The sequence below is a fragment of the Nostoc sp. LEGE 12454 genome (assembly GCF_056620565.1).
The window spans coordinates 1-56,576 of sequence record NZ_JBWQXL010000041.1 but is presented as its reverse complement, the minus strand read 5'-3'; the positions used below and the strand labels follow the sequence as shown (position 1 = coordinate 56,576).

Sequence of the window (56,576 nt, the reverse complement as noted above, 5' to 3'; positions counted from 1 at the left end):
AAGAACCTGCTACTGGTTCGCGGATACCATCGATGTCTACTGGAGGAGCAGCGATGAAGGCGATTACGAAGCAAGCGGTTGCGGCTAGTAGAGTTGGAATCATTACTACGCCGAACCAACCGATGTAAATCCGGTTATTGGTGCTGGTGATCCATTCACAGAATCGATCCCATACATTGGCGCTTGAGCGCTGTTGTAAGGTTGTTGTCATTGTTTTATAAGTGCGGTTAGTTATTTATGAATCAGGCGGTTTCGTCTTTGCCTGTGAAACTACTTTACACTGCTTTACAATTTTTAATCAAGTTTTATTACTTCAGTAAACCTGATGTAAGTCATTAGGTTTGCTTATTTAAAAGCAAACAACGAGGCAGGAATACGCCAAAGTTATCTTTATATATGACATCACATATCTGGTTATATGCCTCTTTAGAATCGGTGTCTGATTTATGTCTACGATTGCTCAACGGGAGTAACTCTCTATTCGCGCAACCTTTCGTAGAAAAAGGAACAAGAAATTCTGATGTTGGAGGCTACAAGTATTATTTGCTTACTTCTCTGGGAATAATAAGTCTGTATATTACCGCTATTCTAAAAAATTAACCCTCAGCTTACCACTGAGGGCTTTTTTTGTTTGGCAAAATGGCATATCTGTAAATTACAGCGTTGCTATGGTATTTGAGTAGGATACATTCCATGCGAAAAGTACTGACTTGCATTACCCCTGGTAGTTTGCCAGGGGTTTTTATTTTAACTGAGAGCGATCGCTCTTAAATATTCTGCTGAGAAATTTATTTTTAACAATTTTGAGATAAGTAATTTTAGCATTCCCTGCTTTTGGGAATTAATTAGCGATCGCGATTTTAATTCAACCAGGAAATTGACAATAAATATAAGCTTATATCAAGTGGAAAAATCAAGTACAACGAATTAACGATGACAGACGCTAAAAATGTAATCGATGGAAACCTAGAGGTTTGCTGTACTTCTCCCGTGACTGGGTTTTACCGCGACGGTTTTTGTCGTACAGGTGGTCAAGATTTCGGGTCGCATGTCGTATGTGCCCAAGTGACATCAGAATTCCTGGAGTTTACCAAATCACAAGGGAACGACCTCAGCACACCTGTTCCTGATTTTAATTTTCCTGGATTGAAGCCTGGCGATCGCTGGTGTTTGTGTGCTTCTCGCTGGCAAGAAGCTCTAGAAGCTGGCGTCGCTCCACCCGTCATACTTTCAGCAACCCATGCTAGAGCTTTGGAAGTGGTTTCTCTAGACGAACTGAAAAAACATGCCCTAACTTCGTCTTAATTGGGGATTGGGCAGAGGGGCAGAGGGGTAGAGGGGTAGAGGGGTAGAGGGGTAGAGGGGTAGAGGGGTAGAGGGGAAAAACTAAACTTACTGTAATTTCTCCCCTGCTCCCCTGCTCCCCTGCTCCCCTGCTCCCTGGTCACTGAGCGTAGCCGTTGGCGCAGCCTCTCGTAGAGAAGTGCTGCTCCCCTGCTTTTTCTTATCTAAATCAACTCACTGGAACTTCAATAGGCAGTTCTAATATATTGGCAACCGCAGAAATCAACTTATTGGGGTCAATGGGCTTAGATAAATGCTGCTGAAACCCTGCTGAAAGGGCTTTCAAGCGGTCTTCCTCTCGCGTATATGCTGTTAAAGCGATCGCGGGGATGCGTCCACCTTTTTCTGGTTCTAAAGAGCGGAGTTTCCGAATCAGTGTATAACCATCTTGCTCTGACATGCCAATGTCGCTAATCAGGATATCTGGTTTTGCTTGTTCAAGTACTGCAAGTGCTTCATCAACCGATGCTACCGCAATGGCAAAAGCTCCATACTCCTCAAACATAAAACTGAGAAAGCTACGGGTATCTGCTTCATCATCTACAACTAAAACCCTTAATCCAGCAAGAGGGGTAGATGCTAAAGAAGAGGAAATTTTTCCTGTTGCTTCTCTATTCCCTCTATTGTCTTGTAAGAGTGGTAATCTTACAGTAAAGGTGGCTCCTTGCCCAGTGCCTAAACTTTGGGCAAAGATTGTCCCCTTGTGTAGTTCTACTAGATGACGGACGATCGCTAATCCTAGTCCTAATCCATTGTGCGATCGCGTTGTGGTGCTGTCTGCTTGCCGAAAACGCTCAAATACTTTGGGTAAAAACTCGGAACTGATACCAATGCCTGTATCGATAACTTGAATTTGGGCGTACTGAGATTTTGAATTTTGAGATTTTGCGGAAAGCTTAAGATTCGGCTCTCTACCATCAGAATTTTCCAAGATGGATTTTAGATTATTGTTTTCTTCAGTGTTTGAAGAGTCTAAATTTTCACTATGAGATTCAAATCCAAAATTGTTCGATTGGGTTGTACTGAGGCTGGTGGAAGTAGCGCTCACACCAAAGTCTGAAATCGGCAATCCAAAATGCTTTGACAGCCTGACTTCTACCCTGCCACCTTTAGGGGTAAACTTTATTGCATTAGTTAATAGGTTCCAGACAATTTGCTGTAAACGGGCTGGATCGCCATAGACTGATCCGATCGAAGTATCCAGCACAGTACTTAATTGAATATCTTTCGGTTCTGCTAGGGGACGAACTGCCTCTAATGCCGCCTCCATCACTGTGAGCAGATTCACTGCCGATACGTTTAACCGCAACTGACCGCGGATAATCCGGGATACGTCCAAGATATCCTCAATTAGTTGCATCTGAGATATGGCGTTGCGTTCGATCGCCTCCAAAGCGCGGGAAGTAGCTTTTTCGTCAAGTTTCTTGGCGCGGAGGATTTTTGACCACCCGAGCATTGAGGTTAGAGGCGTGCGCAGTTCGTGGGAGAGAACAGCAAGAAACTCATCTTTCATTCGATTTGCAGCTTCTGCTTCCTGTCTTGCCGTTTGTTCTCGAATCACTTGAGCGCGGACTTCTTCTGCTTGCTTGCGTTCGGTAATGTCTTCAAGAGTGCCTACATAACCCAACAAGTCTCCTTGACTGGAAAGCATCGGTGATGAGCGAACTTGAACCCAACGAATGTTACCGTGAGCAGCTTGAAAGCGAAATTCTTCTGAGTATTCTCGACCTTCACAAATGTAAGCAGACCAACTAGCGATCGCTCGTTCTTTATCTTCTGGATGAACAGATTCTAGCCATTTATTTTCTAAACTCTCTGCCGCTTTCAAGCCACAAATTGCCTGATAGCGGGGATTGGTATATTTACAGTCACCTTCGGTATCAGTTTCAAAAATGCCAACGGGTGAGCAGGTACTTAGCGATCGGAATCGTTCTTCACTTTGCCTAAGTTCAGTATTCACAGCTACTAATTGCGCTGTTTGTTGCTTGATGGCTTCTGTCTTCTTAAATAGTTCTACAAATACTGTGACTTTAGAAGTCAAGATATTGGGGTCTAGTGGTTTGAGCAGATAATCAACAGCACCCAAGGCATAACCTTTAAACAGCATTTGGTCGCTGGTGCTAAAGGCGGTGAGAAAGATAATTGGAGTGTGACGCGATCGCCCCCGATTGCGAATTAAGGTAGCAGTTTCAAAACCGTCCATCCCAGGCATTTGCACATCCAGCAAAATCACCGCAAAGTCTTGATGCAGCAGACACCTCAAAGCTTCTTCCCCGGAAGTAGCTCTCACGAGATTCTCTCCTAACTTTTCTAGGATTGCCTCTAGTGCCAGCAAATTTTCTAGTTTATCATCTACTAGGAGGATGTTGACTTTGGGTTCCATCTGCATCGGTTTATTTCTGTGATGATTGACAAAGCTTGACCATCTGGGAAGCAATGTTTGAGAGTGTCAAAATCCAGTCTACTGTAATAGCAGAAATTGCTGCCTCTGGCATAATGTCGCTCTCCGCTGTGGCAGGTTCTTGTACAATAGTAATTCCTCCCCGCGCTTTTATTTTCTTAAGACCTTGCATACCATCTTGGTTTGCTCCTGTCAATATTACACCAATAACTTCCTCTGTGTAGACATCAGCTGCCGACTCAAACAGCACATCAATAGATGGTCTAGCATAAGAAACAGGCTCATCAGTCGAAAGAGCAAAGTGACCTGGTTCAACCAGTAAATGATAATCTGCTGGGGCTATGTAGATATGTCCTGATAGTATTTCGTCCTTGTCTTCTACTTCTCGAATTTTCAACAAAGTGGATTCTTGTAATAAATCCTGGAGTGTGTTGCTAGACTCTTTATGACGGTGTTGCACGATCGCGATCGGTACAGGGAAGTCTGCTGGTAAATTGCCTAGGACAATTTTCAATGCTGATAATCCGCCTAAAGAAGTACCAATTACAACAATTTTAAACGACACTTGTTTCGCCCTCACACCTATGGAATGGGGGTTATGTAAATAGCAAAGGGTATTTTATACTGAATCAGTCAGTGTTTTCCTGCTTCTTTGCTCTTACCAGTAACCCATGTTTAGGTGCAAAAATCATTGCTATGACAAACAACAAGGTTTGTAACACCACTATACAACCCCCAGTTGCACCATCGATATGATAGCTGATGTAAGTCCCCATAACACTAGAAAATACTCCAGATGCCATTGCAATTAGTATCATGTGGTCAAAACGGTCTGTTAATAAATAAGCCGTTGCTCCCGGAGTTACTAACATCGCTACAACCAAAATAATTCCTACTGTCTGGAGTCCGGCAACAGCAGTTAGCGAGAGTAATGATAGTAAAATATAGTGTAGCGCTCCTGTATTCAAGCCAATGGAACGTGCATGAGTGGGGTCAAAACAAAATAATAGTAGGTCTTTGCGTAAAACAGCTATTGTTACTAAAGTAATTACGCTAATAATCACTGTTTGGATAATATCTTCATTAGAAATCCCCAAGACATTCCCAAACAAAATGTGCGTCAAGTCTACGCTGCTTGGAGTTTTGGAAACTAGTACCAAACCCAGAGCAAAAAATCCTGTAAATACAAGTCCGATGACGGTATCTTCTTTAATTCTTGTCTTCGCTTTGATATAACCGATCGCAATAACTGAACCCACTCCAAAGACGAAAGCACCCACAGCAAAGGGGATATTTAAAACATAAGCAATTACAACCCCAGGCATTACTGCATGGGAAACAGCATCTCCCATTAATGCCCAACCTTTGAGGGTCATAAAACAAGATAAAACAGAACAAACCACCCCAACTAAGGCACTTACACAAATTGCCTTCACCATGAATTCATGCTGTAGGGGTGTAGTTAACCAGTCTAAGAATGCGAGAGTATTCATATTTTTATAACTTTAATCCAAGCAATATCAACTAAAAATTCTCAATCATTCAGATTCACGTTGATTTCCACGGATTATCTGACTTTTGCTGAGAGATAAATCTCCAAGAGAACCGCCAAAAGTCCGTGAGAGATTCTCTTCTGTAAAGACTTCGGATGTATCACCATAAGCTAGAATAGTACGATTAATGAGTACTACTTGGTCACAGAAAGTAGTGATAGACGCTAAGTCATGGGTAGAAATCAAGATTGTATGACCTTCCTCTCGCAATTCCAACAATAAATCAATCATCGCTTTTTCTGTTTTGATATCTACTCCGGTGAAAGGTTCATCTAATAGTAAAACTGTTCCTTTTTGTGCTAAAGCACGGGCGAGAAAAGCACGTTTCTTCTGTCCCCCGGAGAGTTCTCCAATTTGGCGATCGCGCATTGACCACATTTGCACTCTTTCCAAACTCTCCCTCACCACTCTTTGATCGTTTGCCGACGGAATTCGTAGTATATTCATGTATCCGTAGCGTCCCATCATCACCACATCATGGACACTTACTGGAAAATTCCAGTCCACTTCTTCTGACTGTGGTACATAAGCCACCAAGCTTTTTTTCTGCACAGTTTTTATCGGTAAACCATTAATCAAAACCCTTCCTGTTACTGGCTTCAAAAACCCCATAATTGCTTTAAATAGGGTTGATTTACCGCTACCATTCATCCCCACCAAACCACTGATTGAACCTGCTTGAATTTGCAAATAAGCACCATGTAAAGCAACTTTGCCGTGGTAAGCAACTGTCAAATTTTCGACATCAATACTAATGGATTTCATTAAAAATCACCTCTAAAATTAATTAATAGTTTGTAGTGAGCAGTTCTAGCCCTCTTTCCAAAGACGTAACGTTTTCCAGAGAACAAAACAGGACTAAACTCGTTACTACAAGCTTATTTTCAATAGTTAGATTTATTCTTGCATACTTGCTCATTTTTCCCCTAATCCCTGAGTTAGAGTATTAATATTACCTTCCAACAATTTGAGATAAGTAGGTGCTGGCCCATTCGCTGGAGATAGAGAATCAACGTAAAACACTCCACCAAACCTTGCTCCCGATTCTTTAGCTACCTGACGTTGTGCCCCATCATTAACTGTACTTTCACAGAAAACTACAGGGATTTTATTTTTTTTAACTGTATCAATGACTTTTTCTAGCTGTTTGGGAGTAGCTTGCTGTTCAGAATTGACCGCCCAGAGATAAGCTTCTTTCAAGTCATAATCGCGGGTAACGTATGAAAATGCGCCTTCACAGCTTACTATGTAGCGCTTGTCTGCTGGAACTACCGAAACAGCTTTTCGCAGTTTCTCATCAACGTCCTTAATTTTTTGGCTGTATACTTTGGCATTAGTATTATAAGTCTCTGCATTCGCTGAGTCCAAATTAACCAATGCCTTGCGAATATTCTCTACGTAAATCAAGGCGTTTTGTGGTGACATCCAAGCATGGGGATTAGGCTTTCCTTTGTAAGCATCCTCCGCAATTTCTACAGGTTTAATTCCCTCAGTTAGGGTAATGTGAGGCACTTTGGGGACGCTGTTATACAACTTCTGTGCCCAACGCTCTAAATTCAGACCATTATTCAAAATTATGTCTGCTTTTTGCGCCCTCACCAAATCGCTAGGAGTTGGTTCGTAACCATGAATTTCCGTCCCTGGTTTAGTGATAGATTCGACAATCGCCTTGTCTCCCGCCACGTTTTGCGCCATATCTGCAATGACTGTAAAGGTGGTAAGAACTACTTTTTTATCTTTTTTATCTAGGTTGGTGGTAGTAGTTGTGCCTGGATTTGAACTTAACTGTGGTTGAGAGTTAGAGGTTGGGCCACACCCACCCAAACATAGACTTAATAGCAGCCCAGATGCTACAGCCAATTTTTGCCCGTACTGCGGTAGTTGCATCTTAAAATTATTGACATTGAATCTCATTATAGCAATTTCATAATCTTCTCACTTTTGTCTCACTTTAGCAGAAGCAAGATAAAAATGAAAGAATTATGAGAATTTTTTGGGAAGTAAAAAACGAACCTGTGGCAATCCACTGTATTTCTAGATTTTGACTTAACGTGGTTCGACACTTTTATGTGTTGATTTTTGCCTTTTCTCATTTTAAGGAGCATTTTGAGCAGTTCAAATATTTTTGTTGTTTGCATCACAAACAAATATTTGATGATTGTGAAATACTTTACAGACAATTCTTGTATTTAGGTTTTGTAGTATTTAAATTATTGCAAAAATAAATACATTCTGGAAATATTTTTTTGTTAGATAACTAACTATTAAAAGTTTAATATTTATTGTTTTGACAATTCATAAAAATTTACTTAAGCTAAAGGATAGGTTAAGCAAATCAACAAACAACAGCAATTTGATTTAGCTACATCAAGAATTGCTGTTTCAGACTATCCGCATAAGGGAATGAATCGAAACCAAAATTATTCTATGTAGGCAATTAAACCAAATTTGGCTATAAAAAGCTAAGACAAGATTAAGCGTATTGCACCGCGCATAAATTGAACAGATTCCAGTCAATTATCGATGGATACTTGTGGTGATGTTAGTGAATATCCATCAATTATTGAAGTTTGACTAGTGATTTTAGATTTTGGATTAGGGTCTTCTGGTTTATCTCTCGTCAGGGACGGAATAAATCTAAAATCCAAAATTTATTGACCAAAGTGCGGTAGATATGTCCAGGAGAAGACAATGCTTGAGTATTTTACATCATTGAACGACCACAATTTGCCATATCCAGATACGATTCATCCCATCGTTGTCCACTTCGTAATTGCGATGGTGTTGTTTTCCTTTTTCTGCGATGTAGTTGGCTATTTTACTGGTAAATCCAGTCTTTTTGAGGTGAGTTGGTGGAATATGTTAGTTGCAACTGTAGCCATCTTCGTTGCGATTATTTTTGGTCAGTTTGAAGCGGGATTAGCACAGCCTTACAGCCTAGCGAAATCGGTGCTGAATTTGCATACGCTAATTGGTTGGTCGCTTTCGGGAATTATCACAGCGATTACAGCTTGGCGCTATGTAATTCGTGCCCGCAATCCGAAAAAAGTACCAATTTATTATTTGGGAGCCGGACTAGTTTTAACCTTAATAGTTGGCTTACAAGTATATCTCGGAGATGAACTTGTTTGGGTGTATGGATTGCATACCGTGCCAGTTGTGGAAGCAGTAAAGGATGGTCTGTTGCGATGAACTCAGAATTAATTGACCAATTGAGCGGCTCTTTAGGCGCAAACGGATTACCTTACACAATTCCCATTCATCCCAACTTAGTCCATCTGACAATAGGTTTGTTCATCATTGGAATGACCTTTGATATTGTCGGTGTTCTGTTCCCCTTTGAAAAATGGGTCTTCAAATTTTTAGCAATTACTGTGGAACGTAACAACTTATTTGATGTTGGCTGGTACAACATGCTAGGTGCCAGCATCATCACATTTTTCACAGTGGCAGCAGGCTTTTATGAAATGCTGTTGGCAACACCACCAGCTGATATGAAAAGTGCCTGGGGATTGCAGGCAATGGAAACTATGCTTTGGCATGGTGTGGGTGGTGTGTTTTTATTAGCGCTGATTGTTGTCTTGACCATCTGGAGAGCATGGCAGCGCTTCGTTTGGGCCAAACAAGAATACAAACAGACAGATAGAGAAGTGCAATGGATCTATCTGTTGGCAGGCATAGCAATCATGTTCATTCTGTACGTCCACGGGACACTAGGGGCGCAAATGGCTGCCGAGTTTGGCGTACACAATACAGCAGATAATTTGCTGCGATCGCACCAAGACCTAAACACAACACTCAAATAGTCATTTGTCAATTGTCATTTGTTTAAAGTTACCAATGACCAATGACTAATGACCAATGACCAATGACTAATGACCAATGACCAATGACTAATGACCAATGACCAATGACTAATGACCATGAAAATCCAGAAGATTTTAAATATTTTGACGCTGCTGACAGGCGCGATCGCAGTGACTGTTACGAGTCTCTGGATCGGGAAGCAGGCTTACTTTTGGCTTCCCCCCCAAGCAGCAGCCGAATCCCTACTAATTGATGATTTGATTAGCTTCTTAGTAACCCTCGGTGCCTTCATCTTCTTGGGAGTAACAAGTACTCTGATGTATTCTGTAATCTTCCATCGGGCAGTCAAAGATGACTTCACTGACGGCCCCCCAATTCATGGCAATGTCACCTTAGAAGTTGTCTGGACAGCAATCCCAATTCTGTTAGTGTTTTGGATTGCGGGTTACAGCTATCAAGTTTACGAACAAATGGGGATTCAAGGTCCATCGGAATTAGTTCACCTGCATAATCCGCTAGCAATGCAATCGGCTCATGCAGAACCAAATGATGTACCAGCTAACGCTTTAGCAGAACCTGTAGAAAAAATCGACGTACTAGCTAAACAGTGGGCGTGGGTTTTTCATTACCCAGAAAGAGATATTACCAGTACCGAATTGCATTTACCAAGCGATCGCCGAGTACGTTTAGCGCTGCGATCGCAAGACGTTCTCCACGGCTTCTATATTCCTGCATTCCGCCTCAAGCAGGATATTATTCCTAACCATGCGATCGACTTTGAATTTACTCCCATCCGCCCCGGACAATACCGATTAACCGATTCCCAATATAGCGGTACATACTTTGCAACGATGCAGGCGAATGTAATCGTCGAATCTCCTGAAGATTATCAGCAGTGGCTAGCACAAGCTGCAACCCAAAAGCCATCCTTAGCAAAAAATCAGGCAGCTTCTGAGTATGCCCAAACATCCAATCAATCAGTCCAAACTGGTTGGGTTACAGTTCCACCTGCTGCACCTCCTCTAGTCAATTCACCTGGTTGAAAGGAAACTAACCATGACTAATGTTCCTATTGAAGGTATCCTTCTCCCTGATGAGAAGCATAACCACGAATCTCCAAGTAATTGGAAAGAATACTTCAGCTTTAGTACTGACCACAAGGTAATTGGTATCCAGTATCTCGTTACCTCATTTTTCTTCTTTCTCGTCGGCGGTATCTTTGCGATGGTGATGCGGGGAGAACTGATGACACCCGAATCAGATTTAGTAGATCGCACCGTCTACAACGGTATGTTCACCATGCACGGCACTATAATGCTGTTTTTGTGGACATTTCCCTCACTGGTTGGTTTTGCCAACTATTTAGTACCCCTGATGATTGGGGCGCGAGATATGGCATTTCCCCGCCTCAACGCCGTCGCCTTTTGGATGGTGCCAGTAGTCGGGATTTTGATGATGGGTAGCTTCTTCGTTCCTGGTGGCCCAGCCCAAGCCGGGTGGTGGTCTTACCCGCCAGTTAGTCTCCAGAATCCCACAGGTAACTTGATTAATGGTCAAGTTCTCTGGCTCTTAGCGGTGGCAATATCCGGCGTATCCTCAATTATGGGGGCAGTGAACTTTGTCACCACCATCGTGAAGATGCGGGCCCCAGGAATGGGCTTCTTTCGGATGCCCTTGTTTGTCTGGGGAGTATTTAGCGCCCAGATTATCCAACTATTCGGATTACCTGCATTGACAGCTGGTGCGGTGATGCTGCTACTCGACCTCACAGTTGGCACGAGCTTTTTTGACCCAGCCAAGGGTGGAAATCCAGTCATGTTCCAACATTACTTCTGGTTCTACTCCCACCCCGCCGTTTACGTGATTATTTTGCCTGTCTTTGCGATTTTCTCAGAAATCTTCCCAGTTTATTCACGTAAACCCCTATTTGGTTACAAAGTAGTTGCTATTTCATCCATCTTGATTGCAGGAGTAAGCGGCATTGTTTGGGTACACCACATGTACGTCAGTGGTACATCAGGCTGGATGCGGTTGCTTTTCATGCTGACGACAATGTGTGTGTCTGTCCCCACGGGAATTAAAGTATTTGCTTGGGTAGCAACTATTTGGGGCGGTAAACTGCGGCTAAATACCCCCATGCTGTTTGCCTTGGGCGGATTAATCATGTTTGTATTCGCAGGAATCACAGGCATTATGCTTTCCTCCGTGCCCGTTGATGTCCACGTTAACAATACCTACTTTGTAGTGGGACACTTCCACTACGTCCTCTACGGCACCGTGACGATGGGCTTATTTGCTGCTATCTATCACTGGTTCCCCAAAATGACTGGGCGGATGTACTCCGAAAGCTGGGGTAAAATCCACTTCTGGTTAGCATTCATCGGCACCAACCTCAACTTTTTGCCCATGCACCCATTAGGATTGCAAGGGATGTTACGCCGAGTCGCTTCCTACGCCCCAGAGTATCAATTCTGGAATGTCATCGCTAGCCTCGGCGGATTTCTCTTAGGAATGTCCACTTTGCCCTTCATTTTCAACATGGTGATTTCTTGGATGCAAGGTGAGAAAGCACCCGCTAACCCTTGGCGAGCAATTGGACTAGAGTGGTTAGTTTCTTCACCACCCCCAGTAGAAAACTTTGAAGAAACTCCCATCATCATCTCCGAACCCTATGGCTACGGCAAATCAGAACCCTTGACAGCCAACCTCCCAGAATAAACGCAAACTATCGGGAAGACGCAAAAACCCTCCGCGTAACTCTGCGCTTCCCTTTGCGTACCTTTGCGTTTCAAATTTCCCCTCAAAAAGCAAAATGGACAGCTATATCAATTCCGAAGAATTGCACCATACAAGCGCAGAACACAGTCACGACGAAGAAGGCAACAAAATGTTTGGCTTCATTGTCTTCCTACTGTCAGAAAGCGTGATTTTCTTAAGTTTTTTCGCCGGGTATGCGATCTACAAAACAACAACACCTAACTGGCTACCAACTGGTGTTTCTGGATTAGAAGTAAAAGAACCAGCAATCAACACAGTAATTCTCGTTGCTAGTAGCTTTGTAATTTACTTAGCAGAACGCGCCCTTCAACGCCACGACTTAGTAAAATTCCGCCTGTTCCTCTTGGCAACAATGGCAATGGGAACTTACTTTTTAGTTGGCCAAGCGATTGAATGGAACGGCCTCGCCTTTGGTTTCACCTCTGGGGTATTTGGTGGAACCTTCTATCTACTTACAGGCTTCCACGGTTTGCATGTTTTCACTGGTATCCTGTTGCAGTTAATAATTTTGGTACGTTCTTTCATCCCTGGCAACTACGATACAGGTCACTTCGGCGTCAATGCAACTTCATTGTTTTGGCACTTCGTCGATGTTATCTGGATTATTTTGTTTATCCTTATCTATGTTTGGCAGTAAAGATTGATGGGAAGGAAAACCCAGATAATTTCTCTGGGTTGGTGTATGTGGCATTGTTAATTACTTTTATGCCCCATACACCATTCACTGTAATAACTATATTTGGGTCTTAGTTCAACCTTTCAAATTAACCTTCTCCTCAAACTTTGACCCATCTTGATGAGATAAAAATTTTTCACTACTGTGATAATTTCTTCGCCATTGTTCGAGCTTATCTATAGATATTGATTTAGATGTGACATTCACACCATTTCCTCGCCAAGCAACTTCTGAATCTGTTGTGAAAACCCCGCACTCTAATTGATCTAGCCTCATATTCCAATATTCGCTAAATCGACCTTTTAAAGTAATGACTTGCTCAAATACCTTGTTTCTATGCTTATTTCTCCTTTTTCGTTCCGTTGCTCCAGTTGCTTCTGTATCAATAAACTTAGTTTCAATTAAAAACAGACTACCTTTAAAGGTCAAGAAGACAAAATCACACTTTCCTAAATCTGTATAATCTGAAATTGGAGACTTTTCAAACAACAGCAATTCAGCGCACGAAGGAAACAATTCTTTAATATTCAGAAATAAATAAGCTTGCAATAGAAGTTCCTTATCATAAGGAAACAAGATTACTCCTTCAAAAAATTTTTGAATGTCATCGTGAGTTTGGGGTTGAATTTTTTTACAGTATGAAACAAATCTATGTAGCTCGTTGACGATCATCAAGTTCTAACTCCTTCCCCCAGTCGCAGCCTTAAGGGTATTAGCATCAAAAGATACCACTATCTCAAGGAAATTATCATCCGCATAAGTAACTAAAAAAACGATTAAAATCCTCAATACTTAAGACAATTTACTGTTGACAGTTCAATAAAACTAATTCTTAAGCTGCTTTTCAGTATTGGTGGATTTTTCATTACTGGCATCAGCTACCAGTCAGCGATTTTATATGAGCAGGAAAACTGGCATTTTGCAAAGCTTGAACAGTTATTCGAGAATCTTGTACGCAAAATTGCCAACCTAAGCGAACAAGTTTACGAGAAGTTTCAGTTTGAATAATTCCAATCACTGGCATTTTTGCCTTTTCTTTGTCTACTGAATGATCTTGTAAAATCGTTTTCAAGCGATGTAAATCTTCCATATTACCTGCTTGCTGGGGATTTAATTCCACCATTACCATTTGTACTGTTTCCACTGGTTCTGCATCTTCAAGAATAAATTGAGTTTGCTCGTCACGTCGGTCTACTTTTCCCCAAATAATCAATCTAGTATCAACTTGGAGTATGGAACTAATGCGTTCGTAAGTTTTCGGAAAAACTACAGCTTCTGATTGTGTAGTTAGGTCTTCTATTTGCAAGATTGCCATCTGATCGCCTTTTTTCGTCACCACTTTTTTCACGTTATTTAACATCACAACTGCACAAAGCCTCGTTTCTTCTCTTTGATCTGCCAGTTGCGAAAGGTTAATTGGTGTCAAAAGTGGTGCTATTTGTCGTAAGGATTTCAGGGGATGATCTGATACATAAAAGCCTAGTAATTCTTTCTCCTTTTGCAACTTTTCCTGGGGGGTAAAATCCATTATAGGTTTAGATTTTGGAGCAGTTTCAAAGGCATTACTTGCTCTTTTATTCTGAGTTGCAGAAAAGCCGTCGCCCAATAAATCAAATAGATTTCCTTGACCACTAGCTCTATCTTTCGCACGAGATTGTGCCCAATCATACACTAATTCTGAGTCGTTAATTAACTGTTGGCGGTTGGATTCAATTTTGTCAAAGGCTCCACAGTAAATCAACGACTCCAGAGTTCGGCGATTAACAGCACGCAAATCCACGCGATCGCAAAAATCAGCGAGTGATTTAAACTCTCCTGTCTCATTTCTTGCCTCCAAAATACAAGCGATCGCATTTTGTCCCACGTTACGCACCGCCGAAAATCCAAACAGAATCTTTCCTGCTGTTGGGGTAAAATCAACACCAGAACGATTAATATCTGGCGGATCTATGGAAATCCCCATATTTGTACAGTTAGTAATGTATCTCTGTACCTTATCGGTATCACCACTGTTAGCTGTTAACAGCGCCGCCATATATTCCAATGGGTAATTAGCTTTTAAATATGCTGTTTGATATGTTACATAACCATAGGCTGTCGAATGGGATTTATTGAAACAATTAGCAGCTATTAAGCCATTTTTTATCGTAAAATTATGGTCGCGCTCCACCCCAATGTCATAAACATTTTGTTTGCCTAAATATTTACGTGTGGCTATTTTTATCATCCTACCTTACCTCGAAAAATTTTGTGGAATTGAATAAAATTATGAAGTTTGTAGTATTAATAAGCTTGTAATACAAAATTATATCATTAGAAAACACTGCTATACTCTTACACAAAAGCAGCCAATATATATGAAAACTTTGGCAAACTATTCAATAGATGGTTGATAGCCATGTATTTGCTGTTTTTAAAAACTTATTAAACACATTTCAATACATATTAATCCGCTTAGTCAGATGAATGGGGAATGGCAAGCAGAGGAGAATAAGCAATGCCCAAAGCCCAATAACCAATACCCAATTTTGACCAATATGTACTAGAATCAATGACTTGAGTCACAAAGAGAGCAATCATGGCATCCATCCGCGAGTTGCACCAACAGCTGGTTAAAAAAGAACGTTCTGCCGTTGAAATTACCCAAGAAGCTTTAGAGCGCATTCAAGCGTTAGAGCCGAAATTGCATAGCTTTTTATGTGTGACGGCAGACCGGGCATTAGAGCAGGCGGGTGCTGTGGATGCCAAAATTGCCGCAGGAGAAGAAATTGGGCTGCTAGCGGGCATTCCTGTGGGTATCAAGGATAATATGTGTACCAAGGGGATTCCTACCACCTGCGCCTCCCGAATTTTAGAAAATTTTGTGCCGCCCTATGAATCAACGGCGACGCAAAAACTGGCAGATGCTGGAGCAGTAATGGTAGGCAAAACCAATTTGGATGAGTTTGCAATGGGTAGTTCCACTGAAAACTCTGCTTATCAAGTCACGGCTAATCCTTGGGATTTGTCACGAGTTCCAGGTGGTTCTTCTGGAGGTTCGGCGGCGGCGGTGGCGGCTCAAGAATGTGTAGTTGCTCTCGGTTCTGATACTGGCGGTTCGATTCGCCAACCTGCGTCTTTCTGCGGTGTGGTGGGGATGAAACCCACTTATGGTTTGGTTTCTCGTTATGGCTTAGTGGCTTACGCTTCGTCTTTGGATCAAATTGGGCCATTTGGAAACACGGTAGAAGATGCGGCAATATTATTAAGTGCGATCGCAGGTTACGATCCCAAAGACTCTACTAGCCTAAAAGTTGCCATTCCCGACTATGCTGCTAGCTTAAAACCAAACTTCAAACCCAGAGGTCAACTGAGAATTGGGATCATTAAAGAAACTTTTGGTGAAGGTTTAGACTCTGTAGTGGAACAAGCTGTTACCAAAGCAGTAGATCAACTACAAAGTTTGGGAGCCGAAATTCATATAATTTCCTGTCCCCGCTTTCGCTATGGCTTACCCACCTACTACATCATCGCCCCATCAGAAGCATCAGCAAACCTGGCTCGTTACGATGGCGTTAAATATGGGTATCGCGCTCCTGATGCAGATAATCTGCTATCAATGTACACTCGTACCCGCGCCGCCGGTTTTGGTACAGAAGTCAAACGCCGGATTATGATTGGCACTTACGCCCTTTCGGCTGGCTATTATGACGCTTACTACCTAAAAGCGCAAAAAGTCCGTACTTTGATTAAGCAAGACTTTGAAAAGGCTTTTGGTGCAGTTGATGTGTTAGTTTGTCCCACATCTCCCACTACAGCATTTAAAGCAGGGGAAAAAACTACTGACCCCTTGAGTATGTATTTAACTGACTTGATGACTATTCCTGTGAATCTTGCTGGTTTACCTAGTTTAAGTTTGCCATGTGGTTTTGACGAACAGGGGCTACCGATAGGATTACAGCTAATTGGCAATGTGCTGCGAGAAGACCAATTATTTCAGGTAGCTTATGCTTATGAGCAATCTACTACTTGGCATCTGCGTAAACCGCAAATATCTTGAAAATTGTCATTTGTCGCTTGTACTGAGCGTAGTCGTTGGCGCAGCCTCTCCAAGAGTTGTATTGGTCATTTGTCATCGGTTCTTAATTCTTCTCCTCTACTCAGTAGAGACGCGATTAATCGCGTCTCTACACTCTTTCTGCTTTTTTGGTCATTTGTTAGTCTGATTACTGACTATTGACTGTTGATTATTATCTTCTGGAGTCAGGGATTCAGCTGTAAGCTGTGGATTAAGTATATGAAGAAGACCAGCAGATGCACCGACCAATAATAAAATATAGGTCAGAACAAGAGGTATGTATGTATTTTGTTTGTTGTCTGAATTGTGGTAAGCATTTTTAGAATCTTGACAGACAACATTGGTTATAAGGCTGTACGATAAAGCATTTCCATCCAGCCCTAAAGCATCTCCATAACGACGGATGAATCCTTGCAGAAAAATCGGCTCAGGCAATTCTTCAAATCGATCTTCTTCTAACGCTTGCAAAATACCTACTCGAAGCATTGTCTGAGAGGCTATTTCTTCTATGCGAATAGATTTTTCTTGTCTTACTTGTCGCAAGCGTGTGGTTATTTCCTTTAGTTGCTCTACTTGAGCTTCATTTAAGAGCGTCACAGTCTTCTCCTGTATGGGCTAATTCTACTATTCATTGAGAAGACTTCAATCCGCATACGTAATTTTACTGAATATTTGATTTTAGGATAAATTTTTTTGAGAATGGCTTAATCCTGCATTTTAAATTGCTAATCGAACTTTACATAAGTATATATTGAGTTTAAATTAATACTTTCATTGTAAAAAAGCTAGAGGGTTAAACAAAAAACCTGTAATTTATAGCACAAGTATTTTACCAACGACTACTCTGGGCTGGGATAATTGCAGCGATCGCTAATGTTCTGTTCAATAACGATTAGTCATCATTCTTGATTGTGCCAACTCCTTGGTGATTATTAAATATGGCATTTGCTGCACCATAGATATTGACAAAAAATGTTTCATTGGGTTCAACTTTATTATCACCTCTGACGCCAATACTAATAACTTTGCTAGTTTCGCCAGGGTTGAAAACAATTGTCCCCAACCCGAAATTGTAATCCGAGTCAGATTCTTGGGCAGTACCATCACTCGTACTGTAATTTACAACTATCGGTTGATAGAATTCATTCGAGAGAGTGACGACAAAATTAGCATTAGTTGTCATCCCTGTTGTGCCTTCTTTGACTAATACATCTGCAATACTGATGGCTGGGGGTTGGTCATCATTTATGATAGTAGCCACTCCCAAGCTATCAGTAATTGTGGTGTTTGTAGCACCAAAGAGATTGACAGAAAATGTCTCATTGGTTTCAGGTTTGTTATCACCTATGACACCAATAGCAAGAGTTTTGGTGGTTTCGCCAGGATTGAAAACGATTGTCCCGGAAGCAGGGTTGTAATCAGAGTCAGAAACTTTAGCAGTGCCATCACTAGTGTTGTAATTTACAGTAACCTGCTGTAAACTCGCTGCGGAGAGAGTGACGATAAAGTTAGCATTAGTTGTTGTGCCTGTGTTACCTTCAGCAATTGAGACATCCGAGATACTGACAGTTGTTGGGTTGTCATCATCAATGATGGTAGCGATTCCTAAACTATCTGCAATCGTGCCATTTGTCGCGCCTGAAAGATTGACAGAAAATGTCTCGTTGGCTTCACTTTGGTTATCGCCGCTGACGCCAATACTAAGAGTTTTGCTAGTTTCACCAGGAGCGAAAATAATTGTTCCTGAATCAGAGTTGTAATCAGAGTCAGCAATTTGGGCAGTGCCATCACTCGTGTTGTAATTTACAGTAACTTGCTGATAACTAGGATTGGAGAGACTGATAGTAAAGTTAGCATTACTTGTTGTGCCTATGTTACCTTCAGAAACCGAGACATCCGAAATGCTGATAGTTGGTTGGTTATCATCGTTGATAATAGTACCAACTCCTAAACTATCTGCGATCGCAGCATTTGTCGCACCCAAAAGATTGACAGAAAATGTCTCGTCAGGTTCAAATTTGTTATCGCCTAAAACACCAATGCTAATAACTTTGCTAGTTTCACCAGGATTGAAAGTAATCGTCCCAAAAGCCGAGTTGTAATCAGAGTCACCAACTTGAGCAGTGCCATCACTCGTGTTGTAATTTACAGTAATCTGTTGAGAACTAGGATTAGAAAGACTGATAGTAAAATTAGCGTTAGTTGTTGTACCTGTGTTGCCTTCAGTAACTGAGACATCCGAGATGCTGATAGTTGGTTGGTTATCATCGTTGATGATGGTAGCAACTCCTAAACTATCTGCGATCGCAGCATTTGTTGCAGCCGAAAGATTCACAGAGAATGTCTCGTCAGTTTCAGTTTGGTTATCACCTATGACGCCAATACTAATAACTTTGCTCGTTTCACCAGGATTGAAAGTAATCGTCCCGAAAGCCGAGTTGTAATCAGAGTCACCAACTTGAGCAGTGCCATCACTCGTGTTGTAATTTACAGTAATCTGTTGAGAACTAGGATTAGAAAGACTGATAGTAAAGTTAGCATTAGTTGTTGTGCCTGTATTGCCTTCGGTAACTGAGACATCCGAGATACTGATAGTTGGTTGGTTGTCATCATCAATGATGCTACCAACACCTAAATCATCTGCGATCGCGGCATTTGTCGCAGCCGAAAGATTGACAGAAAATGTCTCGTTGGTTTCAGCTTTGTTATCACCGATGACACCAATGCTAATAACTTTGCTCGTTTCGCCAGGATTGAAAGTAATCGTCCCAGAAGCAGAGTTGTAATCAGAGTCACCAAGTTGAGCAGTGCCATCACTCGTGTTGTAATTTACAGTAATCTGCTGATAACTAGGATTGGAGAGAGTGACAATAAAGTTGGCATTAGTTGTTGTGCCTGTATTGCCTTCGGTAACAGAGACATCCGAGATACTGATAGTTGGTTGGTTATCATCGTTGATGATGGTAGCAACTGCTAAACTATCTGCGATCGCGGCATTTGTCGCACCCAAAAGATTTACAGAAAATGCCTCGTCGGTTTCAAATTTGTTATCGCCTACAACACCAATGTTAAGGGTTTTACTGGTTTCGCCAGGATTGAAAATAATCGTCCCCTGAGTAGAATTGTAATCAGAGTCAGCAGCATTAGCAGTGCCATCACTTGTGTTGTAATTTACAGTAATCTGCTGATAACTGGCATTGGAAAGACTGATAGTGAAATTAGCGTTAGTTGTTGTACCTGTGTTGCCTTCAGTAACAGAGACATCTGAGATGCTGATAGTTGGTTGGCTATCATCGTTGATGATGTTTACTGTAGCCGAACTGTTAGTAATTATGGAATTTGGCGCTCCAGTTATGATACTGGGGTTACTCAGAATAACAGTAATGTCTTCATTGAGTTCAAATGTGTTGTCACCCAAAACATTAGCTGTAATTGTCTTTGTGGTTTCCCCAACAGCGAAGCTTAAAGTTCCAGATGTAGCAGTTCCTCCACCCGTAACTTGAATATTGTTATAGTCACTGCCAAAAGTTGCTGCACCGTTAAAAGCATAATTTACAGTACTAGCCACGCCAATACCACCACTGCGAGTAACTGTGAAGGTAACAGCTTGAGTACCGCTATTACTTTCAGTTAAAGTTGAGGTGGGAGTAGAAATTGCATATTGAATCGCATCATTAGCAGCAATAGTTAGAGTAGTTTCAGTTATTGTCCCCAAATCAGCTCCTGTTAGCGTGCCGAAGTTGAGTACAACTGTTTCTGCATTCTCAGGTAAATCGTCTGGATTTATAGTAAAAGTAATTAGCTGTGTTAAATTTGCGCCTGTTGCCCCAGCAGTAAAAGAGATGGTAGCGGGGGAAAAAGTGTAATCGTTGCCATTAGTAGCCGTGCTATTGTTTTTGACGACAATAGGAACTGTGACAGCGGTTTCAGGAGAGGCATCTAAGGTAACAGAAATAGTTACTGTAGTGGCGGTACTATCTTCTGTTGTGTTGTACGTAGCAGCACCAAAGTTGACTTTTGGAAGCACATATTCAAATGCTCCAATGTCGATTCTCCCGCTTTCAATACGTTTAAAATCCGTGCCACGCTGATCCGTAGTTAAGCCACCATTGTAAGCGGGATCGCCAGCATTCCTGGCAGGACTGTTAAAGTATAGAGCATGAGTTTGTGTAGAACCACCGTAATCTCCTAGCGGTTTGAGTCCGGGGTTGGGGTTAATAATATCTGTACCCGTGCCCAGAGTCCCGGATGATTTACCAGTAAGATTGCCAATCAGGTTGTAAGCATTACCATTGAAATTGATCCCAGAGATATCTGGCCCTTGATTACCTCGGTCAATATTGCCCGCAATGATGCTATTGCTGATGCTTACCGTACCGCCAGACCTAAAAATACCGCCACCATTACCTGTACCATTGTTATCACTGTCAGCAGTGTTCTGAAAAATAGTGCTATTACTCACCGTGGCATTGCTGGTGTAGATGCCACCACCAGAAATTTTTGCTGTATTGCTAGAAATAGTGCTATTGCTTATGGTGAGAAGAGTACTACTGAAGATACCACCGCCGTTATCGTTGGCAGTGTTGCCGGAAAAAGTACTATTGCTAATAGTGGTATTGCTACTGTAGATGCCGCCGCCCCTGTAGCTGGCGGTGTTGCCAGAAAGAGTACTATTGCTGACTGTGACACTATTGGTACTATAAATGCCACCGCCGCTACTGTTGGCGGTGTTACCAGAAATGATGCTATTGCTGACTGTGAGACTATTAGTACTGTAAATGCCGCCACCATTGTTATTTCCTGCATTTCCCCCAGCTATATGTAACCCATCAATTAAGAGGGATGCACTGGCATTAAAAATACGGGAAGCATTGTTACCATTAATGATGAGTTTATTAGCCCCAGTTCCTTGAATTATGACTCCTTCGGTAACATTCAATTCCCCAGAAGTGAGGGTAATAGTGTCGGGGGTAGCGTCACCAAATATCCCAGTCGTATCAAAGATGATTGTCTCAATCCCTGGATCGTTATTGGCATTGATAATAGCTTGCCTCAATGAGCCAGCACCGCTATCATTGGTGTTAGTTACTACAAAAGTAGTATTATTTAGTTTGACAGATACATCGTCAATCGCTAAACCATGATCGTTGCTTCCATCATCTATGTCTTCCCAACGCAATATAATCTCTTCACCGTTAGTGATTGGGGTAGATAGGTTAAATATTACAGGTGCTATGACTACTCGATTGACACTTTGATTGCCATCTATGGCACCTGCGGTTGCAGTTGCAATTGGCCCGGTGAAATCTAGCGATGTGACAGATGTCCATGTTCCTGTTGTCAAACTTGTGAGAGTTGATCCAGTTTGATAACTAAATTTCAGCTGTTGCGGTGATATATTACCACCATTACGCCATTGCTCACCTGTGTAACCTACTTGCAAGTTAGTAATTGGTGAACCTGTGTTGTTTTGGAGGCGCAACCCATAATAAATAGTCCCTGTAGTACCAGAAGCTACAGAACCAAGTGCCCGTTCTGCATTATTAGCATTACCAAAACTGTACAATCCACCTGTGTTATTACTGCCAGTACCAGTGATGTAATTTGTTCTCGTGGAATACCAGCCCAAAATGGTTGAATCATTAGTCCAAGTAATAGATGTTCCAGAACTAGCTAATGTGTTGAAGTTTTCAGAGTATGTGCCAGTAAAACTAGCTGGCAAAATAGATTGGTAAGTCTGTATTACTTCAGGTTGAAATGCCAGAGAAGCCTCAATTTTCCCTGTCTTCACTTCTAAATCCCAGTCGCCACCTAAAGCTGCACTTCCGGTTTTGTCAGTGGAAGCGGCAACATCTGCTCCAGTAATTTGGCTAATCTGCTGTACAAATTTTGTGCCTTCACCGCTGGCTACATCACAGCCATAAAGTAGGATGTCAGCTTTATCAGTTAAAGCACTTGCCCACTTTTGTAACTGATTTTTGTAGCTATCCAGATTGCTAAGGTTGAAGTTGATTGACCCTAGCTGCAAACTCCCCACACTTCCGTGGGAAACAATGTGAATTGATTGAACTGAATTGGATTCACGTTTTGCTAGAAACTCGGTAATTTGTGCTAAACCGTCTCTATTGGCATCAAGAATAACAACTTCACTGCCGAGTGTGATACCAGCCATTAAGCTTTGGTAATCTATAACTTTTGGATCTATAAAAACAATATTTGTGTTTGCATCTATTAATTTTATAGTAGACTTGTTTCTGGTTTTAGGATGATAACTTTCTGGCTGTTTTATCATAATTATTATTCCTTAAATATAATTTATTAGCTTTGGCTTAGTAATATTTATCGTGCACAACAAAGTAGAAAGTGAATGACTCTGCATTCGCTTTCATTCCCAAATTAAATCGGTAATTAAACCTTTTATCTAATGAGACAAAACCGCGATATTTTTAGTTTTTATATAAGCAAGCACGCCTTGAGTAAAGTTAGCTGTTTTTTCATCACAGCTTTTGTTTATAGCAATTTATACTAAGCCTAGTGACAATACAACTGCATTTTTACTTAAATAACGATGGAGAGATTGATTGAAATTTGAGTATATCTAGCTTTATTAACAGTTCTGATACTACCAATGCTTTTTGGATAGCTAAAACTGTGGTCTGGGTGCGATCGCATACTTCTAGTTCATACAAGATAGTATGGGCAGGAACCTTGATGGAAAACTATATTTGGTAAGTAGACCTATAAATTTTGCTTGCTTACCCGCATCAAGCGGAGTACTTTAGATACTCATGTAACATAAAATTCCGCTTATGCGCCTGACTTCACTGGATGTTTTTCGCGGCATTACCATCGCTGGAATGATTCTCGTTAATATGGTGGGTGTCGCAGATGATGTATATCCTCCCTTAGCTCACGCCGATTGGCACGGCTGCACACCAACGGACTTGGTATTTCCCTTCTTTCTCTTCATTGTCGGTGTAGCAATGACTTTCTCGCTGTCAAAATACAGCGAAGGCAATAAACCAACCTCAGCTGTTTACTGGCGGATATTGCGCCGCGCCGCTATTCTCTTTGCCTTGGGATTACTACTAAATGGCTTTTGGAATCAAGGTATTTGGACTTTTGATTTGAGTAGTATCCGCATTATGGGAGTGTTGCAGCGCATCAGCCTTACCTATCTGCTGGCTTCCCTAGCTGTTCTCAACCTTCCGCGCAAAGGTCAATGGATACTAGCAGCAGTGCTACTCATTGGCTACTGGCTAACGATGATGTATGTAGCAGTACCGGAGCATGGTGCGGGAGTTTTGACGCGAGAAGGTAATTTCGGTGCTTATGTCGATCGCCTGATTATTCCCAAAGCACATTTATACAAAGGTGATGGTTTCAACTTTATGGGAGATCCAGAAGGCCTTTTCAGTACTATTCCCGCGATAGTAAGCGTCCTCGCTGGCTACTTCACAGGTCAATGGATACGCAGTCAACCTGTACAGTCACGTACAAGTATCGGTTTAGGATTATTTGGAGTCGGTTGCTTAATTATCGGTTGGGCATGGGGGTGGACATTCCCAATTAACAAAAAGCTGTGGACAAGTTCTTATGTAGTATTTACAACAGGCTGGGCGTTACTATTACTAGCAGCTTGTTATGAACTTATCGAAGTACGGCTGATGCGTCGCTGGAGTAAACCTTTTGAAATTATGGGCTTAAATGCGATCGCTCTTTTCGTTGCATCGGTTTTGTTAATTAAAATTTTAGTCAAAACCACTATTGGTACTGCCAAAGATGCTCCTAGTACCTACAATTGGATTTACCAGAATTTTTTCGCATCTTGGGCGGGTGTGCTGAATGGTTCCCTGTTATTTGCCTTAGTCACCGTGTTGTTGTGGTGGGCTGTTGGTTTTCTGATGTATCGGCAACGCTGGTTTCTGAAAGTGTAAAAAAGATTTTTGTTATTATTTACGTTTTAGTGTTTTCAATGTTACAACAGGTGTTAAGTGATAGATTGTAACACTTTAGGAACAAAAGCAATCGCAACTTTATCAATATTATTGGCGCGTTAATCTGCGCTTTCTTTAGCAAACTTACTTAAGCCCTGATATCGTTTCTAACGGCAGAAGGGTATACAGACTTATCTGTGCGTTGAAAATTCTTATTTCTTCTAATTCACTAAATTAATCCATAGAAAAATTGTGAGGTAATCGATGCATCGCATGAATTTTTGGGTATTTTTGCCAATTACCTTGGTATTGGGCTGCTCAAATCAACTGCTTCAATCTAACCCGTCTGTAGCCAACTCTAACCCAGCAGTACAAACTAGTCCAACTTTATTAGCAAAGGCGAGTTACCTTTCACCCTTGGAACAACAGGTAATTGTTGAAACAAATAAGGTAAGAACAAATCCTAAAGCATACCTCCCGATTCTGGAAAACTATAGAAAGCGCTTTCAGGGGAACCGAGTCAAAATTTCTAATAATACTTATCTACGAACTCAAGAAGGAGTTAAGGCAGTTGATGAAGCGATCGCATTTCTCAAATCAGCACGTCCTGTAGGAGCCTTGAGTGCATCTAAGGGTATGTCTTTAGGAGCAAAAGATCACGTAAAAGACCAAGGCCCAAAAGGTGCTATAGGTCATGATGGTAGCGATGGTAGCAACCCTTTTACTCGCATCAACCGCTATGGTAAATGGCAAACAACCGCAGGTGAAAATATCAGTTATGGGCCAAACAGCGCTCAAGATATCGTCATGCAGTTAATTATTGATGATGGTGTGAGCGATCGCGGCCATCGAAAAAACATTTTTAATGGTGCTTTTAAAGTCTCTGGTGTTGCTTATGGAACTCACAAATTATATAGAACAATCTGCGTGATTGACTACGCTGGCGGATATAGGGAAAAATAATTTGCGATCGGGAATAGAGAGGATTCTACCTGGAGATTAGAAATCGCGGTTACACAAACCATAGTCCACCTGCCAAAGAATTTGAAACCCGCCTAAGCGGGTTTTTTCTGTGTAGACACGGTTTCTAAATGCCCATTTAGTTATTCCTCGGCAAACCAAGCACCATGAAACCCATAAGGCACTCGTTGGGGAATTATCACCCGCGCTACAGGTTTAGCTGTTACATCTTGAGCATTCAGCACTACTAATTCTGAAGTATCTGAACCCTCATCATGGACGAAAGTCATCAGCCAACCATCATCCTCAGCCGTTGCACCAGGACGCGGCGCAAACACAGTTTCACCGCTATAGCGCCCCTGCCCAAATTCATGTGTTTGGGATTTTCCACTGCTGAAGTCGTATTTTATGATACCGTCAAATAAAGGTACGGGACTGTTTGCCGCTTTGTTAGTGTAGCCATATCGGTTTTGTCGCCCCAATCGGTTTTCGTTGACGCGGGGAAATTCCGAAGCTACATCATCCAACATCTCTTCACGCACTGTCCCCGTGCTGAGGTTAAATCGCCAGCGATGCAAACGGGGAATATTTGCGTTTGGATCGGGTTGCGAATCATCAGAACTCAAAACAGTTGTAGAACTCATGCGGCAGGCAATAAGTACTACTTCGTCTCCCTCTTCGTAAGCATTGAGGGTATGGAAGACGTAGCAAGCAGGACTTTCAAACCAGCGGATATTACTGTTGCCACCGTGACGTGGTACAATACCAAAGCGACTGGGGCGATCGCGCTCAAACATCATTACAGGTTCTCCCCGTTGCGATCGCTCTGGGTTAAAAGTCAGCGGCAAATCCATGAAAATGGTATAGTTTTCAGTGATGGCAAAATCGTGCATCATCACCCCTATTGGCAGTTCAATTGGCACTGTTCGCAACAGTTCGCCTTGTGCTGAGACCACGCTATATTGCAGATACGGTGGCGCAAACAGAGAATAGCCAAAGAAGATCATTTCCCCTGTAACGGGGTCTACCTTGGGATGGGCTGTGAAGGCAGAAACCAGCTTGCCATTGTAGGTGTACTCACCAATGGTTTCTAATTCAGGTAGCTTGATGGCGTGAGGTTTACCCCCTTCATTCAGCGCCAACATTTGACCAGCGTGCCACACTAAGGCAGTATTGGCAGTATTTTTGTAGCGACCGTGAGGGTTATCCATTTGTGGCGGTTCTAACAACCCAGTCCAGATAGCTTTACCTGCTTCTCGTTCTTTTTTCCATCCGAAAGTCTGGACGTAGCGGTTACGATAAGTGGCTATGCCGTTGCTAATTTGCACACCATGCAACATCCCATCCCCATCAAACCAATGATATTGACCGATAGGCGTCCATTGAGGGTTAGGGCCATTCCGCACAAACATCCCTGATAGGTCAAGAGGTAATTCACCGATAACTGACAATTGGTCGGTGGTGATTTCTTTATGGACTGGAGCAAAATTGCCATCGAGATAGGGATTGACTGCTATTGTTACCATTGTCTTGATTTCAGCGTACATTCGTACTATACATTCTGGTTTGTTATCATGCCCACATGGAAATTTTGAGAGCGTTGTAGAATTTTTGCAAGTCTCTAAATTGATTTGCTTCAATCGATAACGAAGATAATCAATCCTCAGCTTTTGGTGAATATACAACAGTACTACTATTTAATGACACTGCTTCTACTGGTACTTCTTGATGCCTATTTGGTTTGATAAATTGCTCTGTTATCGTTTTAATTACGATATACAAAATCGGGACGACAAACAAACTCAAGAAAGTAGCGATTAACATCCCTCCAAAAACTGCTGTTCCCAAAGATTGACGACTTCCCGCCCCTGCACCTGTGGCAACAGCTAACGGGAAAATCCCCAAGAGTGTAGAAAAAGCAGTCATCAAGATTGGGCGTAACCGCTCTTGTGAAGCTTCAATTACTGCTTTGGTCATTGAAAGCCCTTGCTCTCGCAATTGGTTAGCAAATTCCACAATCAAAATCGCGTTCTTACTAGCTAAACCGATCAACATTACTAGACCAATTTGACAGTAAACATCATTCGCAAAACCCCGCATTGATTGAGCTATAAGCGCTCCAAAAATAGCTAAGGGAACTGATAACAGAATGATAAAGGGATCAACGTAGTTCTCATATTGAGCGGCTAGTACCAAGAATACAAAGATTATTCCTAATCCAAAGATTAGCGGTGCTAAACCACCAGAATCTATTTCTTCTAATGCAGTTCCTGACCATTCGTAACCATAACCAGCAGGTAAAACTTCTTTAGCAACTTTTTCCATTGCTTTAATTGCGTCTCCTGAACTAGAGCCAGGAGCGGCGGAACCATTAATTTCAATTGAGCGGAACAGATTATAGTGATTTATCGTTTGCGCTCCCACAGTCTGAGTAACTGTGACTAAGTTACTCAAAGGAACCATTTGATTCTTTTGAGAACGAACGTATAGTTTGCCAATATCTTTGGGATTGGAACGAAACTGTTGATCTGCCTGGATATACACCCGATAATTACGCTGCTGGAGATTAAAATCATTTACATATTGCGATCCCAAAGCAGTTTGTAAAGTACTGAAGACATCATCTATGGAAACTTGCAATGATTTGGCTTTATTGCGGTTCACTTCCACAAGCAATTGTGGTGTATCTGCGGCAAAGGTGCTAAATACAGCTTGTAATCCTGGTGTTTGATTAGCTTTACCCAGCAACTGACCCATCGACTGGACTAGATTTTCTAAACCACTGTTACCTCTGCGGTCTTGCAGTTGAAAGACGAAGCCCCCAAAGTTACCTAAACCCTGAATTGGTGGCGGGTTAACAGGAAAAACCCTGGCTTCTGGAATTGACAATAACTTCCCTTGCAATTTACCAATAATCGCCTGTACTGATTGATCGGGTCTTGAACGCTCATCCCAAGGTTTTAAAGTTGTAAATATGATGCCACTATTGGCAGTGCTACCACTAAAACCAAATCCACCGATCGCAAAAGTCCCCAGTACTTCTGGAAGTGGCAGAATTTCTTTTTCTACCTGTGCAATCACATCGCTAGTATATTGCAGCGAAACCCCTTGCGGCCCTTGGATAATGGTGATGAAGTAGCCTTCGTCTTCATCGGGTAGAAAGGCTGTTGGTACTGTGGTGTACAACCAAGCAGTCATTCCCAAAGAAACGATAAACAACCCAATGACAATAGCTTTGATGTGTGTTAGAAAGGTCAGCGATCGCTTATAACCATTCTGTACCCAGTCAAGAAAGCGATTAATCTGGCCAAAAATCCAGCCCAGCCAGCCAGAAGGTTTTTGTCCTTGACGCAGCAGCAGCGCACACAATGAAGGTGTCAGGGTCAAAGCCAAAAAAGTTGAAATTGCAATGGAAAAAGCGATCGTCAGGGCAAATTGCCGATAAAGTGCGCCTGTGGTTCCCGGAAAAAACGCCACTGGCACAAACACCGCCATTAATACTAATGAAGTGGCAATAACCGCGCCAAACAGTTCCTTCATTGATTCACTAGCGGCTCGACGAGGATTTATGCCTTTATCCTGAATAAAACGGCTGATTTGCTCAACTACAACGATCGCATCGTCTACCACCATCCCCGATGCTAAAGTCAGACCAAATAAAGTCAAACTATTGATGGAAAAGTTAAAAACTTTGACAAAGGCAAATGTCCCAATTAAGGAAAGCGGAATGGTAAGTGCTGGAATTAAAGTAGTTCGCCAGTCCTGTAAGAACACAAAAATTACAATTACAACTAGCACTACCGCTTCAATCAGAGTCTTGATAACTTCTGACATCGACTCTTCTACAAAGGATGTCGTGTCAAAAGCTACCTGATATTTCAGCCCTGGGGGAAAACTCGGAGCTAATCGCGCTAGTTCGTCTTTGACTCCCTTAGCCACATCCAAGGCATTACTACCAGGAACTTGATAAATCCCTAAACCGACAGCATCGTTACCACGAAATCGCAGAAATGAACTGTAGTTTTCTGCACCCAGTTCCGCTCTACCGACATCTTTGAGCTTGACTAATGTGCCATCATCTCCAGTTTTCAGGACAATTTCTTCAAATTCTGATGGTTCTTCTAATCGGCTAGCAGCACGCACATCAAGTTGATATCTTTGCCCTTCAGGAGCCGGTTCTTGTCCAATTCTCCCTGCACCAACTTGCAAGTTTTGTTCAGATAAAGCATTCGCTACATCCTTGGTCGTTAGTCCCCGACTAGCAAGGCGACTCGGATCTAGCCACAGGCGCATTGCATAGCGACGTTCACCAAAAATTTGAGCGTTGCTCACGCCTTTGACTCTTTTTAGGGCATCTGCTAAGTAAAGGTCGGCATAATTGCTTAAGAATATATTGTCGTACTCTTTATTTTCAGCGAATAAACCAATCGCTAAGAGAATATTGCTAGATTCTTTCGATACTCGCACTCCCGTGCGTTGCACAGAGTCTGGTAGTTGTGGTTGGGCAACAGAAACCCGATTTTGCACATCCACAGCTGCAATATCTTTATCACGCGATGAATCGAAGGTGGCTGTAATGGTACTAGTACCATCGTTACTGCTGCTGGAAGTGAGATATCTTAGTCCCTCAACCCCGTTGATTTGCCTTTCTAAGATATTTGTCACTCCGCTTTCTACGACTTCTGCACTAGCTCCGCTATAGTTGGAAGTTACAGTGATTTGGGTGGGACTAATTTCTGGGAATCTAGCGATCGGTAGTGTGGGAATACTGATTAATCCGATTAAAAGTATGACGATCGCACATACCGACGCAAAAATTGGCCGCTTAATAAAGAAGTCAACAAACATAGTTTAAAAATTGGGCTTTGGGTATTTGGTATTTGGCATTGGGCATGGGGCATGGGGACATTGGGCATTGGTTATTTCCCCCCTGCTCCTCTGCTCCTCTGCCTCCGTGCCCTCATCTTCCCTCTTCAGCTAAGGCTTCTGGCTACCAACTTCTTGTGTTTCAGGAGTAATGGGAGCGCCATTGGTTAAGTTAAGAATGCCGGAAACAACAATTTTGTCCCCTGCTTTTAGTCCTTCGATAACTTGATAATTATTCCCCTCAATAACTCCTAATTTCACCGGTTTTTGTTGAGCTACCAAAGCTGGCGCTCCAGGTTTAGAATTTTCCTGCGGCGCCTGCGCCACAAATACAAAAGTCTCTCCACCCAACCGGGATATTGCTGTAACTGGAATTAAAATTCCTGGACGCTCGTTCCAGATCACTCTAGTTTGCACTGACTGAAGATTAAGCAGTCGATTTCTCGAATTGCCAAAGTTGGCTTTTACCAAAACTGTCTGCGAATCGGAACTAGCATTTGGGGAGATAAAACTGATCCTACCCGTTGCTATGGGTTTATCTTGGACATCCAGCACTTGCACAGGTAAGCCCAAGCGCAACTTTCTGGCTTCAGCTACGGGAACGGAAATATTCAGTTCTAAAGAGTCGTTTCTAGTTAGTGTAGTCAGTTGATCGGCTTTTTCCACATAATCTCCCACCTTTGCTGGAATATCACCAACAATGCCAGTGAAAGGTGCTAGAACTTTTGTGTATTGCAATTGGACTTGGGCAGCTTGGACTTGGGCTGCTGCTTGAGTTACTTGCGATCGCGCTTGGGCAATTTCTTCTGGACGCGAACCATTTTCTAGTTGTCTTAAGTTTTGTTTCTGTTGTTCCAAAGCACCAGCTAGCTCATTAACACTCGATCTTCTGCTTTGACGGAGTTGATCTAAGCGTTTCTGAGCTACGACCAGAGCAGCTTCAGCACTTTGCTGTTCTTTGACATATCCTTCTAAGGTATCTTGGGAAACTGCGCCCTCTTTTCTCAATTGTGCATATCGTTTAGCGCGTGACTGTGCTAGTTCCACATCAGATTTCGCTGACTGAATTTGAGCCTCAGCCTGAGCAATTTCTTCTGGTTGCGATCCCGATTGAGCATCTCTAAAGCGAGCTTGGGCTTGGGTTAACTGCGCTCTAGCTTGGGCAACTTCTTCTTGTCGCGTACCTGCTTTGAGTTCAGCAAGACGTGCTTGGGCTTGTTGCAGTGAGCCTCTAGCTTGTAACAATTGAGCTTGGACATTATCACTTTGCAGACTAATAATGACTTGTCCTTGTTGAACGCGGTTGCCCTCTTGGATGAAAATCTCGGTAATTCGCCCTTCAACCTGTGGCTTAATGATTACTGAACGTGGAGCCTCTAAAGAGCCAATAAACTCCGAACTTTCTTGAACGGTTTCAGTTTTCACTGTCGCTAGCTTGACTGGAACTGCTCTAGGTTGACTAGCATTTGCTTCAGCACCACCTTGTGCTTTGCTAGCATTACTAGTTTGCCACCAGCGCCAACCAAAACCTACACCTGCAATTAATAAGACGATTCCTAATAGTAGGGGCCAACGACGTTTTTGAGGTGGCTTAGGCGATCGCTGTGGCAATTGTTGCGACTCTTGACTAGAATCAGTAACAGCAGGCTGTTCTATTTCAATGGGTAAGGGAGAGTCAGGGAACTCAGAATGGGACATCTTCGTTTTCTCGTCTTGTGGATTTAGACTTGGGCAATCTACTCTTCGCTAAAAAAGCACTATTTGGAATAGTTTTTTAGCCCTTTTTTCTCTATGTTGGTGAAAAATATGTTTGGGTATTTGGGCGATCGCTCACGATGTCTAGCACCTAAAATGAAGCAATTTTGTTCAGCACATTATGGTTGATTTGTACATTACTTGACTCCGTTCAATTTCTTAAAGTGTAATTTATAATTTTTTGTTAGTCAGTATAAACACAGTGCTTTCTATCTAAGCTAAAGCACAGTTCATCTTGTTGCAGCTAAAGCTTCTGCCTGTAAAGCGATTGTTTCGGTAATTAGAGCAAGTTAGTAGTTGTTTTTTAGTTATGCAAATGACGAAACAAAGTTACCTCATTGACCGCAGCAACACGAGTAATTTCTCGCGTTGCCGCTGTGATTAAACCTGTAGTTGCAAATACCTTAGTTGCTGATTAGATCGAGGTGCATAAGTTTGTGCTGTACTTGATGGTAATGTTTTCTATGAGTGTTTGCAAGCGCTTGCTTGCATTATAACCACATAGCAAACGAGATTAGTATTATTTATAGATGAGTTTATCCCTCTTGAGTAGTACTGAATACTGATCTTAAGGAAGAAAAGAGTCTTGAGCAATGCCTTCTCTATGAGAGGCTCCGCCAACGCGTAGCTTTGCTTTTTTCCCCGTATGGGTACGGCAGGCTACGCCTACGGCGATTAATTCAGCTCTATTAATCATCAAGTTCTCCTCACCAAGAACGACGTGCAATCAATTAGTATTCTCTAGATTCCTATTTTTGACCAGTTTCAACTTCCTACAGTTAGTTCACCCGATCGGTTGATATTTAAATCACCCATTCGGGTGAGTTAATTTATTCCAATCGAGGTTTTGTTTGTGTAGCTAACGAGTGAGAAATCCTTAATCCCCTTCAACCATCCACAACTGATTTCTTAGAATCGAATTTTGGTAAGATACCCACAGTTGATTTTCGGTTGGTAACAATATGAGAAAAAAGCCACTCATACCGATCGAGCGCTTGCTCTAAGGAATAGTTTTCTTCGGCAAATTGTCTTCCTGTGTTACCTAGCTTCGTCACTAGAGCCGGATTAGCATATAAATCACGCACCGCAGCGGCCATTGCCTGGGGCGATTCTGGTTCAACAACTATCCCACCACCACTGAGTTCGATCGCTTTAGCAGCAGTACCAGTGGCGGGAACTGAACCTACAATTGGACGACCACTCGCCAACAACAGTGGTATTTTTGAAGGCATATTGAACGAAATCACATTGTGCTTTTGCACAATTAGCCCGACATCAGAAGCTGCTAGCATTTCAGGTAGTTTTTCTCGCGGCTGTAACGGTAGTAGCAAAACATTATCTGCTCCATTTGATAGACAATATTCCTGCAACCTTTGCAATGCTCTTGATTCGCCAACAATGACAAAGACAATATCTTTGATATGACGTAAACAAACGGCTGCTTTGATTACTGTCTCTAAACCTTGCGTTAGAGCAATGTTGCCTGAATAAAGTACTACGAATTTCCCATTTAGTTGATGGTTAGATATCCAAGAGTTGCTCTGTTTCGGTAACGGGCGAATAAAATTTACATTTACCCAATTAGGAATACAAACGATTTTATTAACAGGTACTCCCTTATTTACTAAATTATCACGAAACCCATCAGCGATCACACTAATAGTGTGTGCAGTCCGATATGCAAATTTCTCTAAAGCTGCAAGAGTTCGGATCATCCACTTGTTTTTTAATAGCCCGATACGCACAGCAGCTTCTGGTAAAATATCTTGCACATTTAGAACTACTGGGCAGTTGTATAACCAGCCTAATGTTGTTACTGGCAACGTACCTAGTAGCGGCGGAACTGTTAGGATAATCACATCTGGTCGCCCACCCTTAAAGGCTTGGGGTAAGCTCGTGAAAACAAAGCTCAACTCCAGTAACAGCCGATCCACGAGGTTAGGTTTAGACTTAATTCGCACGTAACTTCGCGCAATTGTTACGCCATTTTTTTGTTCCGTAAGATACCATTTATTTTGATACCCATCGTAAATTTCGCGCTGAGGATAGTTGGGCATTCCCGTAATCACTCGCACTTTATGACCTCGCTTTACTAGCCCTTCTGCCAATTCAGTCATTAACGGAGCAATTCCAATTGGCTCTGGATGATAGTTGTAGGAATAAATCAGAATATGCATGAACTATTTGTGAATTTTGCGAAAATAGCATGAGACGATCGAATTACTTATTAATAGCCAGTAGGGGCTGCTATTTTTATTGCTTACAGCGTTTTTTTGCATAAAGCATAAAGCTATAGGTTTAGAGGTAAGAAGCAGAGGTAGAAACTGTTTATATCTGGTTTGTATCTCTGTATTTCATTACCTCATTTATTTACAAATGCTGTATTTTGACTGGTTAAATTGTTTAATTAGAAAAAATGTGTTAAACATTGTTTATAAATTTTTTTGTGGTTTTCAAAAGATAATTTTTGTCCGGCATAAAAAACTTAAAAATCAAAATATTACTTTGTATAAACTGGTGAAATTATTGATAAATATAAACTTTATTTTCTGCTGATTATGACAAAAGTTGGTCTCTTTATTTCCGAACTAATGCTTAAATTTACACTTGGAAAATTGTAACATTATATTCACTATTATGCATATAACCCTCATTCCGCCTTTTCAACTGGCACATGAAGTATTTTTAACCAAGTCATCAGTATTGTATTCATTGAGGAGAATCCCACTTTTTGAGTAATTCAAAGGCGTTGACTAAAACAGTGTTGAGTGCTGAGTAATAAATGCTGAGGTAAAAATAAAATTAATTTCACTCATATTTTTAATGAGGTTATATGATAACCCTACTAGTTCAGTTAACTAGTAGGGCTAGAATAGAGATTCAGTAAATTTGGCAAGCTCTGACTAGAAAGCCCTAATTTCTAGTAAAAAGCTTGCTTTTTCTTTAAAGTTGAAGCTATACCCAAACCAGCAAATGCTAGCAAACCCAAGATAGAAGCAGGCTCTGGGACTTTGGACACTTGAATAGAGCCAGAATTTTGATCTAGTGTTATTGACGTATTCTGTTGATCGACATCCTGACGTAATTGCAAAGAGTCGCCAACCGTTCCCTGAAAGAAATATTCTCCAATTACACCCGTTCCTCCGGCGACATCAAAGGGGCCAAATAATGTCTGAGTGGAAGTATTAAAATTGAAAGCGAAGAAGTTAGATTCTGATACTCCACCACTAACGGTGTTATAAGTTCCCAGAAGATTTTTAGATGGGTCTAAGAAGGAGACATTCAAGGATTGTAAAAAGTTGGTGGCTCCACTACCAAGTTCTGAAATGATTGTTGGTGCTGTAGTTTCGTCGTAGCTGAATGAACCTGTTGCTGAGTAACCAGCATTACCTTGCCAATTAAAGTTTAATTCAATAGCTTGGGCTGGGTTGTTAGCACTAGTAGCGATCGCAACACTGGTTACTGCGATCGCGGTAATTTGGGCGAAAATATTTTTCATGGTCATAACTCCAAAATTGATTGTCATAATGCATATATCAATGCATCAATCAAGACTAAGCTTACGATAGAAATATATATCCGTAAATACCGCATAAAATACGGTATGTAATGTAATGAATCTGTGAAGAGAAGCACTCACTATATAAAGTTTTGCATAAAATGTCAAGTCTATAGTGATGTCTGACGACAAACTCCTCTGCGTTTACGCTCCTTTTTATGCAATCCACTCTGGCTTAATTTCCATTCCTCATTTATCGTAAATTAAAGGGTTTGAAATCCCTGCGTTTTCACGTAGCCCAGTTACTCTGGAGGATCTTCTAACAGTAGGAGTTTAAGTACTCGTCTATTTGCATAGCGTGCCAGAGACAAAATATCTTTAATGTTGAATTTTGAATTGTTAACTATGGGGTTTTCCTTTATTCTCTTCGATGATCGATTTAGCAAAAAATCACGAGCGATCGCCTGAGAATAACTGATAAAGTTGAGCTACGCAAAGTTGAAAACAGTGTCCTATGCCTGGGTTTCTATTAGAAGTTGGTACAGAAGAACTACCTGCAAGTTTTCTCAGTGATGCTTTAGTGCAATGGCAGGAACGCATTCCCCAAAGCCTGGAAACAAACAGTCTCAAGGGCGAAAGTGTCCAGATATACGGTACTCCCCGGCGGCTGGCGGTATTGATTAAAGGTCTACCATCGCAGCAACCAGATCGAGAAGAAGAAATTAAAGGGCCCCCCGCCCAAGCCGCCTTTAAAGATGGTCAGCCAACAGCAGCAGCAGCAGGCTTTGCCAAAAAGCAAGGTGTGGAACTAGATGCGCTGTCTGTTCGCCCCACTGACAAAGGGGAATTTGTCTTTGTACAAAAAAGAATTCCCGGTCGTCCTGTGGCGGAAATTTTGACAGAACTTGTTCCCCAGTGGATTTGGGGTTTAGAAGGTAAGCGGTTGATGCGTTGGGGGAATGGGGATGCCAGGTTTTCTCGACCAATTCGTTGGCTGGTAGCTTTGTTAGATGAGACAGTATTGCCTTTAGAATTAGTGAATGGTTCTAAAACGGTTCAGAGCGATCGCATTTCCCAAGGTCATCGGGTTTTGCATCCTGAACCTGTGACAATTGCCCAAGCGACTGATTATGTTACCGCCCTCAAGTCTGCTTATGTCACCGTTGACCCAGAAGAACGGGTAAATCTGATTAAAGAGCAAGTAAATGCAGTCGCAGAGAATTTAGGCGGGTATACAGTAATTTACCCCGATTTGTTAGCAGAAGTAACCAACCTTGTAGAATATCCTTCCGCAGTTGTTGGTAAATTTGAACCAGAATTTTTGGAATTACCAACTGAGGTAATTACGGAAGTCATGGTTACTCATCAACGTTATTTTCCTGTATTCAAACCAGGGAGTTTTGAGCAAGAACTATTGCCCAATTTCATCACCATTTCTAACGCCGATCCCAAGAAATCAGATATTGTTGCTGTAGGGAATGAAAGGGTAATTCGTGCCAGATTAGCTGATGGCAGATTTTTCTACGACGCTGATTTAACTAAGCCAATAGAAAGCTTTTTACCCCAGTTAGAAAAAGTCACTTTTCAAGAAGAATTGGGTTCGGTACGTGCCAAGGTAGATAGAATAGTTAAAATTGCCGAGCAAATTAGCAGTCAATTAGAATTAGCGGAAGATCAAAGCCAAAGAATCCAACGTGCTGCTTTATTATGTAAAGCCGATTTGGTAACACAAATGGTGTATGAATTCCCCGAATTGCAAGGTATTATGGGAGAAAAATATGCCTTAGCCAGCGGTGAAGATGCCGAAGTAGCAAAGGCAATTTATCAACATTATTTGCCAAAGGGAGCCGGTGATATTTTACCTGAAACACTCACGGGTAAAATTGTTGGTTTGGCAGATAGATTAGATACTTTAGTGAGTATCTTTGGTTTAGGTTTAATTCCCTCTGGTTCATCCGATCCTTTTGCTTTGCGCCGTGCAGCTAATGCTGTAGTTAAAATTGTTTGGTTAGATAATTTGCCAATAAATTTAGATGATTTATTGAAGCAAATATCGATAGACTTTGCAGCAAACTATCACAAAGATGGGGCATCATTAACCACAGCATTACAAGAGTTTTTCTTGCAACGCATCCGCACTTTACTACAAGAAGAAAAGCAGATTGATTACGACTTAGTAAATGCAGTTTTAGGAGAAAACGATCCAGAATACACAGAACGGACGTTAAAAGATTTATTGGATGTCCGCGATCGCGCTTTGTACTTACAACAAATCCGTAACGATAGTACTTTAGATAACATCTACGAAACCGTTAACCGTTCCACACGATTAGCCGCCCAAGGCGATTTGGATACTAAACAGCTAGAACCAACAACCGTAGTTCGTAAAGAATTATTCCAAAAGCCCTCTGAAGACGCTTTGTATAATGCCTTAATCGAATCAGTGCCGCAAACTCAAGCAGCACAGCAAACACGAAATTATCAACTGTTAGTAGCAGCACTCACGAAAATTGCTCCGGCAGTTAGTAACTTCTTTGATGGCCCGGATAGCGTTTTAGTTATGGACTCCGATCCAGAAATCAAGCGTAATAGGTTACATCTGCTGGGACTAGTTCGCAATCATGCCCGTGTTTTAGCTGACTTCGGTGCGATCGTCAAAAATCTGTAGCGTAGGTCAACAAAAACTTGTGTAATTTTTGCCAAGAAAGGCTACTATAGGGAGTGCTTAACCAGGGACACTCTGCTGCAATCTATGTCCAAAGCTCATGTTGTTGGATTGGGAAAGTCCGGTGTTGCTGCGGCGAGATTGTTGAAACGGGAAGGTTGGGAGGTAGAGCTGAGCGATCGCAACACCTCCAAAACCCTCCTAGAACAACAACAAGAACTCGCTGCCGAGCAAATAACCGTTAAACTAGGACAATCCCTAGAATTGAATGGTGCTAATTTACCCCAATTAATAGTCGTTAGTCCTGGCGTGCCTTGGGATATTCCCGTATTAGTTGAGGCACGCCAATTAGGTATTGAAACCATTGGCGAAATGGAACTCGCTTGGCGAAATTTGCGATCGCTACCTTGGGTAGGAATTACCGGCACTAATGGCAAAACTACTACCACAGCTTTAATTGCTGCCATTTTCCAAGCAGCAGAATTAAATGCACCCGCCTGCGGTAATATTGGCTACGCTGCTTGTGAAGTTGCCCTATCCCAGAAGGGCAGGGGGGCAGAGGGGCAGGGGGGCAGAGGTGAAGGAACTGCGATCCAAAATCATGTTGATTGGGTGATTGCGGAAGTTAGTAGCTATCAAATAGAATCTTCGAGTTCTCTTGCTCCCCGGATCGGTGTTTGGACGACTTTCACACCGGATCATCTCAGTCGCCATCAGACTTTAGAGAACTATTACAACATCAAAGCCAAATTATTACGTCAGTCGGAGTTGCAAGTGTTCAATGGCGATGATGCCTACTTGAGCCAGCTAGGTTTAAGTGCTTGGCCTGATGCCTATTGGACAAGTCTCAAAGGAAAAGATTTTCTGATTAGCGAAAAAGGCTTTTACATTGAAGACGGCTGGGTTGTGGAAAAATTGACTGCAAACTCTGCACCAGAAGCAATTGTGAAGGTATCTAGTTTGCGAATGGTGGGAGAACATAACCAGCAAAATCTGTTGATGGCAGTAGCAACAGCAAGATTAGCGGGAATTAATCGTGATGCGATCGCACTTGCAGTTCGGGAATTTCCTGGTGTTGCCCATCGTTTGGAGCATATCTGCACATGGGAAGGTATTGATTTCATTAACGACAGCAAAGCCACCAACTATGATGCTGCTGAAGTTGGTTTAGCATCTGTTAACAGTCCAGCGATTTTAATTGCTGGTGGAGAAGCTAAAGCGGGTGATGATACTGCCTGGCTAGCACAAATTCAAACTAAAACTGCTGCTGTGCTATTGATTGGTTCTGCTGCACCTGCATTTGCCAAACGTCTCCGAGAGGTGGGGTATCATACATACCATATCGTGGAAACTATGGAAAGGGCAGTTCCCAAATCGGCAGAATTAGCCAAGCAGTATCAAGCGCCTGTGGTATTGCTATCTCCAGCTTGTGCGAGTTTCGACCAATATCCGAATTTTGAGGTGCGGGGCGATCGCTTCCGTCATCTATGCCTTGCTTGGGCAGGTGGTTGGAAACCTGCCAAAGTAGAATTTCCAGAACTTGAAAACTCTAGTCAAGAGTCCATAGTTCAAAGTCGATAAGCATCGTTTCTTAACAAGTTCGTAGTAAGGACTTTAGTCCTTGTTTTCTAAGCACTAAAGTCCTTACTACAAACTCTCAAAACTAATTTGACAAAATACTAGAAGGATTATTTAGTAGTTTTCTATAATTATATTTTGCTGTAGTTTGCAACTTCAACCTCATGAGCGATGCTTGTAGGTTTAGGAATAGGTAAACCATCTTCTAGCATTCCTTCTATATGAAATTCAATAGCTTCTGCAATCATCTGTTTGACTTCTTCTATAGTTTCACCCACAGCTACACAACCTGGTAAATCAGGGACATAAGCGCCGTAGCTAGTTGCTCCCTTTTCAATCACAACTGTATAACGCATCAGTCTTCCTCCAATTGAGCTTGTCTCCAGATATTTTTCAGAGTATCAATTGGTACATCCACATTTGGCTTACCAGCCACTGTTACAGTACCAGCTTTATCAGGATGTTTGAACTGTCGATGACTACCTTTAGTTCTAGCAAGATACCAACCATCAGCTTCTAGTCGTTTGATCGCTTCGCGTACTTTCATGCTACTACTTATCTGTACAGTTAAAATTTCTGTTACAGATAGAGTGCCTTATTAAGAAAGCAAAGTAAACGCAATTCTATCCGTCATTTTGTCGTGGTTTTCAGTATTGCTACCCAACATATCAATCAACCAATAGGGCGATTTCCGGGATTGACTGCATGAATATATTCACTACCCGATCGCGGTCTTCCTCGTTTATAATAAGCTTCTTCTGGTTTACCCCATCCTAGCTGCAAAATCATTTCCAAAAAGCTAGAATTTTCCCACTTGCACAAACTTGCCCACTCTGTTCTTTGAGCAATTCTCTCTACATCAGATGTGACAATTTGTTGGTGTTGTTTACTATTATTAAAACTCAAGTATAAATCCATTCCTATAGTGACTTCATACCAAAATTCTACGATGGAATTTTTAGCGGCTTTTAATATCTCTAAGTCACCATTGAGGGCAATTAACTCACTATCTATTTCGGGATAGTGCAAGTTTTTTCCTTTAACTGTCACTTCTCGCCAAATAATCCCGGAAACTCGATTTTCTTTCTGATAGTCGTGAATTGCAGCTTTGAAATCTTGATAGGCAGTAAACTGTTGCAACCCATCAGTGCTGATAAACTGGTCAATTACAGGATTGCCAGAGACTTTTATTTCTAACTTTAAGCGTTTCCCTTTGAGGCAAGCTTGGCGTTCGGCTGCCAAAATTTGAATTAGCTCCTGGGTGGTGTAAACCTTTGACATCAGAATACACTCTGTTAATTATTGGGCAATGGGCATTGATTACAGACTATAGACTATGGATTAATTTCCTCAATTGTTAATACAGATATTTCAATATTATGCTTTGACATCGGCGGCAATGTAGTAACAGATATAACTAAAAATTAGGGCAGACCAATTTGGTCTACCCCATAGGTTACTTAGCTAACTCACTACTAAACTCGTTAAAAGCTCGCCGTTTTAGCTGTGCTGTTTCAGTACGTGGTAATAAATCAAAGATTTTACGAAATTGATCGTCTATCTCTTCAAAAGGTACTTGACCCTTTTTATTCAAAAGTACTTCACCTGACTTATTTAACACCACTACTTGAGGAACACTCCCAGCATAGTAATATCCTGGTTCAGTTGGGTCGTAGGTCTCTTTCTGCGGGATAGTATCTACACTAATCGGCATAATCTCTGCTACCCGACCGTAGAATTCCTGTACCCGTGAGATAGAAATGGCATATCTTTTGGAATCGCTGCTATCATCCAGATAAAAAGCCAAAAATACGGGTTTATGTTCCGCTAAAGTCTGTGCTAGTGTCTGTCTGGGAGGAACCAATGAACCATTGCCAGCATAAACGACAAAGATGTTGCCATCATATAAATCATTATTCAGACCAGCAGATGCAGGTTGCATACTTATAATGAAAAGACTTACAAGCAACAACAGGCATTTGGACAACCACCTTTGCCAGCTAGTAATTTGTTTATGTAAAAAAAGAAACTTTGTGCTATTCATCAAAAGGAACCTTGCAAGCTACTACTTGTTGTGAGTTTGTGCTGAATTTGGCCAACTGGGCTGGATATGTAATTACGCCCACGCACTATTTTTTAAGATAACGCCTACTGAGATTATCTCTCGCAAGTGGCTGGTATCGCTACGCAGAATTCAAAACAAAGGTAAAGTAGCGCAACGCAACAATCCAAAATCATTCGACTGAGCGTAGCCCTACTCTTCCGGGGAAACAAGCAACGTGTAGCATTCCGCAGGAAAGTCTAAAATTCAAAATTGCGAATACTGGCTTTTTTAGCCAGGATTCGCTAAACTCACAAGATTAAATTTGCACTTTTAATTAACAACCGCCAGAACACTAGGGTACAGATGTGGGAAACAAAATACAATTCATAGATAGACTGCGATTGGGTTTCGCGGTGTCAGTGGCAAAGAGTGTGACCTTTATAGTGCGATCGCTCCGTCTGGGTGCTGCTAGTGTATTACCAGGCTCGATTGCTCGTCGCATTGAACCCCGACTCTTACAATTATTGAGTCAGCAAGTTAAAAACGGGGTGATTTTAATTGCTGGTACTAACGGCAAAACTACTACAGCGCTGCTTTTATGCACGATATTAGAACGCAAGGGTTTTCGCGTCACTCATAATTCTACAGGTGCAAATCTGGAAAATGGCTTGATGACGGCGCTGTTAGAAAGCACCAACTTACTAGGTACGCTAAATACTGATTATGCCATTTTGGAAGTTGACGAAAATATTGTACCGAAAGTATTAGCGCCACTCCAGCCGCGAATCATTCTCTGTTTAAACTTGTTCCGCGACCAACTCGATAGGTACGGGGAGGTAGACACAATTAGTAAGCGTTGGACAAAAGTTATTTCTACCCTACCACCAGAAACGGTGGTAATTCCTAATGCTGATGACCCAACTTTATCTAACCTCGGTCAGCAGTTACCCCAACGGGTGTTATTCTTTGGCTTGAATGAACCAGAACATTATTTAGAAGCAATTCCTCACGCTGTTGATTCTATTTATTGTCCCAAATGTGGACATTCCCTAGATTACAAGGGTGTTTATTTGTCTCATTTGGGAGATTTTACTTGTCCTAAGTGTGGTTTTAGTAAAAGTAAACCGACTCTGGAAAGTAGTGAATGGTCGCAAATTCTGGTTGGTTTATACAACAAATATAATACTTTGGCGGCTGCAACTGCGGCTATTGAGTTGGGAGTTGATGAAATAACAATTAGAGATACTATTAACAACTTCCAAGCTGCCTTTGGTCGTGCGGAAGATTTAGTAATTAACGGTAAACGAGTGCGAATATTGTTATCAAAAAATCCTGTGGGAACGAATGAAACCATTCGCGTAGTAACTCAAAGCACAGATAAAACCACACTGCTGGTATTGAACGATCGCACGCCCGATGGCACTGATGTATCCTGGATTTGGGACGTGGATACCGAGAAATTAGTCGAACGCGGCGGGACTTTAGTCGTGAGTGGCGATCGCGTCTACGATATGGCACTACGTTTACGTTACAGCCAAAAGTCCCCTGAGAGTAACTTAAATTTAATAGTCGAAGAAGATTTGCGACAAGCGATCGCAACTGCATTAGAGCACACACCAGAGAATGAAACCTTGCATATTCTGCCCACTTACTCAGCCATGTTAGAAGTGCGAGAAGTTCTTACTGGTCGTAAAATTCTTTAAATTGGGTAGTGGGAATTAGAGAAATTTTTCCCATTCCCCAATTCCCAACACCCAATTCAATTACGAATTACGAATTACGAATTACGAATTATGAATATGACTTCTCAAAATTTAGAATTAACAATTGGTTGGCTTTATCCAACGCTGATGAGTACTTATGGCGATCGCGGTAATGTAATTACTATAGAACGTCGCGCTCAGTGGCGGGGATACGATGTTAAAGTGTTACCCCTGGATCAAAATTCCACAGCCGCAGATATTAAAACTGTAGATGTAATCGTTGGTGGTGGCGCACAAGATCGTCAGCAAGAAATTGTCATGCGTGATTTGCAAGGTGCAAAAGCTGACGCGATGCGCGAGAAAATCGAAAATGGAACACCAGGAGTATTTACTTGTGGTTCACCCCAATTACTGGGACATTATTATGAACCAGGATTGGGACAACGGATTGATGGTTTGGGAATACTCGATTTAGTTTCCGTGCATCCTGGTGAAAATACTAAGCGCTGTATTGGTAACTTGGTAATTGAAGTCACAGCTTCACGCCTAGCGCGGGATTTAAAAGAGATGACAGGTAACACACCGTATTTGGTAGGCTTTGAAAATCACGGTGGACGTACCAAACTGGGGAAAGTGGAAGCATTGGGGCGCGTGGTGTACGGTTTGGGAAATAATGGTGAAGATGGGACAGAAGGAGCATTTTATCAGAATGCGATCGCTACTTATTCTCACGGCCCTTTGTTACCGAAAAATCCTTTTGTTGCAGATTGGTTAATTCAAACAGCGCTACGGCTAAAGTATCAACAGGAAATTACCTTAGAACCCTTTGACGATAGTCTCGCTGTCCAAGCACGAGAAGCGATGTTTAAGCGATTGAAAGTGAGTTTACCAAGTGCTGCTGCGGCGAAAGTTTAACCTCAGTTCGCTAATTAAGCCTCTCCCCGTGTCGGGGAGAGGTTTGGAGAAGGGTAAAATTTGACATCAAGAAACAACCAACTATCTCGATTTATCAATTAACTGAAGGTGAGTATCAAGTTAGGCAATTTAGGGAAAATGACCGCATTCAATCGTCAGCGTTACCAGAGTTTGATTTAACTGCTGAACAGATTCTTCGGGTTGGATAAGTCGTATAAAAACAGCTAAAGAAGTAAAAGAGTCATTAAAGATTCGTCCGCGAGTATCAAAGACTTATTCACGTTCTTCACTTTTTCCTGAAGTAGCGCTAAAACCAGATTTTATTGTTGTTGAAGTGCAAACTTCATATCTGTCAACTCTAGTTCTCCTCCGGTTGTTGTTAATACTAAATTAACGCCTAAAACACTTTTTCCTGTAGTTGTATAATTAGTTGGAGGTATTTGATTAGTCAAATCAAAGTTCATAGCACTTCCATACATCATTTGATATGGAGTTGGTCTATCGCCAACTAAAAATGATGATATAGATACTTGTGCTGGTGCTTTCTTGACTACACCTTTTAAAGCTAAAGGCACGAGCCTAAACTGCTTTTGAGTATTAGAGGTATTAATTCTAATGATACATCTAGCCCTTGGTGATTGTGCGTTTACAGTTATATTAGAGGCAAGTGTCAACTGATTTATTTGCGGATTGAAAGTTATATTACATCTCCTATTAACTAAAAAGTTGGGCTGGTTATCTATTGCAGCAGCAGTGCCAGATGAATTGGCATCATAACAATAGAAAAAAAACAAGCATATTAATATGAAAAAATTACGTGCATCACTTAATCTCAACATAACTTACTCTCCATCGACAAAAATTGGTAATCTTATATTAAAGAAGAATACATTCGGTAGATTCAATGAGTGGGGGATTTAGACCCATCACTCATTGAAGACCACCAAATTTGGAATTTGGTGCGGTGTATCACCATCTATGCGCAGAATCGCTAAAAGCGAGGACTAACAACGTCTTAGGTCAAAATAAAGCCTTACATCCCCAGCATTTATATCGGCTGTATCAACGAAAATAGAACTTCCTCGCGAGGATTGTGCAATCATATTAATACCTAATAGTCCTTGCCCACCACCACTACATAAACCTGTAGCAGCTAGAACAGTAATCTCATCTTGCTCCGCAAATGCCTTACTCCCTGTAAACTTGGTAGTTTTAGGGGGAGCTACGGCTTGACCAAGAGCACCACCACTAAAGCTATAAGTTCTGTTTAAGCTGGTACCTTTACTCCCTCTATCAATATCAGTAGTTCCTTGGTACAGTACTTGTACATCTTGGATGATGAAACCACTTGGAATAAAAGTTTGAACGCGTAAAATACACTTTTGACGCTGACCATTGAATGCACTCATGTTATCCAAGATGATCGATAAGCTTCTACCATCATCTCCAGGAAGCTGACCAGCAACACTACATCCACCAGAACCGAGTGCATCTCCAAAAGTAATACTAGGCAAATCATCAGCCAAAGCCTTGATCGCAATCAGGTTCATTCCAAGAATTGTAGTTAGAGACAGTAATAGACCAAATTGTTTAAAGTTCATATTGATTGTACCTATGTTGTTAAAGTTGTTTTTTCATGGAAAATGCAGTCAAAATGCATTTCCCCCAACTATTTAACTAGTGCAGGATAAATCTCTAGAAGGTTTACTTTATTTAGAAACTAAATCGTTTTTAACTGTGGCAGGAATTAACTTAGTGTAGGTATAGCATCACTTACGTAGGACTCACCTGTAATAGCCTAAAGTCTTGAGATTAAAAAATGGCACTTTCTCTGTAAAATCCATGAGAGAACTCTCCTAGAGATGCAAAAGTAGAATTAAGCATTAATACCTTCGCTAAGAAAAGAGGCAGTCTAGCTTTTGCCGAAATACCCCAACACAAGAAGGTGTAAACTCTCAAGCTAATTCATGCAATAGTTGAGTGTCTCTATCTTGAAGTTACAAAAAGAATCTGAGGAACTTGTGAGGGAATGCGGTGCTTATTAAAACTTAAATTTTGCCAATATTCAGGCTAGAATTTACTGGGATATCAATAAAAATAATATTAAAACTACAGAGATGTATATGTCGTTTGTCCTTATATTTAGATATCTGATGAAAGAGAATGTGAGGAACTTGTGAGGAAATATGGTGCTTATTAAAACTTAAATTTTGTCAGGATTCAGACTGAAGTCTGCTGGGATATCCTGACCATAACAAAATTTTAGGGGTGGTTTCATAACCACCCCTTTATTCTCCTAATATTTAGAATTTACTTGCAGACCCCTTAATGGGAAGTTAATTTACTCAGAAATGTTAATCGAACTTTCAACTTGAGAAGTAGCCAATGTTGGTGCAGAGAAAATACGCGAGTACAGACTTGATGGTTGTTGATGAGCAACAACTGGTAGAACTTGACGAGCATGGGCAGCTAATTCTATTGCTTTCACATCATAAGTCTGCGTTGCTAATTTGGGATAAAACCCGATTCCGATGATTGGTAGTAGCAAACAAGCGGTAATAAATATTTCGCGGGGTTTGACATCAGAGATTACAGCATCCAAGTGCAACTCTTTATTTTGCTCACCGTAGAACACTTGACGCAGCATCGACAGTAAATAAATCGGTGTCAAAATCACGCCAACTGCTGACAGCAGCACGACTACAACTTTGAAGCTGGAACTGTAAACATCACTGCTGGCGATACCCAGAAACACCATCAACTCACCCACAAATCCACTCATTCCGGGTAAAGCAAGAGAAGCCATTGAACCAATGGTAAACAGAGCAAAGGTTTTGGGCATTACCTTAGCCATACCGCCCATTTTATCCATTATCAAGGTGTGGGTGCGATCGTAAGTCACGCCAGACAGGAAGAACAAGCTAGCAGCAATCAAGCCGTGGGAAACCATCTGTAATACTGCACCGCTGATACCAAGCTCTGTGTAAGAGGCAATCCCAATCAGCACAAACCCCATGTGGGCAATTGAAGAGTAAGCCAAACGGCGTTTGAGATTGGTTTGAGCAAAGGCACAGCAAGCACCGTAGACAATGTTAACCACACCCAAAACTGCTAACACTGGGGCAAAAGTCACATGGGCATTGGGCAACATTTCCACGTTGAAGCGGATGAGAGCATAACCACCCATTTTTAACAACACACCAGCCAAAATCATTGAACCGGGTGCTGATGCTTCACCGTGAGCATCAGGTAGCCAAGTGTGTAAAGGGAAAATCGGCATTTTCACACCGAAGGCAATTAAGAAACCTGCATAAACTAACAATTCCAAGGTTTTGGGGTATTCTTTCATTCCTAGAGTCACCATGTCGAAAGTGACGGTATCTCCAGAGAATGCCATTGCAAAACCGGCAATCAAGATAAATATTGATGCAGCAGCGGTGTAAAGAATGAATTTGGTAGCGGCATAACGGCGGTTTTGTCCTCCCCAAATGGAAATCAGCAGGTAAACCGGCACTAACTCGATTTCCCACATCAGGAAGAACAACAGCAAATCTTGGGCAACAAATACGCCAAGTTGGGCGCTGTACATCGCTAACATCAAACCATAAAATAATCGCGGCTTGGTGTTAACTTTCCAAGCCGCGAATATTGCGAGGGTATTGATTAAGCCTGTCAGAAGCAGTAAGGGCATCGATAAACCATCAACCCCCACAGCCCAATGCAAACCTAACTGCGGTATCCAAGGATAGTTTTCTATAAGTTGAAGTCTTGAACTCTGGAAGTCGTACTTATACCAAAAGGCATAAATCATCAGTGCAAAGTCGGCGATCGCAACTCCCAGACCATACCACCGCACAGTTCTACCTTCCTTGTCTGGGATTAGGGGGATGGCTAAGGTAGCCACCAAGGGTAAGAGGATTATAGCTGTTAGCCAGGGAAATTCAATAGCATTCATTACTTCTGACAATCAATTTGCCTTATCACTTTTGATTTAATTATATTAAGGAATCAATACTTTTGTAAACATTCTTTAACTCTAGAAGATTAAATTTTTGACAGATATAAGAACATATACTTATTGAACGTCAAATTTTCAGGATAAATAAGAATAAATACTTATCGCATTTTGACGATTCCATTCTAAATGTAAACTTTTGCAACGTCAACAAAAAACGGTAGCTAAAGCTACCGTTACAATACAGTTACATTTTTTGGTTCAGCCCAATTGTCAGGACTATTTAGTCTACGCTTCTAAGTTGAGTCATAAACCTAACCCTCTGTATTGGATTAAGTGCAACGCCAATTTAAGGTTTAGCTATGTACTGAGATACTTTAATGTGCTAACTATGAGAGCAAAATACCCTTTTAAAACATCCTCTAACAGCTAAAAAGTCACCACACTGCGAATTGATTCACCTTTGTGCATCAATTCAAAAGCATCATTAATTTGCTCAATGGGCATTACATGGGTAATTAAATCATCAATATTTATCTTACCTTCCATATACCAATCAACAATTTTCGGCACATCTGTACGTCCTCTAGCGCCACCAAATGCTGAACCTTTCCAAACGCGCCCAGTTACTAATTGAAAAGGACGAGTACTGATTTCTTGTCCAGCACCAGCAACACCAATAATCACACTGACACCCCAACCTTTATGGCAGCATTCTAATGCTTGACGCATAATTTTGACATTACCAATACATTCAAAGCTGTAATCAGCACCGCCTTTTGTTAAATCAACTAGATAGGGAACTAAATCACCCTCTACTTCTTGAGGATTAACAAAGTGTGTCATACCAAATTTTTCCGCCAAGGCGCGTTTGTTGGGATTAATATCTACCCCGACAATCATATTTGCCCCTACCATCCGCGCCCCTTGGATGACATTTAAGCCAATACCACCCAAACCAAAAACCACAACATTTGCTCCAGGTTCCACCTTGGCAGTATTGATGACTGCACCAATACCAGTAGTCACACCACAGCCAATGTAACAAACCTTATCAAAGGGGGCATCTTCCCGAATTTTTGCCAAAGCAATTTCCGGCAGCACCGTATAGTTAGCAAAAGTGGATGTACCCATATAATGATGAATCATTCGCCCATCGATACTAAAGCGACTGGTGCCATCGGGCATAACACCGCGTCCTTGAGTTAGGCGAATGGCTTGACAGAGATTGGTTTTGAAACTCAAACAATATTCGCACTGGCGGCATTCGGGAGTGTAGAGGGGAATCACACGATCGCCTGGTTTGAGACTGGTGACACCAGCGACTACTTCCACTACCACACCAGCACCTTCATGTCCCAAAATAGCCGGAAACAAACCTTCGGGATCGTCACCAGATAAGGTAAAAGCGTCGGTGTGACAAACCCCACTTGCTTTCACTTCAACTAACACTTCGCCGGCTTGTGGCCCTGATAGTTGAACGGTTTCAATCGTCAACGGCTTACCTGCACTGTAAGCAACTGCTGCTTTAACTTCCAATGTCAGCGCTCCTGTATAGTTTTGTCATTTGTCATTTGTCATTTGTCATTGGGCATGGGTTATTCTCTTTTTCCCCAGTCTCTTCATAAATATTGAACGCATGATAGACTTTTGTATTACTTCATCGTATTTACTAAGCACGATCGCCACTATCAACGATAAATACTATTACCTTTGTCAAAATATCATTCTCTGGCTAGATTGGTTAAAGGCGGCAACAGCTGTTTTGGCAACGATGTAAACTGGATGTCAGCAGCAAACCCCAAATAATTTGTCCACCCCTCAATTAATATATTTTGTTACAGCTTATGAACCCTGCCCTAACTCAAATTGGCGCTCAAATGTCGAACCTGACTGGCGTCAGAGCAATCATGAAGGATATTATCGAAACATTACGAGCGGGTGCAGGGCAGCAGTTTATTAATTTGAGTGCTGGTAATCCGTTGATTTTGCCAGAGGTAGAACAATTATGGCGGGATTGCACTGCACAGCTTTTGGCAAGTCCAGAATATGGTGAGGTAGTTTGCCGCTATGGCTCAAGTCAGGGCTATGCACCATTAGTTGAAGCGATCGCCAACGACTTTAACAAACGCTACGGGTTAAACTTGAGCGAACGCAATATCCTGATCACCCCCGGTAGTCAAACCCTCTACTTCTACGCGGTAAATAGCTACGGTGGCTACACCCCTAGCGGCGAGTTAAAACAAATCGTTTTGCCCCTCAGCCCTGACTACACAGGTTACGGCGGACTCTCCTTAGTTCCAAAAGCCTTAACTGCTTATAAACCGACTCTCGATATTGATGAAGCCGCCCACCGATTTAAATATCGTCCCGACTTCAGCAAACTGTCGATTACAGAAAATACCGGTTGTATCCTCTTCTCACGCCCTTGTAATCCTACTGGTAATGTCCTCACTGAGGATGAGGTGAAAAAGATTGCTGCCCTGGCTGCGCCTTACAATCTGCCCGTGTTAATTGACTCAGCTTATGCACCTCCCTTCCCGGCATTGAACTTTACCGAAATGACACCAGTGTTTGGTGATAACATCCTCCACTGCATGAGTTTATCGAAAGCGGGATTACCAGGAGAAAGGGTTGGTGTTGCCATTGGGGATGAAAAGTGGATTGAAGTGCTGGAGTGTTTCCAAGCAAATATTGGTCTCCATTCTTCACGTTACGGCCAAGCGATCGCAGCTCTTGCAATCAACTCTGGCGCTTTAGTGGAAATTTCTCACACTGTCATCCGTCCCTTTTACCAAAATAAGTTTAGCGTTTTAGAAACCAGCTTAGAACAAGCGATGCCCAAGGATTTACCTTGGTTCCTCCATCGCGGTGAAGGAGCAATTTTTGCTTGGTTGTGGTTAAAGGATTTACCCATCAGTGACTGGGAATTTTACCAGCAACTTAAGCAAGTAGGTGTGATTATTGTCCCAGGAAATAGCTTCTTCCCCGGTTTAGAGGAAGAGTGGGCCCACAAACACCAATGCTTCCGCATCAGCCTCACAGGTAGCGATGAGGAAATTGCTACTGCCATGCAACGTTTAGCAAAAGTGGCTGAAGAAGCTTATAAAGGTGCGGCGGTGACTGCTTAATACGGAAAATAGAAATGAAACACGAAGAAGCTAACAAAGAGATAGGGAGCAGAGGCGCAGACGCGCCAAGGAGCAGAGGAGGAAGAGGAAAATCAAAAAAATCCAGTCCTCAATCCCCAATCCCCAGCCCCCAGCCTGTAGTTCCCAGTACCCAATCCCCAGTGCCCAATCTCGATGATTGGCTAGAAATTGGTAAGATTGTTGCCCCTCAAGGATTGTCTGGAGAATTACGGGTTTATCCTGTATCAGACTTTCCCGAAAGATTTGAAGTACCGGGAAAACGTTGGTTGTTGTGTTCAGGTGACACAGAACCGCAACCAATCGAATTATTAACAGGACGTTACATCAGTAATAAAAACTTGTATGTAATCAAATTAGCTGGCGTGGAAAATTGCGATCGCGCGGAAGCGTTGCGCGGTTGTAAGTTAATGGTGCCAGCAAGCGATCGCCCCCAATTAAGCGAAGATGAATATCATGTCCTCGATTTGATTGGCTTAGAAGTTTTCATGCAAGCATCTGGCGAACTCGTCGGTACGGTGGTAGATATCATCCCGGCTGGGAATGATTTGTTAGAAGTCAAGTTGCATGAATCATTTGCTACTGACAAAAAGCAAAAGACTGTTTTGATTCCATTTGTGGAAGCGATCGCACCAGTAGTAGACTTGTCATCTAATCGCATTGAAATCACGCCGCCGCCTGGATTATTGGAAATTAATAATTAGGTCATTGATTGAATGGAGATTATTAATTATTAATTTTTAATTTTTAATTCGGAGCAAAGCGACATGACTCAAGCTTTACCAAAAATCGTAACTTTTGAAGAATTTGTCAAGTGGAAGCCAGAGAATGAGCGCTATGAGTTGCATAACGGAACAATTGTTAAAATGCCTCAACCTGTAGGAGATCATGAAGAGTTAACAGGATTTTTAGCCTTTGAACTGACTAGAGAATGTATCCGTTTAAATCTTCCATACTTCATACCTAAGACAGCACTTGTCAAACCACCTGTAAATGAATCAGGTTATTCGCCAGATGTACTGTTGTTGAATCGCCCTAATTTGATAAATGAACCTCTGTGGAAAAAAGAATCTACTGTTATTCAACCTGAATCAATTCCTGTAATTATTGAAGTTGTTAGTACAAATTGGCGTGATGATTACCTCAAAAAATATGCAGATTATGAGGAAATGGGAATTCCTGAATACTGGATTGTTGATTATGCTGCTTTCGGTGGTAGAGAGTTTATTGGTAAACCAAAACAACCTACTATCTTAGTTTGTTCTTTGGATGAAGGTGAGTATCAAGTGAGCAAGTTTCGGGGTACAGACCGCATCCAGTCGCCAACATTTCCAGACTTTAATTTAACTGTCCAGCAGATTTTTCAAGTAGGTAATCTTTCATATTAATTCAAAATTTATACTCTATCCTGTGCCCAAAGCCAAGGAATATAGTCACAAAGGCTGATAAAATTCATCATCGGTTAGATGGCCATCATCTGGGAAACAAGTATCATTACTTACTGATGAATCCATCAAAATCCTTTTGTAATGGAGTGTCGAAATGACATTAGCAACGACTCCACAAACAAAGCCTTTAACTGATGAAGAATTACGGAAGATCAACGCCTACTGGCGTGCAGCTAACTATCTTTCGGTTGGGCAGATATATCTACTCGACAATCCGCTACTGAGAGAACCGCTAAAGCTGGAACACGTCAAACCCAGACTATTGGGGCACTGGGGAACAACACCAGGGCTGAACTTTATCTATGCTCACCTGAATCGGGTCATCAAAAAATATGACCTCAACACAATCTACATTGCTGGCCCCGGTCATGGAGGGCCTGGACTGGTAGCTAACACCTACTTAGAAGGAACTTACACCAAGTACTACCACAACATCTCTCAGGATGCTGAAGGAATTCAGAAACTCTTCAAACAATTCTCTTTCCCTGGTGGTATTCCTAGCCACGTTGCGCCGGAAACTCCTGGTTCGATCCACGAAGGCGGGGAACTAGGTTATGCCCTCGTCCACGCTTTTGGTGCTGCTTTTGATAACCCTGACTTAATTGTTGCTGCTGTTGTGGGTGATGGCGAAGCTGAAACAGGTGCTTTAGCAACTAGCTGGCATTCCAACAAATTTCTTAACCCCGTGCATGATGGGGCTGTACTTCCGATCCTGCACCTGAATGGATATAAAATTGCTAATCCAACAGTATTGGCAAGGATCGGCCATGAGGAATTAGAAAGCTTATTGGTGGGCTACGGCTACAAGCCATACTTTGTCGAAGGCGACGATCCCGCAAATGTACACCAGCAGATGGCGGCGACTCTAGATATAGCGATCGCCGAAATTCAAAGTATCCAAAGGGAAGCCCGCGTACATGGTTTCACCGAACGTCCGCAGTGGCCGATGATTGTCATGAAAACCCCCAAAGGTTGGACAGGGCCCAAGGAAGTTGATGGCAAAAAAACTGAAGGTTATTGGCGATCGCATCAAGTTCCCTTTGGCAACATAGCGAAACAGCCAGAACATCTGAAACTCCTAGAAGATTGGATGAAGAGTTACAAACCAGAAGAACTCTTCGACAGCAACGGTAAGCTGATTCCCGAATTAGCAGAACTGGCTCCCAAAGGTCATCGACGCATGGGTGACAATCCCCACGCTAACGGCGGTATTTTGCTGTGTGACCTGAAGATGCCCGACTTTCAAAAGTATGCCGTAGATGTTCTCAAACCAGGGCAAGCGATCGCTGAAGCTACCCAAGTTGCCGGAAAATTCCTCCGGGATATCATGCAACTTAACCAAGAAAGCCGCAACTTCCGCATCGTCGGCCCTGATGAAACGGTATCAAATCGCTTGGGTGCTGTGCTAGAAGCCACAGATAGGGATTGGGCAGCCCAGATCCTCCCGGAAGATGACCACCTTTCCCCCGACGGTCGGGTAATGGAAGTTCTCAGCGAAACTAATTGTCAAGGATGGTTAGAAGGCTACCTCCTCACAGGACGCCACGGGTTTTTCTCTTGCTATGAGGCGTTTATCCATATCATTGATTCGATGTTCAATCAGCACGCCAAATGGCTGAAAACTACCAGAGATATTCCTTGGCGTAGACCGATTGCTTCCCTCAATTACCTACTCACTTCCCACGTTTGGCGGCAAGACCATAACGGTTTTTCCCACCAAGACCCCGGTTTTATTGACCATGTAGTTAATAAAAAAGCAGAAATTGTTCGCGTATATCTGCCGCCCGATGCCAATACTTTGCTATCAGTAACCGATCACTGTCTCAGAAGCCGTAACTATGTCAACGTCATCGTTGCTGGAAAGCAACCAGCATTGCAATACCTAAATATGGATGCTGCTATCAAGCATTGCACCAAAGGCATCGGTATTTGGGAATGGGCAAGCAACGACAAAGACGGCGATCCAGATGTAGTGATGGCTTGTGCTGGGGATATTCCCACCTTAGAAACTTTAGCGGCTGTGGATATTCTGCGCCAGCACTTCCCTGAGTTAAAGGTGCGGGTAGTGAACGTAATCGATTTAATGACATTACAACCAAAAAGCGAACATCCCCACGGTTTGAGCGCAAAAGACTTTGATACGATTTTCACCACAGATAAACACATTATCTTTGCCTTTCATGGCTATCCCTGGTTGATTCATCGCTTAACCTATCGCCACACTAACCACGAGCAGATGCATGTGCGTGGCTACAAGGAAGAGGGAACTACCACCACTCCCTTTGATATGGTTGTTCTTAACGAACTCGATCGCTTCCATTTAGTGATGGACGTAATTGAGCGCGTACCAAAATTAGGATATAGAGCAGCTTATGTCAAGCAGCATTTGCAAGATAAGCTGATCGAACACAAACATTATATTCAGAAGTATGGCGACGATATGCCGGAAATTCGCGATTGGAAGTGGCCCTATTAAAAGGGAACGAGGGTACAGAGGCAGAGGGAAAACTCTTCTCCCTGCTTCTCCCTTTTTTAGAACTATACTGGAAGAAATCGTTACTGAATTACAATTTTCTTAAAATACGATTTAATCTAGGGTTCTAAGTTGTAAAGTTTACAACTTCTAGATATAAAACCACCTTTTGACATATTGGGGCTAGTTACTGGCTATCTCTCAAGTTCATCAGTTGCTTTTCAAGGAACAGTTGTACTTGTAGGTTCTCCATGTCAGTATCTAACCAACTTTATCTACCAATAGAAAATCAGATCCTTGCTGCTCTTTCAGAGGCTGAATATCAACGCCTAGTTCCTTATCTAGAGCGAGTCGAGCTTTCAGTTAAGCAAATCCTCTACAAAGCCAATGAACCAATAACACACGTCTATTTTCCCCATCAGGCAATAGTTTCCTTAATCTGTATCCAGAAAAATGGCTCGACTATCGAAGCTGGCATAGTGAGCAATGATGGCATGGTAGGTATTCCTGTAATTTGGGGCAGTAACACTACAAATACAACTGCGTTTGTGCAGATTACAGGCAGTTCTATGATGATGAAGACAGAGTTGCTCCAAGCCGAGTTTAACCGAGGTGGAGAGCTTCAAAGTTTGCTGTTGGGTTACACTCATGAGCTGTTCACTCAAGTTACACAAACACTCGCTTGCAACAGCCTCCACACTATAGAACGACGGCTTGCTCGTTGGTTGCTCTTCATCGCTGACCGTGTACAATCAGATACATTCGTGCTAACTCAGGAATATATTGCTAAGATGCTGGGCTGTCGTCGCACTGGTGTTACGGAGGTAGCAGGTAGACTCAGCCGAGCCGGAATCATTAGCTACAAGCGAGGAGTAATCGCCATCCTGAATCGGTCAGGTTTGGAAGATACATCTTGCGAATGTTATTTGATGATTAAAGGGGAATACGCTCGATTGCTTGGCGTACCGAGCCAGTCTGCTCTCGAAAATGGGGGCAGGGGGCAGGGGGCAGGG

At 42.0% G+C, this 56,576-nt stretch carries 43 protein-coding genes and 1 pseudogene; 19 read left to right on the top strand and 25 right to left on the bottom strand.

The features are described 5' to 3' along the window. A pseudogene (locus tag AC1F2U_RS27720) lies at positions 1–211 on the bottom strand (photosystem II q(b) protein); the annotation flags it as partial. A gap of 722 nt (positions 212–933) precedes the next feature. Here AC1F2U_RS27720 and AC1F2U_RS27715 point away from each other — a divergent pair. Continuing rightward, the gene (locus tag AC1F2U_RS27715; protein ID WP_334985342.1) at positions 934–1,305 is read left to right on the top strand and encodes a DUF2237 family protein; all 372 of its coding nucleotides are present in this window, start codon (positions 934–936) and stop codon (positions 1,303–1,305) included. A 208-nt stretch (positions 1,306–1,513) separates the two neighbouring features. On the opposite strand, the gene AC1F2U_RS27710 is transcribed toward AC1F2U_RS27715, so the two are convergent. From AC1F2U_RS27710 to AC1F2U_RS27690, 5 genes are all read right to left on the bottom strand, one after another. Next, positions 1,514–3,733, bottom strand: a complete 2,220-nt coding sequence (locus tag AC1F2U_RS27710) for a hybrid sensor histidine kinase/response regulator (RefSeq protein WP_480264060.1) — start codon at positions 3,731–3,733, stop codon at positions 1,514–1,516. Between the two features lie 4 nt (positions 3,734–3,737). After that, a complete protein-coding gene (locus tag AC1F2U_RS27705) occupies positions 3,738–4,310 on the bottom strand; it encodes a chemotaxis protein CheB (protein WP_480264059.1) in 573 nt (190 codons plus the stop codon). 64 nt (positions 4,311–4,374) lie between these two features. Then, positions 4,375–5,238 (bottom strand): metal ABC transporter permease, encoded by an 864-nt coding sequence (locus tag AC1F2U_RS27700; RefSeq protein ID WP_292864954.1) that lies wholly within the window; start codon positions 5,236–5,238, stop codon positions 4,375–4,377. Positions 5,239–5,283: 45 nt separating this feature from the next. Continuing rightward, a complete protein-coding gene (locus AC1F2U_RS27695) occupies positions 5,284–6,063 on the bottom strand; it encodes a metal ABC transporter ATP-binding protein (RefSeq protein WP_480264058.1) in 780 nt (259 codons plus the stop codon). Between the two features lie 150 nt (positions 6,064–6,213). Then, positions 6,214–7,185: a metal ABC transporter substrate-binding protein gene (locus AC1F2U_RS27690; RefSeq protein WP_480264057.1), complete on the bottom strand. Its 972-nt coding sequence runs from the start codon at positions 7,183–7,185 to the stop codon at positions 6,214–6,216. An 804-nt stretch (positions 7,186–7,989) separates the two neighbouring features. Here AC1F2U_RS27690 and AC1F2U_RS27685 point away from each other — a divergent pair. From AC1F2U_RS27685 to AC1F2U_RS27665, 5 genes are all read left to right on the top strand, one after another. Next, a complete protein-coding gene (locus AC1F2U_RS27685) occupies positions 7,990–8,490 on the top strand; it encodes a DUF2231 domain-containing protein (RefSeq protein ID WP_480264056.1) in 501 nt (166 codons plus the stop codon). After that, positions 8,487–9,104, top strand: a complete 618-nt coding sequence (locus AC1F2U_RS27680) for a DUF2231 domain-containing protein (RefSeq protein ID WP_480264055.1) — start codon at positions 8,487–8,489, stop codon at positions 9,102–9,104. The genes AC1F2U_RS27685 and AC1F2U_RS27680 overlap by 4 nt, the downstream gene beginning before the upstream one ends. A 117-nt stretch (positions 9,105–9,221) precedes the next feature. Then, positions 9,222–10,148, top strand: a complete 927-nt coding sequence (locus AC1F2U_RS27675) for a cytochrome c oxidase subunit II (RefSeq protein WP_480264063.1) — start codon at positions 9,222–9,224, stop codon at positions 10,146–10,148. 13 nt (positions 10,149–10,161) lie between these two features. Further along, the gene (gene ctaD / locus AC1F2U_RS27670; protein ID WP_480264054.1) at positions 10,162–11,823 is read left to right on the top strand and encodes a cytochrome c oxidase subunit I; all 1,662 of its coding nucleotides are present in this window, start codon (positions 10,162–10,164) and stop codon (positions 11,821–11,823) included. A gap of 94 nt (positions 11,824–11,917) precedes the next feature. Further along, entirely contained in the window at positions 11,918–12,520 is a 603-nt protein-coding gene (locus tag AC1F2U_RS27665) for a cytochrome c oxidase subunit 3 (RefSeq protein WP_480264053.1), read from the top strand. 114 nt (positions 12,521–12,634) lie between these two features. Here the strand turns inward: AC1F2U_RS27665 and AC1F2U_RS27660 are convergent, their stop codons facing one another. The 3 genes from AC1F2U_RS27660 to AC1F2U_RS27650 form a co-directional block, all read right to left on the bottom strand. Beyond that, positions 12,635–13,231, bottom strand: a complete 597-nt coding sequence (locus tag AC1F2U_RS27660) for a hypothetical protein (protein ID WP_480264062.1) — start codon at positions 13,229–13,231, stop codon at positions 12,635–12,637. A 202-nt stretch (positions 13,232–13,433) separates the two neighbouring features. Continuing rightward, on the bottom strand, positions 13,434–14,786 hold the full coding sequence (locus tag AC1F2U_RS27655; RefSeq protein WP_480264052.1) for a helix-hairpin-helix domain-containing protein: 1,353 nt from the start codon (positions 14,784–14,786) through the stop codon (positions 13,434–13,436). A 227-nt stretch (positions 14,787–15,013) separates the two neighbouring features. Beyond that, positions 15,014–15,139, bottom strand: a complete 126-nt coding sequence (locus tag AC1F2U_RS27650) for a hypothetical protein (protein ID WP_480264051.1) — start codon at positions 15,137–15,139, stop codon at positions 15,014–15,016. Between AC1F2U_RS27650 and gatA the strand changes: the two genes are divergently transcribed. After that, complete coding sequence (gatA, locus tag AC1F2U_RS27645; RefSeq protein WP_480264050.1) at positions 15,138–16,598, top strand: Asp-tRNA(Asn)/Glu-tRNA(Gln) amidotransferase subunit GatA; 1,461 nt, start codon at positions 15,138–15,140, stop codon at positions 16,596–16,598. The genes AC1F2U_RS27650 and gatA overlap by 2 nt on opposite strands. A 150-nt stretch (positions 16,599–16,748) precedes the next feature. On the opposite strand, the gene AC1F2U_RS27640 is transcribed toward gatA, so the two are convergent. Continuing rightward, positions 16,749–17,213: a helix-turn-helix domain-containing protein gene (locus AC1F2U_RS27640; protein ID WP_334842322.1), complete on the bottom strand. Its 465-nt coding sequence runs from the start codon at positions 17,211–17,213 to the stop codon at positions 16,749–16,751. A gap of 295 nt (positions 17,214–17,508) precedes the next feature. Then, entirely contained in the window at positions 17,509–22,908 is a 5,400-nt protein-coding gene (locus tag AC1F2U_RS27635) for a Calx-beta domain-containing protein (protein ID WP_480264049.1), read from the bottom strand. Positions 22,909–23,204: 296 nt separating this feature from the next. On the opposite strand from AC1F2U_RS27635, the gene AC1F2U_RS27630 reads away from it, so the two are divergent. The 3 genes from AC1F2U_RS27630 (at position 23,205) to AC1F2U_RS27620 (ending at position 25,516) form a co-directional block, all read left to right on the top strand. Then, a complete protein-coding gene (locus tag AC1F2U_RS27630; protein ID WP_480264048.1) occupies positions 23,205–23,348 on the top strand; it encodes a hypothetical protein in 144 nt (47 codons plus the stop codon). Positions 23,349–23,425: 77 nt separating this feature from the next. Further along, a complete protein-coding gene (locus AC1F2U_RS27625; protein ID WP_480264047.1) occupies positions 23,426–24,553 on the top strand; it encodes an acyltransferase family protein in 1,128 nt (375 codons plus the stop codon). A 264-nt stretch (positions 24,554–24,817) separates the two neighbouring features. Then, complete coding sequence (locus AC1F2U_RS27620) at positions 24,818–25,516, top strand: CAP domain-containing protein (protein ID WP_480264046.1); 699 nt, start codon at positions 24,818–24,820, stop codon at positions 25,514–25,516. Positions 25,517–25,656: 140 nt separating this feature from the next. Here AC1F2U_RS27620 and AC1F2U_RS27615 read toward each other — a convergent pair whose 3' ends face one another. From AC1F2U_RS27615 to AC1F2U_RS27590, 6 genes are all read right to left on the bottom strand, one after another. Beyond that, complete coding sequence (locus tag AC1F2U_RS27615) at positions 25,657–27,039, bottom strand: carotenoid oxygenase family protein (protein WP_480264045.1); 1,383 nt, start codon at positions 27,037–27,039, stop codon at positions 25,657–25,659. A gap of 130 nt (positions 27,040–27,169) precedes the next feature. Beyond that, entirely contained in the window at positions 27,170–30,361 is a 3,192-nt protein-coding gene (locus AC1F2U_RS27610) for an efflux RND transporter permease subunit (protein ID WP_480264044.1), read from the bottom strand. 129 nt (positions 30,362–30,490) lie between these two features. Then, a complete protein-coding gene (locus AC1F2U_RS27605) occupies positions 30,491–32,077 on the bottom strand; it encodes an efflux RND transporter periplasmic adaptor subunit (protein ID WP_480264043.1) in 1,587 nt (528 codons plus the stop codon). 625 nt (positions 32,078–32,702) lie between these two features. Next, positions 32,703–32,831, bottom strand: coding sequence for a hypothetical protein (locus tag AC1F2U_RS27600; RefSeq protein ID WP_480264042.1), 129 nt, complete (start codon positions 32,829–32,831; stop codon positions 32,703–32,705). A gap of 190 nt (positions 32,832–33,021) precedes the next feature. Then, complete coding sequence (locus tag AC1F2U_RS27595; protein ID WP_480264041.1) at positions 33,022–34,311, bottom strand: glycosyltransferase family 4 protein; 1,290 nt, start codon at positions 34,309–34,311, stop codon at positions 33,022–33,024. A 743-nt stretch (positions 34,312–35,054) separates the two neighbouring features. Then, positions 35,055–35,660, bottom strand: a complete 606-nt coding sequence (locus tag AC1F2U_RS27590) for a PEP-CTERM sorting domain-containing protein (RefSeq protein WP_480264040.1) — start codon at positions 35,658–35,660, stop codon at positions 35,055–35,057. A 487-nt stretch (positions 35,661–36,147) separates the two neighbouring features. Here AC1F2U_RS27590 and glyS point away from each other — a divergent pair, with 487 nt between their 5' ends. After that, positions 36,148–38,301: a glycine--tRNA ligase subunit beta gene (gene glyS, locus AC1F2U_RS27585; RefSeq protein ID WP_480264039.1), complete on the top strand. Its 2,154-nt coding sequence runs from the start codon at positions 36,148–36,150 to the stop codon at positions 38,299–38,301. An 84-nt stretch (positions 38,302–38,385) separates the two neighbouring features. Continuing rightward, on the top strand, positions 38,386–39,879 hold the full coding sequence (murD, locus tag AC1F2U_RS27580) for a UDP-N-acetylmuramoyl-L-alanine--D-glutamate ligase (RefSeq protein WP_480264038.1): 1,494 nt from the start codon (positions 38,386–38,388) through the stop codon (positions 39,877–39,879). Positions 39,880–40,007: 128 nt separating this feature from the next. Here murD and AC1F2U_RS27575 read toward each other — a convergent pair whose 3' ends face one another. From AC1F2U_RS27575 to AC1F2U_RS27560, 4 genes are all read right to left on the bottom strand, one after another. Then, positions 40,008–40,232: a type II toxin-antitoxin system HicB family antitoxin gene (locus tag AC1F2U_RS27575; protein WP_480264037.1), complete on the bottom strand. Its 225-nt coding sequence runs from the start codon at positions 40,230–40,232 to the stop codon at positions 40,008–40,010. Beyond that, positions 40,232–40,423 (bottom strand): type II toxin-antitoxin system HicA family toxin, encoded by a 192-nt coding sequence (locus AC1F2U_RS27570; RefSeq protein WP_480264036.1) that lies wholly within the window; start codon positions 40,421–40,423, stop codon positions 40,232–40,234. Before AC1F2U_RS27570 ends, AC1F2U_RS27575 begins: the two co-directional genes overlap by 1 nt. A 125-nt stretch (positions 40,424–40,548) precedes the next feature. Continuing rightward, a complete protein-coding gene (locus tag AC1F2U_RS27565) occupies positions 40,549–41,157 on the bottom strand; it encodes a hypothetical protein (protein WP_480264035.1) in 609 nt (202 codons plus the stop codon). Between the two features lie 175 nt (positions 41,158–41,332). After that, on the bottom strand, positions 41,333–41,920 hold the full coding sequence (locus AC1F2U_RS27560; protein WP_480264034.1) for a thylakoid membrane photosystem I accumulation factor: 588 nt from the start codon (positions 41,918–41,920) through the stop codon (positions 41,333–41,335). A 365-nt stretch (positions 41,921–42,285) separates the two neighbouring features. On the opposite strand from AC1F2U_RS27560, the gene AC1F2U_RS27555 reads away from it, so the two are divergent. Further along, positions 42,286–43,623 (top strand): MurT ligase domain-containing protein, encoded by a 1,338-nt coding sequence (locus AC1F2U_RS27555; RefSeq protein WP_480264033.1) that lies wholly within the window; start codon positions 42,286–42,288, stop codon positions 43,621–43,623. A gap of 96 nt (positions 43,624–43,719) precedes the next feature. Further along, a complete protein-coding gene (locus tag AC1F2U_RS27550) occupies positions 43,720–44,538 on the top strand; it encodes a type 1 glutamine amidotransferase (RefSeq protein WP_480264061.1) in 819 nt (272 codons plus the stop codon). A gap of 320 nt (positions 44,539–44,858) precedes the next feature. Here the strand turns inward: AC1F2U_RS27550 and AC1F2U_RS27545 are convergent, their stop codons facing one another. The 4 genes from AC1F2U_RS27545 to AC1F2U_RS27530 all read right to left on the bottom strand — a co-directional run bounded on the left by AC1F2U_RS27545 (position 44,859) and on the right by AC1F2U_RS27530 (position 50,032). After that, a complete protein-coding gene (locus tag AC1F2U_RS27545; RefSeq protein ID WP_480264032.1) occupies positions 44,859–45,377 on the bottom strand; it encodes a hypothetical protein in 519 nt (172 codons plus the stop codon). 165 nt (positions 45,378–45,542) lie between these two features. Continuing rightward, entirely contained in the window at positions 45,543–46,139 is a 597-nt protein-coding gene (locus AC1F2U_RS27540) for a DUF4360 domain-containing protein (RefSeq protein WP_480264031.1), read from the bottom strand. Positions 46,140–46,879: 740 nt separating this feature from the next. After that, positions 46,880–48,493 carry an NAD(P)H-quinone oxidoreductase subunit 4 gene (locus tag AC1F2U_RS27535; RefSeq protein ID WP_480264030.1) on the bottom strand — a complete coding sequence of 538 codons (1,614 nt, stop codon included), beginning with the start codon at positions 48,491–48,493 and terminating at the stop codon, positions 46,880–46,882. 429 nt (positions 48,494–48,922) lie between these two features. Then, entirely contained in the window at positions 48,923–50,032 is a 1,110-nt protein-coding gene (locus AC1F2U_RS27530; protein WP_480264029.1) for an S-(hydroxymethyl)glutathione dehydrogenase/class III alcohol dehydrogenase, read from the bottom strand. A gap of 308 nt (positions 50,033–50,340) precedes the next feature. Between AC1F2U_RS27530 and AC1F2U_RS27525 the strand changes: the two genes are divergently transcribed. The 5 genes from AC1F2U_RS27525 to AC1F2U_RS27505 form a co-directional block, all read left to right on the top strand. Then, on the top strand, positions 50,341–51,624 hold the full coding sequence (locus tag AC1F2U_RS27525; RefSeq protein ID WP_480264028.1) for a valine--pyruvate transaminase: 1,284 nt from the start codon (positions 50,341–50,343) through the stop codon (positions 51,622–51,624). 14 nt (positions 51,625–51,638) lie between these two features. Next, positions 51,639–52,346, top strand: coding sequence for a ribosome maturation factor RimM (rimM, locus tag AC1F2U_RS27520; RefSeq protein ID WP_480264027.1), 708 nt, complete (start codon positions 51,639–51,641; stop codon positions 52,344–52,346). A 63-nt stretch (positions 52,347–52,409) separates the two neighbouring features. Then, positions 52,410–53,030 (top strand): Uma2 family endonuclease, encoded by a 621-nt coding sequence (locus AC1F2U_RS27515; RefSeq protein ID WP_480264026.1) that lies wholly within the window; start codon positions 52,410–52,412, stop codon positions 53,028–53,030. A 154-nt stretch (positions 53,031–53,184) separates the two neighbouring features. Beyond that, on the top strand, positions 53,185–55,566 hold the full coding sequence (locus tag AC1F2U_RS27510) for a phosphoketolase family protein (protein WP_480264025.1): 2,382 nt from the start codon (positions 53,185–53,187) through the stop codon (positions 55,564–55,566). A gap of 248 nt (positions 55,567–55,814) precedes the next feature. Then, positions 55,815–56,576 (top strand): Crp/Fnr family transcriptional regulator (locus tag AC1F2U_RS27505; RefSeq protein WP_480264024.1); only part of this gene is annotated, 762 nt, incomplete at its 3' end.

Excerpts from the sequence above, each read along its gene's own strand:
- AC1F2U_RS27560 (WP_480264034.1), bottom strand. The coding sequence starts at position 41,920 with ATGAATAGCACAAAGTTTCTTTTTTTACATAAACAAATTACTAGCTGG.
- AC1F2U_RS27625 (WP_480264047.1), top strand. The coding sequence starts at position 23,426 with ATGCGCCTGACTTCACTGGATGTTTTTCGCGGCATTACCATCGCTGGA.
- murD (WP_480264038.1), top strand. The coding sequence starts at position 38,386 with ATGTCCAAAGCTCATGTTGTTGGATTGGGAAAGTCCGGTGTTGCTGCG.
- AC1F2U_RS27510 (WP_480264025.1), top strand. The coding sequence starts at position 53,185 with ATGACATTAGCAACGACTCCACAAACAAAGCCTTTAACTGATGAAGAA.
- AC1F2U_RS27605 (WP_480264043.1), bottom strand. The coding sequence starts at position 32,077 with ATGTCCCATTCTGAGTTCCCTGACTCTCCCTTACCCATTGAAATAGAA.
- rimM (WP_480264027.1), top strand. The coding sequence starts at position 51,639 with ATGAAACACGAAGAAGCTAACAAAGAGATAGGGAGCAGAGGCGCAGAC.
- AC1F2U_RS27575 (WP_480264037.1), bottom strand. The coding sequence starts at position 40,232 with ATGCGTTATACAGTTGTGATTGAAAAGGGAGCAACTAGCTACGGCGCT.
- AC1F2U_RS27620 (WP_480264046.1), top strand. The coding sequence starts at position 24,818 with ATGCATCGCATGAATTTTTGGGTATTTTTGCCAATTACCTTGGTATTG.
- AC1F2U_RS27550 (WP_480264061.1), top strand. The coding sequence starts at position 43,720 with ATGACTTCTCAAAATTTAGAATTAACAATTGGTTGGCTTTATCCAACG.
- AC1F2U_RS27655 (WP_480264052.1), bottom strand. The coding sequence starts at position 14,786 with ATGATAAAAATAGCCACACGTAAATATTTAGGCAAACAAAATGTTTAT.
- AC1F2U_RS27525 (WP_480264028.1), top strand. The coding sequence starts at position 50,341 with ATGAACCCTGCCCTAACTCAAATTGGCGCTCAAATGTCGAACCTGACT.
- AC1F2U_RS27700 (WP_292864954.1), bottom strand. The coding sequence starts at position 5,238 with ATGAATACTCTCGCATTCTTAGACTGGTTAACTACACCCCTACAGCAT.
- AC1F2U_RS27660 (WP_480264062.1), bottom strand. The coding sequence starts at position 13,231 with ATGATCGTCAACGAGCTACATAGATTTGTTTCATACTGTAAAAAAATT.
- AC1F2U_RS27540 (WP_480264031.1), bottom strand. The coding sequence starts at position 46,139 with ATGAACTTTAAACAATTTGGTCTATTACTGTCTCTAACTACAATTCTT.
- AC1F2U_RS27545 (WP_480264032.1), bottom strand. The coding sequence starts at position 45,377 with ATGTTGAGATTAAGTGATGCACGTAATTTTTTCATATTAATATGCTTG.
- gatA (WP_480264050.1), top strand. The coding sequence starts at position 15,138 with ATGGCATCCATCCGCGAGTTGCACCAACAGCTGGTTAAAAAAGAACGT.
- AC1F2U_RS27615 (WP_480264045.1), bottom strand. The coding sequence starts at position 27,039 with ATGGTAACAATAGCAGTCAATCCCTATCTCGATGGCAATTTTGCTCCA.
- AC1F2U_RS27600 (WP_480264042.1), bottom strand. The coding sequence starts at position 32,831 with ATGATTAATAGAGCTGAATTAATCGCCGTAGGCGTAGCCTGCCGTACC.
- AC1F2U_RS27590 (WP_480264040.1), bottom strand. The coding sequence starts at position 35,660 with ATGACAATCAATTTTGGAGTTATGACCATGAAAAATATTTTCGCCCAA.
- ctaD (WP_480264054.1), top strand. The coding sequence starts at position 10,162 with ATGACTAATGTTCCTATTGAAGGTATCCTTCTCCCTGATGAGAAGCAT.
- AC1F2U_RS27675 (WP_480264063.1), top strand. The coding sequence starts at position 9,222 with ATGAAAATCCAGAAGATTTTAAATATTTTGACGCTGCTGACAGGCGCG.
- AC1F2U_RS27680 (WP_480264055.1), top strand. The coding sequence starts at position 8,487 with ATGAACTCAGAATTAATTGACCAATTGAGCGGCTCTTTAGGCGCAAAC.
- AC1F2U_RS27515 (WP_480264026.1), top strand. The coding sequence starts at position 52,410 with ATGACTCAAGCTTTACCAAAAATCGTAACTTTTGAAGAATTTGTCAAG.
- AC1F2U_RS27610 (WP_480264044.1), bottom strand. The coding sequence starts at position 30,361 with ATGTTTGTTGACTTCTTTATTAAGCGGCCAATTTTTGCGTCGGTATGT.
- glyS (WP_480264039.1), top strand. The coding sequence starts at position 36,148 with ATGCCTGGGTTTCTATTAGAAGTTGGTACAGAAGAACTACCTGCAAGT.
- AC1F2U_RS27650 (WP_480264051.1), bottom strand. The coding sequence starts at position 15,139 with ATGATTGCTCTCTTTGTGACTCAAGTCATTGATTCTAGTACATATTGG.
- AC1F2U_RS27710 (WP_480264060.1), bottom strand. The coding sequence starts at position 3,733 with ATGCAGATGGAACCCAAAGTCAACATCCTCCTAGTAGATGATAAACTA.
- AC1F2U_RS27715 (WP_334985342.1), top strand. The coding sequence starts at position 934 with ATGACAGACGCTAAAAATGTAATCGATGGAAACCTAGAGGTTTGCTGT.
- AC1F2U_RS27565 (WP_480264035.1), bottom strand. The coding sequence starts at position 41,157 with ATGTCAAAGGTTTACACCACCCAGGAGCTAATTCAAATTTTGGCAGCC.
- AC1F2U_RS27635 (WP_480264049.1), bottom strand. The coding sequence starts at position 22,908 with ATGATAAAACAGCCAGAAAGTTATCATCCTAAAACCAGAAACAAGTCT.
- AC1F2U_RS27690 (WP_480264057.1), bottom strand. The coding sequence starts at position 7,185 with ATGCAACTACCGCAGTACGGGCAAAAATTGGCTGTAGCATCTGGGCTG.
- AC1F2U_RS27665 (WP_480264053.1), top strand. The coding sequence starts at position 11,918 with ATGGACAGCTATATCAATTCCGAAGAATTGCACCATACAAGCGCAGAA.
- AC1F2U_RS27695 (WP_480264058.1), bottom strand. The coding sequence starts at position 6,063 with ATGAAATCCATTAGTATTGATGTCGAAAATTTGACAGTTGCTTACCAC.
- AC1F2U_RS27535 (WP_480264030.1), bottom strand. The coding sequence starts at position 48,493 with ATGAATGCTATTGAATTTCCCTGGCTAACAGCTATAATCCTCTTACCC.
- AC1F2U_RS27595 (WP_480264041.1), bottom strand. The coding sequence starts at position 34,311 with ATGCATATTCTGATTTATTCCTACAACTATCATCCAGAGCCAATTGGA.
- AC1F2U_RS27570 (WP_480264036.1), bottom strand. The coding sequence starts at position 40,423 with ATGAAAGTACGCGAAGCGATCAAACGACTAGAAGCTGATGGTTGGTAT.
- AC1F2U_RS27685 (WP_480264056.1), top strand. The coding sequence starts at position 7,990 with ATGCTTGAGTATTTTACATCATTGAACGACCACAATTTGCCATATCCA.